At 47.2% G+C, this 57,671-nt stretch carries 43 protein-coding genes, 1 tRNA gene and 2 pseudogenes (1 of these 46 running past the window's edge); 32 read left to right on the top strand and 14 right to left on the bottom strand.

Features of this window, described 5'->3' with window-relative positions:
* Positions 1-106: the 5' end (the start) of a bifunctional methylenetetrahydrofolate dehydrogenase/methenyltetrahydrofolate cyclohydrolase FolD gene (folD, locus tag ACF8OF_RS09580; protein ID WP_025151667.1), read on the bottom strand. It extends 758 nt beyond the left edge of the window; the window shows 106 of its 864 coding nt (coding positions 1-106); it begins with the start codon at positions 104-106; its stop codon lies off the left edge, out of view.
* Between the two features lie 192 nt (positions 107-298).
* Here folD and ACF8OF_RS09575 point away from each other — a divergent pair.
* From ACF8OF_RS09575 to ACF8OF_RS09545, 7 genes and pseudogenes are all read left to right on the top strand, one after another.
* Positions 299-375 (top strand) — tRNA-Arg (locus tag ACF8OF_RS09575).
* Between the two features lie 343 nt (positions 376-718).
* A pseudogene (locus ACF8OF_RS09570) lies at positions 719-1,204 on the top strand (Tar ligand binding domain-containing protein); the annotation flags it as partial.
* A gap of 180 nt (positions 1,205-1,384) precedes the next feature.
* Positions 1,385-2,255: pseudogene (locus ACF8OF_RS09565) on the top strand (methyl-accepting chemotaxis protein); the annotation flags it as partial.
* A gap of 284 nt (positions 2,256-2,539) precedes the next feature.
* The gene (locus ACF8OF_RS09560) at positions 2,540-2,635 is read left to right on the top strand and encodes a DUF1240 domain-containing protein (RefSeq protein WP_392496616.1); all 96 of its coding nucleotides are present in this window, start codon (positions 2,540-2,542) and stop codon (positions 2,633-2,635) included.
* A gap of 304 nt (positions 2,636-2,939) precedes the next feature.
* Positions 2,940-3,302, top strand: coding sequence for a DUF1622 domain-containing protein (locus ACF8OF_RS09555; protein ID WP_262883202.1), 363 nt, complete (start codon positions 2,940-2,942; stop codon positions 3,300-3,302).
* Between the two features lie 142 nt (positions 3,303-3,444).
* Positions 3,445-4,143 (top strand): TetR/AcrR family transcriptional regulator, encoded by a 699-nt coding sequence (locus tag ACF8OF_RS09550; protein WP_262863958.1) that lies wholly within the window; start codon positions 3,445-3,447, stop codon positions 4,141-4,143.
* Between the two features lie 117 nt (positions 4,144-4,260).
* Positions 4,261-5,244, top strand: a complete 984-nt coding sequence (locus ACF8OF_RS09545) for an MDR family oxidoreductase (protein ID WP_025151648.1) — start codon at positions 4,261-4,263, stop codon at positions 5,242-5,244.
* A gap of 156 nt (positions 5,245-5,400) precedes the next feature.
* Here the strand turns inward: ACF8OF_RS09545 and ACF8OF_RS09540 are convergent, their stop codons facing one another.
* The 5 genes from ACF8OF_RS09540 to ACF8OF_RS09520 form a co-directional block, all read right to left on the bottom strand.
* Positions 5,401-6,150, bottom strand: a complete 750-nt coding sequence (locus tag ACF8OF_RS09540; protein WP_392496436.1) for a molecular chaperone — start codon at positions 6,148-6,150, stop codon at positions 5,401-5,403.
* A 9-nt stretch (positions 6,151-6,159) separates the two neighbouring features.
* The gene (locus ACF8OF_RS09535; RefSeq protein WP_392496435.1) at positions 6,160-7,494 is read right to left on the bottom strand and encodes a fimbrial protein; all 1,335 of its coding nucleotides are present in this window, start codon (positions 7,492-7,494) and stop codon (positions 6,160-6,162) included.
* Between the two features lie 16 nt (positions 7,495-7,510).
* On the bottom strand, positions 7,511-10,039 hold the full coding sequence (locus ACF8OF_RS09530) for a fimbria/pilus outer membrane usher protein (protein ID WP_392496434.1): 2,529 nt from the start codon (positions 10,037-10,039) through the stop codon (positions 7,511-7,513).
* 22 nt (positions 10,040-10,061) lie between these two features.
* Entirely contained in the window at positions 10,062-10,769 is a 708-nt protein-coding gene (locus tag ACF8OF_RS09525; protein WP_392496432.1) for a molecular chaperone, read from the bottom strand.
* 78 nt (positions 10,770-10,847) lie between these two features.
* The gene (locus ACF8OF_RS09520) at positions 10,848-11,402 is read right to left on the bottom strand and encodes a fimbrial protein (protein WP_262861677.1); all 555 of its coding nucleotides are present in this window, start codon (positions 11,400-11,402) and stop codon (positions 10,848-10,850) included.
* Positions 11,403-12,191: 789 nt separating this feature from the next.
* Between ACF8OF_RS09520 and ACF8OF_RS09515 the strand changes: the two genes are divergently transcribed.
* From ACF8OF_RS09515 to ACF8OF_RS09465, 11 genes are all read left to right on the top strand, one after another.
* Complete coding sequence (locus ACF8OF_RS09515) at positions 12,192-13,163, top strand: SPFH domain-containing protein (RefSeq protein WP_274371631.1); 972 nt, start codon at positions 12,192-12,194, stop codon at positions 13,161-13,163.
* A gap of 284 nt (positions 13,164-13,447) precedes the next feature.
* Entirely contained in the window at positions 13,448-13,723 is a 276-nt protein-coding gene (locus ACF8OF_RS09510) for a hypothetical protein (protein ID WP_262860522.1), read from the top strand.
* A gap of 245 nt (positions 13,724-13,968) precedes the next feature.
* The gene (locus ACF8OF_RS09505; protein ID WP_392496429.1) at positions 13,969-15,255 is read left to right on the top strand and encodes an HlyD family secretion protein; all 1,287 of its coding nucleotides are present in this window, start codon (positions 13,969-13,971) and stop codon (positions 15,253-15,255) included.
* A 34-nt stretch (positions 15,256-15,289) separates the two neighbouring features.
* Positions 15,290-17,404, top strand: a complete 2,115-nt coding sequence (locus tag ACF8OF_RS09500) for a peptidase domain-containing ABC transporter (RefSeq protein WP_392496428.1) — start codon at positions 15,290-15,292, stop codon at positions 17,402-17,404.
* 273 nt (positions 17,405-17,677) lie between these two features.
* On the top strand, positions 17,678-18,139 hold the full coding sequence (locus ACF8OF_RS09495; RefSeq protein WP_392496427.1) for a hypothetical protein: 462 nt from the start codon (positions 17,678-17,680) through the stop codon (positions 18,137-18,139).
* Positions 18,140-18,626: 487 nt separating this feature from the next.
* Complete coding sequence (locus ACF8OF_RS09490) at positions 18,627-20,201, top strand: TolC family protein (RefSeq protein ID WP_392496426.1); 1,575 nt, start codon at positions 18,627-18,629, stop codon at positions 20,199-20,201.
* Positions 20,198-22,348, top strand: a complete 2,151-nt coding sequence (locus ACF8OF_RS09485) for a type I secretion system permease/ATPase (RefSeq protein ID WP_392496425.1) — start codon at positions 20,198-20,200, stop codon at positions 22,346-22,348. Before ACF8OF_RS09490 ends, ACF8OF_RS09485 begins: the two co-directional genes overlap by 4 nt.
* 49 nt (positions 22,349-22,397) lie before the next feature.
* Positions 22,398-23,573, top strand: a complete 1,176-nt coding sequence (locus tag ACF8OF_RS09480; RefSeq protein ID WP_392496614.1) for an HlyD family type I secretion periplasmic adaptor subunit — start codon at positions 22,398-22,400, stop codon at positions 23,571-23,573.
* A gap of 147 nt (positions 23,574-23,720) precedes the next feature.
* A complete protein-coding gene (locus ACF8OF_RS09475) occupies positions 23,721-24,614 on the top strand; it encodes a pirin family protein (protein ID WP_392496424.1) in 894 nt (297 codons plus the stop codon).
* Positions 24,615-24,787: 173 nt separating this feature from the next.
* On the top strand, positions 24,788-25,804 hold the full coding sequence (gene adhP, locus ACF8OF_RS09470) for an alcohol dehydrogenase AdhP (protein ID WP_262860515.1): 1,017 nt from the start codon (positions 24,788-24,790) through the stop codon (positions 25,802-25,804).
* A 175-nt stretch (positions 25,805-25,979) separates the two neighbouring features.
* A complete protein-coding gene (locus ACF8OF_RS09465; RefSeq protein ID WP_262860514.1) occupies positions 25,980-26,627 on the top strand; it encodes a glycosyltransferase family 25 protein in 648 nt (215 codons plus the stop codon).
* A gap of 50 nt (positions 26,628-26,677) precedes the next feature.
* Here ACF8OF_RS09465 and ACF8OF_RS09460 read toward each other — a convergent pair whose 3' ends face one another.
* Genes ACF8OF_RS09460 through tssF form a run of 8 tightly spaced genes read right to left on the bottom strand, consistent with a single transcriptional unit; the run spans position 26,678 to position 35,872 of the window.
* Complete coding sequence (locus ACF8OF_RS09460; protein WP_279800126.1) at positions 26,678-27,163, bottom strand: DcrB-related protein; 486 nt, start codon at positions 27,161-27,163, stop codon at positions 26,678-26,680.
* Between the two features lie 26 nt (positions 27,164-27,189).
* Complete coding sequence (locus ACF8OF_RS09455; protein ID WP_392496422.1) at positions 27,190-28,830, bottom strand: OmpA family protein; 1,641 nt, start codon at positions 28,828-28,830, stop codon at positions 27,190-27,192.
* A complete protein-coding gene (locus ACF8OF_RS09450; RefSeq protein ID WP_262860511.1) occupies positions 28,831-29,463 on the bottom strand; it encodes a hypothetical protein in 633 nt (210 codons plus the stop codon). It abuts the gene before it with no gap.
* Positions 29,457-30,806: a GlcNAc-transferase family protein gene (locus ACF8OF_RS09445; RefSeq protein ID WP_392505295.1), complete on the bottom strand. Its 1,350-nt coding sequence runs from the start codon at positions 30,804-30,806 to the stop codon at positions 29,457-29,459. Before ACF8OF_RS09445 ends, ACF8OF_RS09450 begins: the two co-directional genes overlap by 7 nt.
* Positions 30,807-30,815: 9 nt before the next feature.
* Entirely contained in the window at positions 30,816-31,820 is a 1,005-nt protein-coding gene (locus tag ACF8OF_RS09440) for a fimbrial protein (RefSeq protein WP_392496420.1), read from the bottom strand.
* On the bottom strand, positions 31,817-32,944 hold the full coding sequence (locus ACF8OF_RS09435) for an ImpA family type VI secretion system protein (RefSeq protein ID WP_262862295.1): 1,128 nt from the start codon (positions 32,942-32,944) through the stop codon (positions 31,817-31,819). The genes ACF8OF_RS09440 and ACF8OF_RS09435 overlap by 4 nt, the downstream gene beginning before the upstream one ends.
* A 34-nt stretch (positions 32,945-32,978) precedes the next feature.
* The gene (gene tssG / locus ACF8OF_RS09430; RefSeq protein WP_262860507.1) at positions 32,979-33,995 is read right to left on the bottom strand and encodes a type VI secretion system baseplate subunit TssG; all 1,017 of its coding nucleotides are present in this window, start codon (positions 33,993-33,995) and stop codon (positions 32,979-32,981) included.
* Positions 33,995-35,872 carry a type VI secretion system baseplate subunit TssF gene (gene tssF / locus ACF8OF_RS09425; protein ID WP_262860506.1) on the bottom strand — a complete coding sequence of 626 codons (1,878 nt, stop codon included), beginning with the start codon at positions 35,870-35,872 and terminating at the stop codon, positions 33,995-33,997. Before tssF ends, tssG begins: the two co-directional genes overlap by 1 nt.
* Positions 35,873-36,822: 950 nt before the next feature.
* Between tssF and tssH the strand changes: the two genes are divergently transcribed.
* The 14 genes from tssH to ACF8OF_RS09355 all read left to right on the top strand — a co-directional run.
* Entirely contained in the window at positions 36,823-39,591 is a 2,769-nt protein-coding gene (gene tssH, locus ACF8OF_RS09420; RefSeq protein ID WP_279800136.1) for a type VI secretion system ATPase TssH, read from the top strand.
* Positions 39,592-39,608: 17 nt separating this feature from the next.
* Complete coding sequence (locus ACF8OF_RS09415) at positions 39,609-40,205, top strand: fimbrial protein (protein ID WP_262860504.1); 597 nt, start codon at positions 39,609-39,611, stop codon at positions 40,203-40,205.
* Between the two features lie 55 nt (positions 40,206-40,260).
* Entirely contained in the window at positions 40,261-41,034 is a 774-nt protein-coding gene (locus tag ACF8OF_RS09410) for a molecular chaperone (protein WP_045137601.1), read from the top strand.
* Between the two features lie 73 nt (positions 41,035-41,107).
* Positions 41,108-43,699: a fimbria/pilus outer membrane usher protein gene (locus ACF8OF_RS09405; RefSeq protein WP_392496419.1), complete on the top strand. Its 2,592-nt coding sequence runs from the start codon at positions 41,108-41,110 to the stop codon at positions 43,697-43,699.
* Positions 43,690-44,280, top strand: coding sequence for a fimbrial protein (locus ACF8OF_RS09400; protein ID WP_025155213.1), 591 nt, complete (start codon positions 43,690-43,692; stop codon positions 44,278-44,280). Before ACF8OF_RS09405 ends, ACF8OF_RS09400 begins: the two co-directional genes overlap by 10 nt.
* 200 nt (positions 44,281-44,480) lie before the next feature.
* A complete protein-coding gene (tssB, locus tag ACF8OF_RS09395) occupies positions 44,481-45,014 on the top strand; it encodes a type VI secretion system contractile sheath small subunit (RefSeq protein WP_072869741.1) in 534 nt (177 codons plus the stop codon).
* Between the two features lie 20 nt (positions 45,015-45,034).
* Positions 45,035-46,540, top strand: coding sequence for a type VI secretion system contractile sheath large subunit (tssC, locus tag ACF8OF_RS09390; RefSeq protein WP_262860502.1), 1,506 nt, complete (start codon positions 45,035-45,037; stop codon positions 46,538-46,540).
* A 169-nt stretch (positions 46,541-46,709) separates the two neighbouring features.
* Entirely contained in the window at positions 46,710-47,195 is a 486-nt protein-coding gene (locus ACF8OF_RS09385; protein ID WP_279800144.1) for an Hcp family type VI secretion system effector, read from the top strand.
* A 172-nt stretch (positions 47,196-47,367) separates the two neighbouring features.
* A complete protein-coding gene (gene tssJ / locus ACF8OF_RS09380) occupies positions 47,368-47,928 on the top strand; it encodes a type VI secretion system lipoprotein TssJ (protein ID WP_262860500.1) in 561 nt (186 codons plus the stop codon).
* Positions 47,929-47,931: 3 nt separating this feature from the next.
* Entirely contained in the window at positions 47,932-49,278 is a 1,347-nt protein-coding gene (gene tssK, locus ACF8OF_RS09375) for a type VI secretion system baseplate subunit TssK (RefSeq protein WP_262860499.1), read from the top strand.
* The gene (gene tssL, locus ACF8OF_RS09370) at positions 49,278-50,660 is read left to right on the top strand and encodes a type VI secretion system protein TssL, long form (RefSeq protein WP_274371544.1); all 1,383 of its coding nucleotides are present in this window, start codon (positions 49,278-49,280) and stop codon (positions 50,658-50,660) included. The genes tssK and tssL overlap by 1 nt, the downstream gene beginning before the upstream one ends.
* Before the next feature lie 8 nt (positions 50,661-50,668).
* Entirely contained in the window at positions 50,669-54,565 is a 3,897-nt protein-coding gene (tssM, locus tag ACF8OF_RS09365) for a type VI secretion system membrane subunit TssM (protein WP_279800147.1), read from the top strand.
* Between the two features lie 105 nt (positions 54,566-54,670).
* The gene (locus ACF8OF_RS09360; RefSeq protein ID WP_279800149.1) at positions 54,671-55,327 is read left to right on the top strand and encodes a hypothetical protein; all 657 of its coding nucleotides are present in this window, start codon (positions 54,671-54,673) and stop codon (positions 55,325-55,327) included.
* A gap of 50 nt (positions 55,328-55,377) precedes the next feature.
* Positions 55,378-57,671: type VI secretion system Vgr family protein (locus ACF8OF_RS09355; protein WP_392496418.1), on the top strand; the 2,294-nt coding region annotated here is incomplete at its 3' end.

Below are 57,671 nucleotides of genomic sequence, written 5' to 3'. Positions count from 1 at the left end.
GACCGGGAGCCCGTTTTCCGTTAGCAATCCGCTGCTGAACTTTTGCGGCAACTTCGGCCCGGATGGTCGACGCAATCGTTTTCCCGTCTATAATTTTTGCTGACATCGTGTAAAAATCCATAAAACAGATAAAAGATGGGCACTATTCTGTCAGAACATTTTCCGTCTGTCAGTTATGTTTTATTAAGGTGTCAGAAAGTCACTGACGAAGATAACTGATTTTCTGATTGACTCGCCGCGCTTCAGCCGTATAATCCACGGTGCATCAAGCAGTTAACCCGCTGTTTTTTTCCTCAGCGCGCCCTTAGCTCAGCTGGATAGAGCAACGGCCTTCTAAGCCGTAGGTCACAGGTTCGAATCCTGTAGGGCGTACCATATAAAACAATAAGTTATATGTCCCGGAAAGAAAACCCGCCAGAAAACGGGTTAAGTAACGGGTGTGGTTAGTCTTTTTATTTTTCACTCCTGACTTAATCCTCATAAACAGGTTCAGACCATCCCAAAAAAGTCCCGCCTTTCGTTTTCCTCTGAAAGAGACGACGACGTCAGTGTTCATCATCAACTTACTCACAAACAGACAAATTGCGAGTCTCAATAACAAAAAAGAAACAATAACCCGATAATAATGAAACGAAAATGAGTTGTTATTGATACATGAAAATAACATATTCATGGTAAAATTATTGCATCATGTAATACCAACAAAGAATATCTCCCCATGTTTAATCGAATTAAAATATCCGCGTCTTTTCTTTTTATCTTGTTATTGTTCTTCGTAATTCAGATAGTAAGTATCTCTCTGACGATTACTTATGCAGAAAAAAATCACTCAAGCGACATTGCTGATAGTATCAATACAAAAAATGCAGCAGATGCAGATGATGTTATATATAGGTTACGAAAAGCCGGGTACTTTATTCAAAAGGCAGCAAATGAAATTTCCTCAGGTAAAGGTGGCGCGCCTTCGGATAGTTTAAGTGCTGCAGTAAAGGAAATAGATAAATCCGGGGAAATCTGGAGCTCATTTATTGAGCAGCCCGCTGAATTTATAAGTAGCAATGACCTGATAAAATTAAATGAATCATTTAATAAATACCGGGATGAATTAAATAATTCTATTAAACTTTTAAAGGGGAATGACGTTACTGCATTTAGTGAGAATAACTTAACGTCTATCGCCCGGGATTTTGACAGAAGCTATGATGTATACCAGGATGGATATATAAATTCATATGAAAAAACCATTCAGGATTCATATGATGACTACAACAAAACAATATATATATCCATGGCTATCATTTTAACGTCATTATTATTAATCATACTTTCTTGGGTTTACATTAAAAAAGTCATTATTTCTCCATTGAATAATGTTGTTGATAATATTCAGGATATAGCCAAAGGAAATCTGTCAAAAAATATTACTATTTCAGGTGCTAATGAAATAATGATACTCGCGGAAACATTGTGCCATATGCAGCATGAACTGGCGGTCACCGTCGGTGATGTCCGTGATGGTGCCAATGCCATTTACAGCGGTGCCAGTGAGATCTCGGCCGGTAATAACGACCTTTCTTCACGGACCGAGCAACAGGCTGCGTCTCTTGAAGAAACCGCCGCCAGTATGGAGGAACTGACCGCCACCGTGCGTCAGAATGCCGATAATGCTCGTCAGGCCAGTCATCTGGCGCTGACTGCCTCCGAGACCGCAGAACGTGGCGGGAAAGTGGTGGATGATGTTGTGGAGACCATGCGTGGTATCGGCGACAGCTCGAAGAAAATCGCCGATATCATCAGTGTGATTGACGGTATCGCCTTCCAGACCAACATTCTGGCGCTGAATGCCGCCGTGGAAGCTGCCCGTGCCGGTGAACAGGGCCGCGGGTTTGCGGTTGTCGCCGGTGAAGTGCGTAATCTGGCCCAGCGCAGTGCGCAGGCCGCCCGGGAAATCAAAACCCTGATCGAAGATTCGGTCGGCAGAGTCGATACCGGTGCGATACTGGTTGAGCGCGCCGGTGAGACGATGAATGAAATTGTCAGCGCCGTCACCCGCGTCACCGATATTATGAGTGAGATAGCGTCCGCCTCGGATGAACAAAGCCGCGGGATTGACCAGATTGGTGTGGCGGTGACAGAAATGGACCGGGTGACCCAGCAGAATGCCGCGTTAGTTGAGCAGTCAGCAGCGGCAGCTGCGTCACTGGAAGAGCAGGCTGGCAGACTGACTCAGGCGGTATCTGTTTTTCACATACAGGCAGGAGAAGTGAAGAGTAACGTTAAAAGCAGTACCGTGGTACCGCTACAGCAGCCCGATATAAAAAAACTGAAAAATAATGACGAGGATGATTGGGAAACATTTTAATTAACATGCCGACATAAAAAACAGAATTACCGTATCACTACAACATTGTACCACTTTTATTTGCCCATGTTTCATGGGCTTTTAAAAACAAATAGTTAGCCGTCCGGGCACTATCAAAAATAAAAGTACGGGTGTTTTAATGGGTGTCTTTATCTTTTTTGTGACTCAGCCCATCTTATCTATCTTCTCGATAATGGATATGAAACATGCGGGAAGATTTCGTGGATGTCACCCACCACCTATGTAAAAAATTTATCACTTTGTGACAGGTAAAATAACGGGTTTTAATACCCGCTGATAATAAGATCATACCGAAGACGCCTTACATGGGCGTTTTCGGACACTTTAAGAAGCCCGTAAAAGCGGGCTGAATAGTGGCTAATACAAATAGTAAATCTTAAAAAACCGTAACCATTATTGCGTTAAGAAGAAAAATCCCTGTTTAATTAAACAGAGCTTGTGTTGCAGCAGACAGATGAAACACAATAAACGCAGATTCATTCATCGTGCTGCGTTGTTATGGGCTAAATGAATATTTATTATATCAGTGCGTTAAAATGCATTTAAGGGGTACGCAATGTGGGATCTGATTTTTTTACGTGAGCTGTTAATCTCAGGTGTTAGCTATCTGCAGCTTTTTCTTGAAGCGATATCCGTCATTTGCGTCGCGACAGGGCTTGTTAAAACGCTGTATATTTTAATTACGGTAAAAAATGGCAGAGTTGCTCGTTTTTATTTCGGTAACTGGCTGGCAATGGCTCTGGAATTTCAGCTTGCAGCGGATATTTTGCTTACTACCGTTGACCCTGATTTAGACAGCCTCATTAAGCTGGCAATTATCGCCGTAATCAGAACGTTCTTAAACTACTTTCTTGCCAAAGAGCTGGAGCACAATTCTTCAGGTGAGGAATCAAACGGTAAGGCAAGTAAACATCAATAAATAACAACGCTCACGTTTGAGCGTTGTACCGTTGTGGTTATCGCAACAAACGGAAGGGATGACAGATAAGCCAGCCCGGGGGCTCAGATCGCGGAACCTCATTACAGAAATAAGTACCGGTCAATCACGGCATAAAAAAGACATGGCATTTACCAGACAACCGGTCTATATTATTCCGCATGACAGAGGTAAAGACGCAATGACATCAGTAATCACTAAACCGAAACGGGGACGACCGCCGAAAAATCATGATGCGGGTGCGGATGTAAAAAAAATGCTGATCCGCAGCGGTATGGAGATGTTTACCGAAAAAGGGTATATGACCTCGGATATTAACGGGATCCTGAAAAAAGTCGGTGTGCCGAAGGGCTCTTTTTACTATTACTTTGACAGTAAAGAGCAGTTTGGTCTGGAAATCATGCGTAATTATGACGGCTATTTTTCCCGCCTGCTGGATAAATGTTTGTCTGATACCACGCTGCCGCCGCCGGAAAGACTGCGGGCATTTTATCTGACCGCCAAAGCCGGGATGGAAAAATACCACTGGCAGCGCGGCTGTCTGGTGGGGAATCTCGGTCAGGAAGTGGCCAGCCTGCCGGCGGGGTATTGTGAAATACTCGATGAAATTATTACCGGCTGGCAGAAGAAAGTGGAAATCTGCCTTCTGGAGGCACAGAAACAGCAGCTTATTTCCGGTAAAACAGATTGCAGGCAAATGGCGGCTTTTTTCTGGATGGGCTGGGAAGGGGCGGTAATGCGTGCCAAACTGACCCGCAACAGTGAGCCGCTGGATCTGTTTATCACGGTTTTTATGGCACAAATACGGGCGGATAAAGACTGAGATAGTGTTACAGAATAATTTATTAAATATCGCCGTTGTTAACATCCCGGTGTGTATTTAATAAATTTTTTTACAATTAACCAGACAACTGGTCTATATTCATAAAAGGATAACACCATGTTTAACTGCATTCTGATTGAAAATACTGACGGCTATACCGCAAAGCTGGCTCAGCTCGATGAATCACAGCTGCCGGATCACAATGTGACTGTGCAGATTGACTACTCCACGCTGAACTATAAAGATGGCCTGGCAATTACCGGTAAAAGCCCGGTTGTGCGCAGTTTCCCGATGATCCCGGGCATTGATTTTGCCGGTACCGTGACCGAAAGCAGCTCTGAGCATTATAAAGCGGGTGACAAAGTACTGCTCAACGGCTGGAGTGTCGGTGAAAAATACTGGGGCGGACTGTCTCAGGTAGCAAAAGTGAAAGACAGCTGGCTGACGCCGTTACCTGCAGGGATGAGTACAAAGCAGGCGATGATGATCGGTACCGCCGGTTATACGGCAATGCTGGCGGTTCAGGCCCTGCTGAAACAGGGGATCACCAAAGAATCCGGTAAAGTACTGGTGACCGGAGCCAGCGGCGGCGTGGGCAGCTTCGCGGTTTCTCTGCTGTCAAAATTAGGTTTTGAGGTTATCGCTTCCACAGGCCGTACTGCCGATACTGCGTATCTGATTGATACGCTGGGGGCATCTGAAATTATGGATCGCAATGAGTTATCTGTGCCGGGCAAACCGCTGACCAAAGAGCGCTGGGCGGCGGCGATTGACAGTGTGGGCAGCCACACACTGGCCGGTGTCTGTGCCGGTACTCAGTATGGCGGTGTTGTGGCGGCCTGCGGCCTGGCACAGGGTATGGATTTTAACGGGACTGTTGCACCATTTATCCTCAGAGGTGTGAGCCTGATCGGTATTGACAGTGTGATGCGTCCGCAGGCAGATCGTGTGGCGGCATGGAAACAGCTGGCTGAACTGACTGATCCGGCACAGCTGGAAACCATCAGCCGGGTGATCCCGTTAAATGAAGCCATTCCGGCAGCGCACAGTTTGCTGAACGGCGAAATCCGCGGTCGTGTGGTTGTTGATGTGAATAATTAATATTGTGTGACCCGCAATATCCGTAAAAGGACAGACGGCAGAATCCTTCTGCCGTCTGTCCGGCTTACAAAGTCAGCACTATTAAGTGCTCTTACATACTACTCATAATCACTTATCAGCGAAAGATGTATTATTGCTGCCATTCATACCGCATAGCTATCGTTCACGGGATAGTGTCAGCGATTGTCCGTTATCATCAATAAACACCGCTTCAGTTTTATATGTTCCTGCTGTGATGCCGGAAGCGCCATCGATGAGATAGGTTTTTTCCCCGAACGGGGCAATCATCATGTCCGGCATGGCGGTTGCCGGGTAGCGCCGGTTCCCGTCCGTCAGTGACAGCGAGGATAATGACAAATAATAAGGTGACGGGTTGCGGGCAGTGACCGCGATCCTGCCATCTGCCTCCCGGTAAGAGAAGGTGAGTGTTTCAAGCCGCTTGCGCAGCGGGGCGGTTAATCCGGCGGGACGATAAAAAATCTTCATCTGAGTATTCATTGCCATCAGCACTTTATTTTTATCACTGTCCGCTGTTTTAACAGCCGGATTTTCATATAAATTCAGCCAGAAGACGGATTCACGATCAGACGGCAGCGGCGTGCCGTTATAAATTATTTCAAGGTTGCTGCGTGACTGCGGATCGGCGGTAAAAATGGCCGGAAGTGCCACAAACGGGTATTTGTCCTCTCCCGGAACGCCGCTGTTTTCGCCGTTATCCACCCAGACCTGAACCAGTACCGGATAATCATTGGTATTGGCGAGCAGCAGGGTTTTCCGCGCCTGGCCTTCCTGAAAAATCACCCGGGTTGATGATGCCAGCATACCGGCGACCGCCGCAGAAGTGGTGAACAGCAGCAGTGCCGCCAGAATCAGGGCACGACAGGGAACAGAAGAGTATCGTTTCATGTTGCTCCGTTACTGAACTTTAATCAGCACATAGGCTTTGGCATCGACATTACCGGGCTGTGCCTGTTGCCCCGGCAGGCGGGTCAGCGTTGCGGTCAGCCGGATCAGATAACTGGTGTAGCCTGTGGCGGATGAACCGGCGGATGACGCGCCGGACAGTACCGGAAACCATCCGGCCTGATTGGCGGTATTCGCCGAACACGGCGTGGAACCGTTGCATCCGTTCCAGCCGACAAACGGCATCTGTTGTCCGGTGACGGCATTACTGAGCCGGATCCCGGTACCGGTTGCCACGGACGGTACTGTACCATAACCATCGGACAGTAAATATTCCACACCACCGGCGCTGTTCACCAGCCCGAGCTGTTGTGCTTTGCTGTAAGCTTCCTGTGATGTCTGTAATCCGACGGATGTCTGGGCTGTACCCACGCCGGACACCACGGCATTATCGCACTCCACGGTGATATCAAAGGCGCTGCTGACGGTCTGCCCGGCATTAAGCTGCCCGGCGGAAATGCGCGGCAGCTGCACCAGCGGCGTGACATTGCGGGCGGCACAGGTGGCATTATGGGAATACGAGGAAACCGGTGAGCCGTTCATCCCGATTGACATCCACCAGACATAATTAAATCCCTCATAATGATAGGCGGAATCAGTGCCTTCTTTCGGATAGACATAGCCGGTCGGTCCCTCGAAAATGACATAGGCGTTCGGCTGGGTGCAGCGGTAAGTGGAGGTACCGGTTGTTGGTGCCATGCCGCTGCCGCAGTATGCACTGGCCGCGCCGGAGCGGGGCGGAAGTGTGCTGACTTTGATTAAATCCACTTTCAGGGCACTGATATCCCGCACGCGGATCTGAATTTTTCCGTTTGCGGTGGTTGCATAGGTGGTGATCGGGGTTCTCTGCCAGTAGCGGGTAAATACCTGACCGGAATTCATATGGGTAAAACGGATGGCAGTATACGGAAACCATGTGGCGTAATAGTTTTCATAACCATCGGTTTTGCCGATATCAAAAAATCCGCCGTGACGATCATCACCATTGGTGGCGAATAATTCAAAGATACTGCCTTTATCTGCGGCGTCACACTCGTACAGTACTTCATCCGGATCGGGAAATAACGGGGATTGTGTCCAGCTGGTGACCGAAGAAGCGAGAACCGTTCCGACCGGCTGGAGGTACGTGCTGGTCATATTGATATTACCCAGCCCGGTGCCCAGCCCGGAGACATCCGCGCCAGTCTGTTTTTTAGTGATCCGCACACATCTGGCATCCGCACTGACACTGTAAAATGCCGTTAATGTGATGAAGGAAATAAGTAACGTTTTGATTATTCTGGTCATAAAAGAGTTTCCGCAGTTACTGACACGGCAGTGCCATTGAAACCAGAGGCACCGGTTTATCATCCGGCAGCCGGTAAGTGGTACTGCAGGTATTGCCGGGACCATCACCCCATACAATCCGCAGTTTTCCTTCCGGTTTATCGGCCCGGAAATAGAGCTGATTAGCCTGGCCGGTCATCCCGAGTACCTGATCATTTTCATTCAGTACCTGGCTGCCCATCGGAATGGCTTTTCCGCCGGCATACAGCAGAGTGATTAACACCGGCTGACCGGCATTCGTATCATATTTTATCCGCAGCATCGCACCACTGTAGGGCGCGACTTTCTGTTCCGGACGGCTGATTTCAGCCTGCGTATCAATCCCTTCGCTGCTCAGCATCACAGCGTTGTACTGATACGGGATCAGAGACGGCACCAGCGCATAGCCGCTACTGCTGACGGTTCCGCCACTGACCACTTTCGCCCCCTGAGCGCCTTTTGCCTCGACAATGGCAAAGGTATCACTGAGATAAGGCCCGGCGGTAAGTCCGCCGCGGTGTAAGACCAGCGATCCCTGAGCACCGGCGGACGCCTGCCGGTAGTCCGGCGCTTTGGCGGCACTGACGCGCAGATTGGTCACCGGCAGTTGAGTCTGCAGAGAGCCGGAGATTGTTCCCTGACTCAGCCGGTCATCTGAAATATAGCTCAGTCCGTAACTGATCGGCTGGGATTCTGTTCCGGTCAGGCCGGAAAGGTTAGTCTGATAATCATTCCGTCCCTGAGTGTGATTAGCCGAGAATGAAATATTCGGCGAATAGCGCTGTTCCCCCAGCGGCATACTGATCCCGAGGGAGACGAAATTCTGACTTTTCCCGCTGCGCACACTGCTGTCCGGCTGCAAACCGTCAGCCGCTGAGGCGTTGGTCATCCTGGCAACAGAAAGATTGACCGCCACCCGGTTATCAAAAATTTTGCTCCAGGAGAGTTGCAGCTGGTCATTTTTTTCGCCGGAATTATGGTAATTTTCCCGTGATGCGGACAATCCCAGATTTCCGTACTGGTTAAGATTCTGGCTCAGGGTGATATCAAAACGGGAACGCTGGCGCAGAATACGGAAGTCTGTCTCTGATACCGTGTCCCCGGCGAAATAATCCGCGCTCAGTTTGTCATTCAGAGTCCGGAAACCATTGGTGGAATAATGATAGCTGGACAGGGTGACCGAGGTATCTGTCGGCTGAAATGTCTTGCTGTAGGAGGCATGAAAACGCCAGCCGGTTTCGGTGGTGCCGGGTAATTTTGCATTGGACAGTGTGGCGTTAATGCTGAACGCCCCGAAACGGTTGGTATGCACGCCACCCAGAAGTATGGCCTGATAGCCTTTCGCCACCTGACCGGCCGCATTCAGGGTGACCTGGTTTGTCAGGCCGTGCTGAATCACTACTTCGCTGAAATTGTCATTACTGCCGGTAAACCGGGTTTTCCCTGCTGTCACCGAGTATTTTGTGCTGCCGGGCCGGACGGACTCCGGTACCGCGGAAAAGGGCACAATAAAACTGTTTACGCTGCCATCCGCCTCTGTCACTTCCACCCGCAGGTCACCGGCGTAGTTTGTGGAATACAGATCGTTTATTTCAAACGGGCCGGGAGCAACGGTGACAGAATAAATCTGCTGATTTCCCTGCCAGACAGTGACTTTGGCGTTACTGTTGGCGATCCCCTGAATACGGGGGGCATATCCGCGTTCATTATTCGGCAGCATCCGCTCATCGGTACTCAGACTGACACCTTTAAATCCCATACCGGATAAAAAATTACCGGAGGTGAAGCCTTCGCCGATTAATAATTTACTGCCGATCTCATAAAGCGCGCGCTGGATATAACGGCGGCTGGTGTTCCATTTTCCGCCGGTGCTGTCAGACCAGTTATACTGGCTTTCCTGACGGAAACTCCATAATCCCAGATTAAATCCGCCATTCAGGCTCAGGTAGGTGGAATTCATGTCACGGGTGCGGCTGTCGGTATAACTGACGTGATACTGGTTGGCGTTATAGTTGGCGAATAACATGGTTTCGCCGCTGTCCAGACTTTCCTGCGGGATCCGTTTCTGCCGGTTACCGGAAAGCATGGCCTGCGGGATTGTCAGGTTCAGTTTCAGTTCTGCATTATTAAAGCGGCTGGTGATATTTTTCCCGATCGCTGCCGGGAAATAACATTCGGTATCCCCGGAAAGTGCGGGTTCCTCTTTCAGTCCGGTTAAACGGATTTGTTCCGGTGTCAGACAAGCCGAGATTTTCCCGTCCTGATCGTCTTTAAATGTGACGGGTATCTGTGCAATAAACTGGTCATTGATCAGAAGATCAACTTTATACACACCGGGCGGAACGGCATTACGGGTATTAAATGTCTGCAGGGCACTGTTGGTCAGGGTGTTCCCGCGTATCAGTGACGGGTCAAAATAATAATCGTCATTATCTTCTGCCCGCGCGGTACTTATACCACTGAGGCAACAGCTCAGAAGTATCAGCGTTATTCTGTTACGGGCAAAAAAGGGGATAATGTTTTTCATATTATTATCGTGCCTGTCGTTATCAGTTCAGGGTAACTGAGCGCGTTTTTTCGGCACCATAGTCATTAATAACACCCAGGGTCAGGGTGACGTTCCCGCTCTGATAACCGGCAGGTAAGGCCCATTGCGCTGAGGAAAAGGGGGCTATCATTGAGGTATTATCAATCTGCCCTTGTTTATTTCCGGCAGATAATGCGGCAGAGGAAACGCTGGCATAAAAAGGTGTCGGGTTGCGGACATCAAGCGTGCTGCCCTGGCGGCGGAATTCAAGTTTGTTGATCACGTCACCGGCGTCATTCCCGATTTTTGCCGGGCGGTAAAATAATTTCATACGGTTAGTAACGACGATCATCAATTTATTTTTTTCGGCATCTTCTTTTTTGACGGAAGGAATACTCAGATAATTAAAGTAAAATACACTCTCACGATCATCAGGTAATTTACCGCCGGTATAGGTCAGTTTGACATTTTGCTTACTGCTGTCAGCAATATTAAAAATAGCCGGTACGGCGACAAACGGGCCATCGGCATTATCCGGTGATGATTTTGGATTATTAATATCTGTCCAGATCTGAACCAATGACGGTGTATCATTGTCATTTGAAAATACCAGCGTTTTATCCCGGCTGTTTTCATTGTAAATAATCCGGTTTCCCAGCATCGTGACACTGGCAGTAGCATGAAACGCAGTGAGAAGGCTTAATATAATAAATAATGAATATTTTTTCATTGTATAACCTTACAGCGGCACGTATCTGACGGCGGATAACGTGCCGTTTATTATTTTATTTATACCGGCAGGAATTTATTATTTATAGGTAATGGCGTATTGTGCGCTGGCGATAACGCTGCCTGCGGTTACTGCGCTTTTTTCAGCATAGTAACGGGCAACAAAATTAACAGGCGCAACAGAACCATCAGAAGCAATATTAATTTTTTGTGATGACTTAATTAAGTCACCCGGCGTGAATTCAAGATTCACAGCGTTATTGTCCACTAACTGAATTGAAACACCATCAGCATCACCGGTATTACCCAGGTTTTTGGCGGTGGTTACGGAGTTACCGACAAATGCGATACTCAGTGTTTTTTCCATATTCTGTTCAGTGGTTGCAGTACATCCGCTGATATTGATCGTAAATTCAGTGTCGCCGGTAGTCGTACCGACGGTATTTTTAAAATCTTTTACAGGGACTGTCGGTAATAATACAACCGGACTTTTATCTGTACCGTTAATATCGAGTGAGCATGTCTGATTCGCGACTTCACCGATAAAACGAACGGTATTATTTGCCTCACTGTGTGCTGTAAACGCAGTAACAGCACATGAGGCAGCAATAAATGCAGCAAGTGTTTTTTTCATGATTAATTCCTGTTTATTTATCTGGTCGTTTTCATAAAAACAGAGATCTTATTTTAAGATAATAAAATATCCGCCCGGGAAAGTGGCATGTATTTATTATTAAATAAAATAATGGTCAGATGAAAGCGGATATAAAAGCAATAAGTTTTACCGGAATATTATTTATAAATAATTCCGCTTTTATAATCAGAAATGGCATCATTTCTGACGTGTTATTACCTGTTGAAAATACCGCTGTAGTATAGTAAGTAATTGTACAACTAACAAGAGTATAAAATCCGAGTAGTTGGTGGGCTTCAGGAATGTGTCCTTTTTTTATTTTTTGTGAAAATGATAAAAATCAACAGGTTGATTTAAAATTATAGAAGTGTAAAAATTTGATCTGCAGATGGTAACGATATTTTATGCTGCAATCTTGCTTGTTATTTTCATTATACGGTATTATATAATGAATAATAATCATATTCATATTTGAAAATAAAATGACATTAAATGGATGAATTTATTACAGGGTTGTACAAAATTATGTTACAAGGCATGATTGTTGTGTTGGTTGCTGTTTATTATATTCTTATATATTTCAATTAGTTGTGGTTTTTCTTTAAAGATGGAATTTACAGTTATCTGATCGTACCGGCTATTTTGTACAGACGGTGTTTTCCCGGCCGGAGCTGCATTTGCTCATTTCTGTATTTTATGAATAATAGCGGGGCAAAAAAGTATGACTGATACACAAAATAGTATTTATAAAAATGACATTAACTAAGAATTATCTTATAGGGAAGAGATATGCAAATGATGAAGGCCGCAAATCCGGTCAAACTGAAGTCAGTGATCAAATTGATGATCGCTGCCGTTATTCTTCTGGTTGCAGGGGTGGCTACCTTTAATTCATATACCATTGTTCAGGATGGTTCGGTAAAGGTCGGGACCTTTTTAGGTAAGGTTAACCCGGTCGCCTATGATGCCGGGCTGCATTTCCCGATTAATCCGTTTATGACATTTGATACTTATTCGACAAAAGATATCCGGGTATCACTGAAAGAGTTACGTGTACCGTCACAGGATAAACTGAAATCCATCGTGGATATTACCGTGATGCTCCAGTTTGATGGTGCTAAAGCCCCGATCCTCCGTATTAACGGTGGTACAGAAAGTGAAGCACTGGATAAATATGTCCGCCAGAAACTGATTTCCACGATTCTGGAGTTCGGGAAAGATGTTGCCAACGCCCAGGATCTGTATACCGCTGACACTCAGCGGAAATTACAGGACTCTATCCGTGATGCTATTCAGGGTTACGCCTCACCTTACGGTTATACGATCAAAGAGATTATGATCCAGGATATTACGCTGCCGGAAGTGGTCCAGGAGCAGGTGGTGAATACCAAGATGCGTCAGGAGCAGATAAACCAGGCAAAAGCGGAAGCTGAGAAAGAGCGTGAGCTGGCACAGAAAAAAGTGGTTATCGCACAGGCCGAACGTGAATCAGCAGAACAGCAGGCGCTTGCCCGTGAACGTAATGCTCAGGCCAGCTCTTATGCCATGCGTCAGGAAGCCGATGCCCGTTTATATGCGGCTCAGAAAGAATCTGAAGCTAACGCCGCATTACAGAAGACAATCACCCGTGAGATGATTAACTGGAAACAGCTTGAAATAGAACAAATCAAAGCAGGAAAATACAAAGGTGAAGTACCTAACATTGTTGTTGGTGCCGATTATGACGGAAAAATGATCATGGATATGCGCTCTCAGCAGTAAAAAGGTAAGGAAAGTTAAATCCGTTCGTTATAACTGTATGCAGCACTCTTATGCATGACAAGCGGACAATCAGCAGGGCGATATTATTTATAATATCGCCCTGCTTTTTTTATGATATCTTATTTCAAATACCTGAGTATTAAATATTGATTTATCTTATCATTAAAATAATCAGTAGGATCTCGGATGAATAATAGATGGTATTTAAAATAATCACTTTATTTGTTATTTTTAAATTCATTTTATTATTCAGATAAAATAACTGATTATTAAAAGGACGGGTAATGAAAGAATTAAATTTTGCTGAAATGGAACAGGTTTCCGGTGCCGGATGTGTTCAGGACACTATTACCGATCTCGGAAAAAAACTCGGCGATTGGGGTTTTGAGCTGCTCGGCCCATATCTGACAGTGGATTTACCCGTGATCGGTAAAGTCAGCCTCAAAGATGCATACCCGGGACTGGGCAGGGATGTTGGCGAAAAAGTGGGTTCAGTTGTCGGCAGTTTTATTGAAGATAAATTAGGCGGTATTGTGGATCTCGGCGGTATTTGTAAATAATTATCACCGTGGCGTCTGTATTTTACTCTGCTGATCTCAGTGCGGGACTGTCAATTTAATATCAGATAATTTAAATCTGTTATTATTTATGGTCGTTCACTTATCTGCCGGGTTAATGAATACAGTAACCCGCAGTCAATATCATTTTTTGAGGGAATTCATTATTTTATGAATTCCCGTTTTTTTATCGTTTCCCTGATACTGACGGCCTTTTATTCACCGGATAACCGCAGGCAGGGTCTATTGTGTTCCGCAAAGCCGCACTCGATAACCGAAAAATGAAGTGGCGGGGTAAGGCTTTATTATTACCCGGTATCCCGCTGTGGCTGATAGTAATATGCAGTTTTCTGTTTTTAGTGGTTTTTCTGACCTTTATTTTATACGGCAGTTATACGCGGCGGGTCAGTGTGACCGGGGAAATTACCACCAATCCCCGGGCTGTCACTGTATCCGCCGGGGTACAGGGATTTATTATCCGGCAATATGTGAATGAGGGGCAGATTATCCGCAAAGGAGACCCGGTTTACCGCATTGATACCAGCAGGGCCACAGCCAGTGGTGTGGTCAGTGAAAATCAGCACCGTGAAATTGAAAATCAGTTACAGCATATCCGAGATATGGCTGCCCGCCTCAGAGAGAACAAATATACGACACTGGCTTCGCTCGAAAAACAAAAAGCCCTTTATGCACAGGCGCAGTTACGGTCTGCCGGGATTATTGAACGGGCGCAGGAAGGGGTCCGCATAATGAAACGGAATATGGATAATTATCATCAATACCGGGAAAGAGGGCTGATAAATCAGGATCAATGGCTGAATCAGGCTGCGCTTTATTATTCCCAGCAAAACAGCCTGCTGGGATTAAGCGGACAGAATGAACAGAATATTCTGCAGGTTACGTCTCTGGAAAGTCAGATTCTGACCCAGGCGGCGGAATTTGATAACCGGATTTATCAGCTGGAATTACAGCAGTCCGAATTGATGAAAGAGCAGGTAAATAACGATGCGGGCGGCGAAATTATTGTCCGCGCCCTGACAGACGGCCGGGTGGATTCCCTCGGCGTGACCGTCGGTCAGATGATCAACCCGGGCGATACTCTGTTGCAGATCCTGCCGGAAAATGTCAGCCAGTACTGGCTGGTACTCTGGGTACCCAATGATGCGCTGCCTTATCTGAATGTCGGGGATGCGGTGAATATCCGTTATGAGGCCTTCCCGGCAGAAAAATTCGGCCAGTTTGCCGCCACCATTCAGGTGATTTCCAAAACCCCCGCCTCGGCACAGGAAATGATGACCTATGCCGGCGCGCCGAAAGTCAGTCAGATGCCGCAATCCATCCCCTATTACAAAGTCATTGTACGCCCGGAAAAACAGATGATCGCCTATGACGGCCGCGAGCTCAGTCTGCAAAACGGCATGAAAGCGAATACCACTCTGTTTCTGGAAAAACGCAAAATCTATCAGTGGATGGTATCGCCGTTCTATGACATGAAACAGAGTGCCTCCGGGCCAACAGGAGCAGACACACCATGACAGAACGGACGCTGTTATCTGACCGGGAGGCTGCATGCGCCGTTTATCCCTGAAAAACCTGCTGGAAAAACTCGATCTCCGTCTGCGTCAGCGCATTCCGGTGATCCACCAGACCGAGTCCTCTGAGTGCGGCCTCGCCAGTCTGGCCATGATTTCCGCCCATTACGGCAAAAGTATCGATCTGATTTCCCTGCGTCAGACCTTCAATCTCTCGGCGCGGGGTGCGACACTGGCCGGACTGACCGGCATGGCAGCCGAACTGGGGATGACCACCCGCGCTCTGTCACTGGATATGGATGACCTGCCGAATCTGCGCCTGCCGTGTATTTTGCACTGGGATTTCAATCACTTTCTGGTGCTGGTGAAAATCAGCGGCAACAAATTTATCCTGCACGACCCGGCGTATGGTCGCCGGGTGGTCGGTATTGAGGAGATGTCGCGCAATTTTACCGGCGTGGCGCTGGAAGCCTGGCCGGGCAGTACGTTCACAAAGCAGGAGGTGGTGAAAAAACTCAGTCTGCGTAAGCTGATCGGCAATATTCACGGACTGAAAAAAGCGCTGCTGAAAATCTTCGCCTTCTCCGTGGTGATTGAGGCCATCGGCCTGATTATGCCGGTCGGCACACAACTGGTGATGGATCACGCCATTCCTGCCGGGGATCAGGGGCTGTTGTCCCTGATTTGTGTCGGGTTACTGTTCTTTATCCTGCTGAAAGCGGCGGTCAGTATGTGCCGCGCCTGGGCCAGTGTGATTATGGAAACGCTGATCAACGTCCAGTGGCAGTCCGGGCTGTTTACCCACCTGCTGCGGCTGCCGCTCAGCTATTTTGAGCGGCGCAAACTCGGGGATATTCAGTCCCGTTTCAGCTCGCTGGATATCCTGCGCACCACCTTTACCACCAGCGTGGTCGGGGCGATCATGGACGGTATCATGCTGATTGGCGTGTTTATCATGATGATCCTCTACGGCGGCCATCTCACCTGGATTGTGCTCGGGTTTACCGCGGTATATATCGGGCTGCGGCTGGCAACCTACCGTTATTACCGTCAGCTGTCGGAAGAATCGCTGATCAAAGAGGCGCGCGCCGGGTCGTACTTTATGGAATCCCTCTACGGCATCACCACGGTGAAAACCCAGGGCATGAGCGAGCGCCGGGGGAATCACTGGCTGAATCTGAAAGTCGATTCTATCAACACCGGTATCCGCCTGACCAAAATGAATCTGATGTTCGGCGGGGTGAATACCTTTATCATGGCCTGTGATCAGATAGCGATTCTGTGGATCGGCGCGGGTCTGGTGATCGACAATGCCATGACCCTCGGGATGTTTGTCGCGTTCAGCGCCTACCGCGAGCAGTTTTCTGACCGCGCGGCGTCCATCATTGAATTCCTGCTGCAACTGCGCATCATGAGCCTGCACAACGAGCGTATTTCCGATATCGCCCTCAACGAGCAGGAGAATAAAAAGCCGGATGTGCCGTACGAGCCGCAGATGCAGGCTGCCGGGCTGGAGACCCGCAACCTGGCGTACAGCTATGACAGTCAGTCCGCGCCGATCTTCCGCGATATTAATCTGTCGGTCGCTCCCGGCGAAAGTGTGGCAATAACAGGGTCGTCCGGCTCGGGAAAAACCACGCTGATGAAAGTGCTGTGCGGCCTGTTTGAGCCGTCAGACGGCAAAGTATTTATTGATAACATTGATATCCGCCAGCTTGGCGTGAATAACTACCATAAAATGATCGCCTGCGTGATGCAGGACGACAAACTGTTTTCCGGCTCGATCCGCGAAAATATCTGCGGGTTCACCGAAAATCCCGACGAACAACTAATGATCGCCTGTGCGCAGGCCAGTTATATTCATGACGTGATTATATCGATGCCGATGGGCTATGAAACACTGATAGGCGAGCTGGGCGAAGGGCTGTCCGGCGGACAAAAACAGCGGATATTTATCGCCCGCGCGCTGTACCGCAAACCGCGTATCCTGTTTATGGACGAGGCCACCAGCGCGCTGGATAAAGAGAGCGAATCTTACGTCAATCAGGCGATCCGTCAGTTGCCGATCACGCGGATTATTATTGCGCACCGCGAATCGACGATTGAGTCAGCGGACAGGATTATTTTTCTCGGCGGGAAACACAATGAATAAAATCATGTGAATATAACTGAAAATCATTATCTCCGGATATGTATTTTATATTACTGTTAATATTACAACTCTTACGGTATTTTCTGAATTTTAGGCCGATTAGACGAAATCTGTTGTATTTATCCTGTCCGGTTATGGTAAGGATAGGCACCGTTTCACGGAAGAAATAAAACAGGGATGTGAATACTTATGAACAAAACAAACAGCATAATACGGAGCTGTGTGCTTTTATTATCATTGTCAGCCGTCAGCTTTTTTTCATCAGCAGAAAAAATGCTTAAATCCGTACCGAAGCCTGTCAATACGACGGTGTCACCACTGCCTGGTGTAAGTGGTGATATTCTCAGTACAGCAGAGACCGAATGGGTTGATTCCGGTATCCGCGATCAGAAAAATGAATTCAGTCTTTTTTTCACCCGGGAAAATCCGAAAATGGACAGCACACTGAATATCACCTTTTCATTTATGATTCAGACTACGGGTGATAAGAAAATTGAGATGTTGGATAACGGAAAACCTAACGGTATGTTTTTCAACCGTGTGGTAGATACCTGGTCACTCGACTGTCTGAACTTCTCCGGTCACCAGCTTTCCAAAGTCTATCTGATGAATGATCGCATTATATACAGCCGGAAACTGGATACCCGTAATATGAATATCGGTGAGCTTGAAAAGCTGTCTGCGTTCCCGAATACAGACGTTTATAACGCTGCAAAACATTACTGCGGGCGGTAATACGTTTATTGTGACATGATGATCCGCTCAGACGGATAATTATATGGTGGATAATAAAATATAAATATTATTCATCGTATAGTGATGTTTTCGTTGTGATAATCTGTTTGCATTATTGTTATTTAAAATAATATATTATGATTTTTATTTACGGGCGCTGATGTATTAAAGGTAATAAACTTATTGCCATATATTTTTTTGCCTGCCGATTGTTATTCAGATTATTTGACCTGACGTTAACATTTAATGTTATGACTATCACCGAAAAATCCCTGTAACTTTTTGATAAGCTAGCGCTGTTCAGCAGTTATCCCGGAACAGATTCTTTTTTCTCTGCTTATTCCGCTCAATGCCACAGATGCGCTGAGCTTCCGGGCCATTCATCAGTCTGACGGCTGTTTTTATCATGCAGCCCGGATGGTGGTAATTATCATAATTCCGGCCGGAAATACCCTGCACCGGTATCAGTCAGCATAAGGTCTGAGCAGTGAAAGTAAATTGGTTTATACGCAATCTTTCTGTGGCCGCCATCATGACCGGTATTTATATACATCAGGTTCCTGCGGCGGTTTCCCTGGGTGCATTTGGTTATAAAGCGGCAATGGACGCTGAACAGGAACCCGAACTGACCGGGGACAGCGGAGAGGACGTCAGACCGGCGGCCGGAAAAGAGGTCATAACCTCTGCACCCGTACCCTCTGTGGCACCGCTGGTGCCGCTGACCGGCGACCCGGTGGCTTCTGAAACAGAAATCATCCGCCAGCGTTCTATTCAGAATAACCTGCCGAAGTCACAACCGGCGGCAACCGGTGCGGTAACAGCGGCGGCAGGGAAAAATAATCCTCCCGGCGGCCTGACATTACAGGATGCGGTGATCAAATCCCTGGACTGGGATGCCGGGCTCTCCGGGCTGGTAAACCAGTACCGCGCTCAGCTGGAAGCCGTGTATCAGAAAGAAACCGAATATTACCCGCAACCGGGACTTGGTGTTTCCCGCACTCTGAATAACAGTGATAAAGGCTATGTCACCACTGCCAGTGTCAGCCAGTTGCTCTATTCATTCGGCCGGGTGTCATCACAGATAGATTCCCTTACGGCCCGCAGTGATCAGTCACTGCTGCGTGTTTTTGTCAATGCCGATGAAGTGGCAGAAAAAACCGCGATGTTGTATCTCGATATCAAACGTTACCAGGACTATATCGTGCTGGCGGAAGAGCAGCTGGTGTCGGTGCAGCATATTACCGATCTGGCCCGTGAGCGGACTGCCGCCGGTGCGGCTTCCCGTGCCGATCTGGTGCAGGCGGAAGCCCGCCTTGATACTGCGCGGCTGCAACTCAATACCCTGAAGCTCGAGCATGAAAACCAGATCCTGAATCTGAACCGGATGACCGGGATCTCTGTCGGTCAGCTCTCCCCGCAGCCGATAGATGCTGCACTGTACAGCCGGCAGTGCTATTCACAGGATATTGATTTTAATACTGTTCCGGTTGTGCTGGTGGCAAGGGCCGGTTTAACGATAGCGCAAAGTGACCGCGAGGCAGCCAAACGTGAGTCGATGCCGAGTATTGCATTACAGGGATCTTATCAGCAGCGGTTTGATGCAAAAGATACCGACCGTTACGGCCGGGAAGATCACAGCGTTGAACTGACGGTGAATGTGCCGCTGTCGAATTTTTACACCAGCGGATCCAAACAACGTATGGCCGGTTATCAGGAAAATGCGGCCAATGCGGACATTCAGCACACGCAGAACGTGGTTGAGAATAACCGGCGTAATCAGCAAATCCGCCTGAATGAACTGGAACAGCGCATGAAGCTGCTCGATTCCCGTAACCTCTCCCTGAAAGACGTGACTCGTCTTTATCAGGAGCAGTATGTGGCACTCGGTCAGCGCAGCATTATTGATCTGCTGAATGCGGATCAGGAATGGCATCAGTCCCGGCGTGATTATGCGGCGGCAAAATATGACTATCTGGCAACCAGTATCAGTTGCGCTTCTCAGTTAGGCCGTTTCCGCGAAAGTTTACAGTTATCCAATGAATCTCTTCGGAGTCTCCGGTGATCTCAGAACAAAAAAACGAACACAGTGAAAGCTGGCTGCAGGCGTTACTGCTTGCTGCCCGCCATTATCGTCTGCCGGTCTCGGAAGAGAATGTCAGAGTTAATTTTACCTACAGCAGCGGAACAGAACACCGGACTGAACTTCAGCGCCTGGCCCGCAATACCGGACTGACCCTGACGTGGGTGCCGCTGACGCGGGAGATGCTGAATCCCTGGTATTTGCCGTTTATTGTGGCTCTCCCTGACGGAAAAGCCATGTATGCGGAAAGCATCTCTGCGGACGGCCGTGTGCAGGTGATCCTGCCGGGGGACGGGCAGCATAAAAACCACGTGACGATGGATGACCTGCTGACGCTGACTCAGGGCGGTGACGTTATCCTGACGCGGCCGGAACGCAACGTGCCGGATGCGCGGGTGGATGACTACATCAAACCGTTTAAAAAGCGCTGGTTTTGGGACATCGTTCTGCGCGATCGCAAATATTTCACTTCGGTGCTGATCGCGGCACTGCTGGCTAACGTGCTGGCACTGAGTTCGATTCTGTTTTCAATGCAGGTTTATGACCGCGTTATTCCGGGAAAATCCATTCCGACCCTGCTGGTGCTGTTTATTGGTGTACTGATCGCGATGGGATTTGAGTTCACCATGCGGATTATGCGGGTACGGCTGATCGACCTTATCGGTAAGCGGGCGGATCTGAAAATCACCGATACCGTTTTCGGCCACGCGCTGCGTATCCGGATGAAAGAACGGATGCGCTCAACCGGTACCTTTGTGTCTCAGTTACGTGAGCTGGAAAACGTCCGGGAAACCATCACATCAACCACGGTCACTGCCGCATCTGATCTGCCGTTCTTTTTTCTGTTCCTTGTGATCTTATGGCTGATTGCCGGGCCGCTGGCACTGGTGCCGCTGGTGGCGCTGTTTGTCATGATCCTGCCGGGCCTGCTGTTACAACCGAAACTGGGCATTCTTGCCAATGAAGCAATGCGTGAAAGCACACTGCGTAATGCCTCATTAATTGAGGCCGTTCAGTGTGCGGAAGATATTAAATTCCACCGCGCAGAGCCGCGTTTTCAGCAGGAATGGAACTATCTGAACGAGAAAGTGGGAGATACCAACCTCAAAGTAAAATTTATCACGCAGGGACTGATGACCTGGAGCCAGACTATCCAGACCCTGGTGTTTGCGGTCACCGTACTGTGCGGGGCTTTTCTGGTGATGGACGGGGCGATTACCACCGGTGCGCTGCTGGGGGCATCGATTCTGAGTTCGCGGATGATGGCACCGATGGCGCAGATCTCCGGTCTTCTGGCGCGCTGGCAGTCCACGAAAGTCTCGCTGAAAAGCCTTAATGAACTGATGGAAAAACCGGTGGATGCGCAGTACGGCACCCGGCTCGTTCATAAGCCGTCACTGACCGGCCATTACGAATTTGAAAACGTGGCGATCACCTATGATTTACAAGCCAGCCCGGTACTGACTATCGGCTCGCTGACTATCCGTCCCGGCGAAAAAATTGCGATTCTCGGCCGTAACGGCTCCGGGAAATCCACGCTGCTTTATGCGCTGAGCGGCTTACTGGATCCGGTAGCCGGACAGATACGGCTGGACGGCATCAATCTGGCAGCGATAGATCCTTATGATGTCCGCCGGGATATCGGCTATCTCGGGGCAAACTCCCGCCTGCTGCACGGCACACTGCGCGATAACATGACACTGGGGGCACCGAAAGCGGACGATGCGCAGATTATCCGGGCATTGCAGATAGCCGGGGTGGCGGATCTGGTCAGCAGCAGCCCGCAGGGGCTGAGCCGGGTGCTGTGGGAAGGCGGGATCGGGTTATCCGGCGGCCAGCGCCAGGCGGTATTGCTGGCCCGGACTATCCTGACCAATCCGAATATCGTGCTGCTGGATGAACCGACATCCGCACTGGATGAAATCGCAGAGCAGAAACTGATCGCCGGGCTGAAAACCTGGTCTCAGGATAAAACCCTGATTGTCACCACTCACCGCACCAGTGTTCTGCAGCTGGCCGACCGGATTATCGTGATGAACAACGGACGGATCGCGCTGGACGGTGCCCGTGATGAGGTGCTTAAAAATCTGATGTCCGGCTCAGATGCACCGGCGAAGGCGGAGAACTGAGATGAAAAAAGTAAATCCTCAGGCCATAAAGCAGGAGCCGGAAACCAATCTGCGGGGCGTGCCGTTTTTCTACGGCGGCCGGCACGAACCAAGCCTGCCGCGTCTGGCACGGCTGACTGCGGTGATCCTCGGTTTCTTTATCATTCTGCTTATCTGGGCGGCACTGTCTGATGTCGATGAAATCACCAAAGGGCAGGGCAACATTATTCCGTCATCCCGTGAACAGGTGGTCCAGTCACTTGAGGGCGGGATCCTCGCCTCACTGGAAGTGCGTGAAGGGGCCATTGTTGAGAAAGGCCAGGCAATAGCGTATCTGGATGAAACCCGGTTCGAATCCTCACTGGATGAAAGCCGCAGCCGCTATAAGGCAAACCTTATCAAAGCAGCACGTCTGAAGGCGGAAGTCTCTTCCGGGGCGTTTGTCATTCCGGATGATGTGAAGCAGGATACCGAACTGGTGAATGCCGAACAGCGTCTGTATAAATCCCGTAAAGAACGCCTGGAGCAGTCTGTCAAAGGGGTTACGGATTCCCTCGGGCTTTACCGCCGTGAAGAAATGATATTGCAGCGCCTTGTAAAATCCGGTGCATCAAGTGAGGTGGAATTAATCCGCCTGAAACGGACGATTTCCGAACTGGAAAGTAAAAAGCAGGAACTGCGTAATGAATATGTGGTGAATGCCCGCGAACAACTGGCGGAAGTCAATAAAGAGCTGGAAGAGCTGGAATCTGTTATACGGGCACGGGATGATGCTTTGCAGCGCGCCAAAGTTGTGTCACCGGTTCGCGGAATTGTGAAAAATATCGAAGTGAATACCATCGGCGGGGTTATCGCGCCGGGCGGGAAAATCATGGATATTATTCCGCTGGATGATCAGCTGATTGTCGAGGCAAAAATATCCCCGCAGGATATTGCGCATATCCGCCTGAATGATCCGGCACTGGTCAAAATCACGGCCTATGATTATGCGATTTATGGCGGGCTGGACGGGGAAGTTATCCTGATTTCTCCGGATACGCTGCAGGATGAAATTCAGCGTGACCATGTCTATTACCGCGTGCTGATCCGTACCCGTCGTGATGTGCTGATAAATAAAGCCGGTAAAGAGTTTCAGATCTTCCCGGGGATGGTTGCGGAAGTGGATATTAAAACCGGCAGCAAATCGATTCTCCGTTATCTGGTCAAACCGCTGAACCGGGCCGGCGAAGCCCTGCGTGAGCGCTGATCCTGTCAGTCAGCCCCGTATATTCACACGGAGATATGCGGGGCCTTCTCTTTATTTGTCATGTGGATACTTAACAGTATACTGATACCTTAAGGCCGCCGTCCGCGGTGCTGACGGCACGCTCTCACTGACAAGGCAGGTGATACCATGACAGACAGACAAGAAGTCTTACCCCGGCGTATCAGCGCGCGGATTAAAGATGTCGGCGGCGTGCCGGTATCCCGTGTATTACCGGTAAAAGAGCGCCGTCAGATAGGCGCCTGGTGCTTTCTGGATCATGCCGGTCCGGCGGTTTTCAACGGGGATGACGGCATGAAAGTCGGGCCGCATCCGCACATTGGTTTACAGACATTCACCTGGATGCTGGAAGGTGAGGTGCTGCACCGGGACAGCCTCGGGTCAGAGCAGATTATCCGCCCGGGACAGGTAAATCTGATGACGGCCGGGCGTGGTATCACACATACCGAAGACTCTGCGGGCAAAAATGCCCGCCTGCACGCCGCTCAGCTCTGGATTGCCTTACCTCCGGCGGACAGTGCCATCGCACCGCGTTTTGATCACTATCCGGATTTGCCTGTCTGGCATCATGACAAGGTGGATTTCACATTACTGACCGGCGAATATGGTGATCACCGTTCGCCGGTTCTGCATTTTTCCCCGCTGATCGGTCTGGATTTGCTGGCACAGCAGGCAACACAAACCACACTGGATACCCGGCCGGATTTTGAATACGGTATTTTTGTGCTGGAGGGACAGCTGACATACTGTGGTGAAATCTATACCGCCAATGAGCTGGTGTATATCGGCGGGGGATTATCTTCTGTCACACTGATACTGATGAAAGGCTCGCGGCTGTTGCTGCTGGGCGGCACACCGGTACAGGAGCGGATTATGATGTGGTGGAATTTTGTCGGCTACGATACACAGACCTTACAGCAGGCGGTCAGTGACTGGAATCGTGGTGATGTCCGGTTCGGCGTGATTGAAAATGAGCTCCGTGAGCGGCTGCCCGCGCCGCTGTATCCTGTATCCCGTCTGTGACCGGCAATGACGGACACACGCTGAATACAATATTTCTTATTAATGATAGCTGAAATCATTGGCATTCAGAGTGCAGTATTATTTTGCATTTCACGCTAGAATAAAACAGTTAATGGTCGTTATGTTGCTGAACTGAACATAACTTTTCTGTTGTTCTATCACTGAGGTGAACTATGAAAGCAGCTGTTGTCGCAAAAAATAAGACCGTAGAAATCAAAGAGAAAACATTACGCCCGCTGAAATATGGAGAAGCCCTGCTGAAAATGGAATGCTGTGGTGTGTGCCACACGGACCTGCATGTGAAAAATGCCGATTTCGGCGATGTATCCGGTGTGATCCTCGGGCATGAAGGTATTGGTGTGGTGACTGAAATCGCAGAAGGCGTTACCTCACTGAAAGTCGGTGATCGTGCCAGTGTGGCATGGTTTTTCCGTGGCTGCGGTCATTGTGAATACTGTAACAGCGGCAAAGAAACGTTCTGCCGTGAAGTTAAAAATGCCGGTTATACCGTGGACGGCGGTATGGCGGAAGAATGCATTGTCACCGCAGATTATGCGGTAAAAGTGCCGGATGGTCTGGATTCAGCAGCGGCGAGCAGTATTACCTGCGCCGGTGTTACCACCTATAAAGCGATTAAAGTGTCCGGCATCAAACCGGGCCAGTGGCTGGCGATTTACGGTCTCGGCGGATTAGGCAACCTGGCGCTGCAATATGCCAAAAACGTCTTTAATGCCAAAGTGATCGCTATTGATGTCAATGATAAACAACTGGCACTGGCAAAAGAGATGGGAGCTGATCTTACCCTGAATCCGAAAACGGATAATGTCGATGAGATCATTCAGAAAGACCTCGGCGGCGCGCATGCGGCAGTCGTCACCGCAGTAGCCAAATCCGCCTTTAACTCAGCGGTCGGCAGCGTCCGTGCGGCGGGGCGTGTTGTGGCGGTCGGTTTGCCGGTTGAAACCATGGATCTGAGTATTCCGCGTCTGGTACTGGACGGCATCGAGGTTGTGGGGTCGCTGGTGGGGACCCGTGAAGATCTGAAAGAAGCATTCCGCTTCGGTGCGGAAGGCAAAGTGGTACCGAAAGTGGCGATGCGTCCGCTTGAAGATATCAATGCCATCTTTGAAGAGATGGAGCAGGGCAAATTTACCGGCCGTATGGTAATTGATTTTAAACATAAAAAATAATATTCATGTCCGTTATCTGCACTATGGTTCAGCCGCCTTTACAGGGCGGCTTTTTTCATGAAATAACAGATTTATCCTCTAAAATCAGGCCGTCAGATACAGGATAATAGATATTATATAAGTGATAATATGATAGTAAATGGATTATTATCTTCGATACTGTCAGGATAAATAAATGGCTAAAATTTACTGGAATTTTGTTGATAAAGTTGTCTATATTAATCTTAAAGAAAGAACAGACCGCCGGGAAAGTATTGAGTTTCAGTTAAGTAGTCAGGGTGTGCCACCTGAAAAAATCATACGTTTTGATGCAGTCAAAAATGATGATGGTGCATTGGGATGTACGCTTTCTCATATTGGTGTCATGACAATGGCGGAGGAAAATAAATGGAACAATGTTCTTGTTCTGGAAGATGATATGATTTTTAATGATGATAATGAATCCCTGGAAAGGATAAATTATTTTTTCAGCAGTCTGATGAGCACATCCTGGGATGCGGGCTTATTATCAGGAAGTTACTTCAAAATAAGTCAGGAACATAATTGTTTTTATCGCCTTTATTTTTCATATTTAGCGAATAGTTATATCGTCAATCAGCACTATTACAGTACGCTGCGAAGTAGTTTTCTGAGGTCAGAAGAAAAACTGAGAAGTGGTGTACACAGAGATCTGTGTTGCCTGGATTTTTTCTGGAATACCTTGATGGAAAAAGACAATTGGTATGCTATTTATCCATGTGCAGGTTATCAGTCAGTGTGTATGAGTGATATCGAACATGCAGTAACAGACAGAAGACATTATTTTATGCGAAAAATGGATTAATTAGTGACAGACGTAAAATATTCCCCTATTTCAAAAATAGGGGAGGTATATCAGCCTAATAATCCAAAGGTTGAATTTGGTGTGAAGCTGTTTAACACACGAACATAATGCTTACGCTGATACTCGGTAAACTCACCGGTACGGTTCAGAGTAAAAATAATCAGACGGTTATTGTTCGGGTTGGTATCTTTGTGGTAAGGCAGTTTAATCATAGACTGCACCTGTTGCAGCCGCTCACCTTCTTTCAGATAACTGTTGGCAATCTGCACTACCTTCATTTTCATCGGCCCCAGTTCATGGGTGATCATTTTTCCCTCTTCCTGGAAACCGGGTAAATCACGGGTAAAATTCGTGACTTCATTTTCACAAAATTCCTCAACCGTTTCATCCTGATCCAAAAATGCACGGTGAACAATAATATTATATTCATTCAGCGTAGGATCACGATAAATCAGAATGTTGATAGTATTATCAAGGTCAGGTGTTGATGTAATAAAACTGCCCTCAGGAATAATGTACTCGTTATTCTTACTCATAAATAATCATCCTCAAAAATATATAATTACTGATTTTCCTGATAAATTTTGATTTCAACACGGCGGTTTTGTTCTCTGCCATCCTGAGAATCATTATCTGCAATCGGATTTTGGGCACCTAAGCCTCTGGTAACAAAGTGGCTATCCGGAAATCCGGTGGATTTCTGTAACCAGTGCCTTACCTGTTCGGCACGGTTCAGTGATAAGTTAATATTGGTTTTATCACTGCCGGTATTGTCGGTATAACCTTCAATCAAAATTGTTATATCCGGATTTTGTTTAATAAATGTCAATACCGGCATCAGATATTCCGTATTTTCTTCCTTTAACTGAGAGCTGCCGATATCAAAAACAATATTTTTATCATGTGCCACATAGAGCGGGCTACGGGAAAACTCTGTAATTGATTTATCCAGTTTACTGATAAATATATCGGATGGTGTCAGTTCGATGATAAAGAAATAGGGCTTATCATGATGTGAAATAGCATCAGACAGACTTTTCATCTGCTGAATAATAGTAAAACGCTGCTGTAATGCATTGGGTGCGGTTGCATCAAATTCAGCGACCAGACGATTAACGATGGCATTACGCTGAATATTAAAATCCAGTGACCAGAGCAGACTGCCTGTGATTGCACCGGCAATCAGTACCGGAATAAGCAGTAATGAGTAACGTACTTTCTGATAAGGAACCGGTGTCATTTCAGCCGATTGTTTTCTTATCTGCGGTGGTGGTTCACCGGTATTAACCGGTAATGGCGGAAGCGTGAGATATGACGATATCCGCGGCAGCAACGTAAATTTTTTCTGGATCCAGCGGGACCAGGCACCGTGGCGGGTCGGGCCGTTTCCGTAATCAGAAAACATCAGATTGGTAAAACTGAGCACGCTCTCCGAAAACAGGGATTCTATTTCTGTCATCAGACCGGCTTCGTCCAGCCAGTTCAGTGTGGACAGTGCCAGTGCATTACGGTGTTGTGAGGCAATCGCGTGAGATTGCAGGTAAACCGTATTCAGTTCTTTGCGCAGCGCCGTTATTTCATCACGGAACGGCCGGGATGTTGTATCATAAAGATTAAATTTTCCGACCCAGATAGCGTTATCCGGGTCATGAGCAAGCCGCTGGTTGCTCAGGCGTGAATAAATAATTAAGGTACAGGGTATTTCCTGTTCAAACTGGTTTCGGGAAAACGAATTTTTCCAGCCCTGCAATTTATTCAGCAAAAGGATATCGGAATCATTGCCGTCCGGTAATATCGGGAAGATGGCACTGATCTGGTAATGACGGTGTTTCTGACGGATTGCCGTAACCTGTTTATGAATATCATCCGGTTTGTTTATCAGCATCCAGATAATCCGGTTATCAAACCGGAGAGTGTCATCCTCATCCTGCCGGCTGAACCAGGTTCTGGCATAAGGCCCGAGAATAAAGACAATTTCCGGTGCTGTCAGACGATCCGTTTCACCGTCATCCTGCACAACCACCTCTGAATGTTCCCTGATACGGACAGCAGAAATAACAGCAATGATAAAAAGCGAAATACATAACCCGCTCAGCCAGATAAACAGATGTGCTTTATCATAAGCAGCCAGCCCGGCCTGGGTGAGGACAAGGAGACTGAATAAAATAATCAGCCATTTTTTTACAGCGGCAAAATTTTTCATTTAAATCAGGGTATCCAGTGTGTCACGAATATAGAGCCAGATAAAAATCAGAATCGATATCAGGCAAAGGATCTCTGCGGAAAAAATAAGCGGCATATTGACTGTCCGGTAACTCACCGGTGCCGGATATTCCGCGGGTTTGAGTATTTCCGGTGCCGGGGGGGGCACGGGATCAGCCACAGGCGGCAGCGGCAGCCGTTTTTCAAACAGCGGAATCACCGGTTTCAGTATGGTTTTGTATTCCGGTAATCCGGACAGCCGCAGCGTCATCTGATACGCAGGTAAAAAAATGGCATTACGTTTTACCGATGAAAAGAATGTCAGCTGTTCTGTAATATCAAAAGGTTCGCGGTCAAACCCGTAGAAATAATTTTCCAGTAAATAAGGTGCCCAGGAAAGCTGCTGGCTGTCTGTGTATTTCAGGATGATTTTATCCAGATAAATACAGAGCAGCCGGCAGAAATTTTCAGAGTGCTCAAAATAAGGATCCTCCAGTTCCAGACAATCACGGAACTGCTGAACAGACGTCGATAAGTTCAGTTGCAACTCTGATAAAGAAGGAATAATTGCCTCCAAATCAATAAGTGCATCAATACACATTATCTTATTAAAGACATCCTGACTGTTTACCATACCTTCTCCACTGTTTCTCCCCAGCCACAGTCCGTAAAGAAGGGAGCCAGCCGGAGTTTTTTAGGAATAAGATGAGATTTATCTTTCAGCTTTATTTCAAACTGATAAATGTTTTTATTATTAACGGATTCCTGTTCCGCAAATTCTGCGGTTGTCAGACGTTGCATGGCAATAAGTTGGTTATCTTCGCTGAATACACCCAATGACCAGTAATCAATACTATCGTCATTAGCCGTTAATTCGGATTTATTGATGTCAACCGTCTTGTAATAATCACTGTATAACTGAGATATCCATACATCCCGTGATGCAGGCATATGCTCAAAATAGGTAGGCTTGGTATTACTCAGCAGTGCTTTGTCCACCAGTTGTTCACTAAAAAATATCCCGGTCAGATATTCATACTCTTCCAGTGTCCGTTCTGTACCTAAGCAATATATTCCCAGGTTAATATCATCAGACTCCTGAATACCTAATAGCTGACGAACCCGGCCTTTTGATATTTTATCCCGTTCAACCCAGCTTTTTTCAACGACTTTTTTTTCTTTTTTCTCCGTTGTATGATCTCCCCAGATTCTGTCACAACCAGTACGGGTGTAAAAATGATACAGAAATATCTTGTTGGGATAGATGACATCATAACCGTGGGTAAATGCTCTTGCAGACATCGATATCTCTTCCCCCAGAAAAAAGATCTGTGGGTCATTGGGAACATCAAGTACAAACTGACCTGCGGAAAAAATAAAACCACCGGCTAAAAAACATCCCCGGGTATGTTGTTCCGGATCAAGAAGAGAAACCGGGATAAATGAAGGGATATCAATGTCATTAAAATGATTAAATACCATTCTGGCAACGGCCTGATGGAGTTCTTCTTCTTTGTCTTCTGTTGCCGGGGTATAGCCCGGCGGATAGCCGGAAATAATCGGTTTTCTGAAATCGTTTTTCAGGGACAGATAGTATTCAATGAGTTCACTATCCCAATCCGGAATAAAACGGCAGTGAGAGTCTATCTGAAGAAAATAATCTTCATCAGTATAGTATTGTTCACAGCAATGTCTGGCCCAGCACGCACCTTTCGCCTGATAATATTGCACAAAATGAATATTTAGCGTTGCTCCCAGGTAGCTAAGGCGTATAACATCCGGGTTATTTTCAGAATATTCCTTTTCTGTTGCACCCATATCAGTAAAAACAGAAAAATCAGGTTTTTCATCCTGCCAGCACACAGAAATAAATAATTTTTCCGGTCTGGCAGAATGTTCAACCATATTCTTTAATGTCGGAATTAATTCTGAATCCCGGTAACTGGCTATACTGATAAAGATCGTATTTTTCATCATGCGTTTCTGTTATTTAACATCCAGGGTAATGATAGCGGATGCTCTGAATTCCCCCGGTGCCGGATACGGTGTCCCATCCTGCTTTTTGAGTTCTGCCTGCCATCCGAAATTGGCTTTCTGTCCGCTTTTTAAACCAGTTTGACTTATTTTCGTTGAGTTATCGACCATTACAGGACTGCCCTTGTCATCTGTTATTGCTATGAACAAAGATTCCTCATTATTTTTACTGTCCCGGACTTTAATATATCTTCCGCCATTTATTGTACTATCAGCCTTTATTGAAGCGATGACACCATAAGAGCCATAATCTGTTTTGCATTCTATACCAAACTGCAATGGCTTTTTCACTCCCTGCCGGACTTCGGCAGCAACGACAGTACCAAAATCGACAGGTGACGGAGAATCGACTTTACATACGGGGGTACTGACAATCTGAACAGGATTCATGTAGTAAGTTGAAACAGCATTATTCTCAATGTTATTACTGCCAACTTCTCCGGCACTGAATAATAAGGCCTGCATGGGATAGCTTGTATTAAGGTCGACGTTCCCTAATTTATAGAATGAGGCAATAAAGATCCCCTGCGGTGCTATGAAACGACTACCACCTCCCTCCTGTTCATCTGCAGTGTATTTTATATTGTATCTTGGTAACGCACCGGTAGGGCCGCCGGACGGTGCGGATGTCGTAAATTTTACGCCGATACCGTCGATTTTTGTTTTGTACATACCATCATAGTTAGGGTCGATATCAGGTACGATAATCGGACGATTCCCGATAAGAGTGGTAGAGTCACAGAAGTAGTGAACCGGCTGACTCAGCGCTGTAGATCTTATTTGCGCGATAGGTGTAGTCGAGCTAATCGGGGCATCAGCCCGTAATTCAATTACTGTAGCCGGCGTCTCCAATTTTTCGGTCTGATAGTTAGGTGGTTCTACAGCTGTACATACCGCAGCCAGCGCATTACCTGATATTCCCAGTGCGGTCAGCGCCGCCAGTAATTTTATTTTCATGACATATCCTTATTGATATCCAAAACAGCGAGCATGTCAGCAGGGAATAATTTACTGAGCTGAAGGAAATTTTTTCCCGCCGCTTCTTCGGCATATCTCAGCAGTAAAATAATCGGGTTACCGGGTTCGGTTTGCTGAAACCATGCACGCGCTTCACGGATCCTTTCGAGGGCATCCTGCCGGGTGTTAATGACTTTGTCACGATAGACAACCCGTTCGGTTGTCACTGTTGTGGTGTCGCCGTCAATCACCGTTTCTGTCGTGCTGCTGACAGAATCCGCTGACTGACTGCGGGTTTCATCCGCCGGGTCATCACCGGCAAACACTAATTCAGAGGTTAAATCGGCATCTTCAGCAGGAGAAACGCCTGCTGCCGGTTTTTTGCCGTTAGCCGTTAAATCTTTATTAAATAAAGAGAGCAGCTGAGTCAGAGCCGGAAGAGCCGGTGTTTCATTTTCCAGTGTTTCACGGGTCAGCTTTTTAATGGCGTCCACAATCAGCGCCGCATTATTCAGGGAAGCCAGTGTTTTATCACCGTTCAGACGCCATTCATTCAAAATTCCGGTGACACTCTCTTCCGCGAGGGCATTTTCTTCCTTCGGGATGGCAAAAGCGCGTTCAACGTCTTTGACCGTCAGTTGCAGTCCGTTAATTTTCGGCAGTGTCATCTGACGGAAATCCAGCATAAAGCCGTCAGTATCTTCCAGTTCAGAAATGGCATTTGCCCGCATAAACGGCTCAAATTCCCCTTCATCATACAGTTGAGGATGAATTTCATTCGGGAAGTCTTTCAGCAACTGATAAAGTGCGATCAGTCCTTCTTCCAGAGCAAACAGGCCAATCTGGCGGCTGCGGGAACGGATTAACAGAATAATCAGGCGGATATGCTTGCTTTTTTTCAGCAGTGTCAGACAGTCGCTTTCAATTTCACGCCAGTTAACCGGTTCTGTTGTTTCAACAAAATCACCGTATTCCGCACCCATTTTAGGTGCCATTTTTGACTGTAACGTAATGTATAACGGGTCATATTCGATACTTTCGCCGCAGACGAACTTCCCTTCCAGCGGTGTCAGGATCTCAGTGTAAAAATCAGACTGAAAAGTAGAATGCAGTTCTTCGCTCACGGTTATTATTCCATTATCTGTTAAGCAAGGTGGTTCAGTTCAGGTGAGTTTCAGGATCAAAACTCATGCCGGATATCGGCTCGTCCTGTTTCTCCCGCGGCAGCCAGGCGGCGTAACCCAGCTGATGACTGCCGTCGAGATTGGCTTTCGGCACCGCATCCGGGGCCAGCACCAGCTGTACATCCCAGGCGTATTCAAAGCCAACAAAACTGCGGACCCACTCTTTAAGAATCGGCAGATCCTCTCCCCACAAACTGAAGCGCATATATTGTTCCAGTGTTAACGGCCCCAGAATCAGACTGAACTTATGCTGTCTGTCCTGGACGGTATTGCCGAGAATGGCACCTTCCGATAACAGTAATGAGGAATTCAGATCCCCCATCCGGGTCTGATCGGCGGTTTCGAGAAAAATCCACTGTTTGGTGAATTCCCGCAGTTCTACCCGGATACCAAAATAATATTCCAGCGCACCGGTCAGTCCTTCCGGATTCCGCGCCTCACGGATCAGGTGAGATGCAGAAGACAGGCGGGCATGTGTCGGCAGCACGGAGTGGCAGATTTCATCCGGCACCAGGCCGATAAGTGCGCCGATATAAAAAGAGAACCGCTCATCATCTTTGCGGTCGAGTGTGGCAACATCCTGTGAAACAAACCAGTTCCGGTAAAACAGTGACAGCGCGCGGTGATGAAAGATATTGACAAAATCGCGCAGCAGCGTGTCCTGGTGCTCCAGGCGGATAAAAGCCTGTTCGGTAAAATTGACCGGCATCGCACCCTGCGGTCCCCAGATCCCCAGACTGTAGAGATCGATGTGACACAAATTACCGTCGTGAGAGATATCCGCTATTTCACGCGGTGCAAAAACCATATTCGGTGTCTGTCCCAGCCGGTAAGGTTCCTGCTGGGGACGTGACGCCGTCCCGATAGGCGGCATATCGGGATATTTTGCCGCGACCGCACGCATCAGGCTGATAAAGCCGCTTTTCCACGGCTCGTTTTCGTCATACCAGTGCGACAGATCGCTTAACATATTGTGATGCAGATGGCTCATTATAAAATCCCGCGCTTGCCCGGCCGTGGTGTCCATTTGGCCACCAGGCCGCGCTGCATTGAGTGCAGTTCTGTCTCGGTAAAGACGTTAACTGCCGCATGGCGCGATAAGTAGTTTTCCATCACTAACCCGAATAAATAAGGGCTTAATCCGGAAAACCCGACTTCATCCACAGTCAGAATACATTGAACACCCCGGCCATAGACCAGTAATTCGTTGCCGGGCAGCCGGCGGATAACCGGTTTGGTTTTACTGCCGACCAGGCTGTCGATTTGTGTCATGGATTCCTGATCAGCCGGACTGACAAACAGGCGCAGCAGATTACGCAGGGATTCACCGCCCCGGTTGTGATCCATATCGTGCAGCGGCAGATAGTTAAAGCTGAGCTGACGGATAAGCCGCCAGGCAGATTCACCACGGGCAAACGGCGGATGCGGCGGGCTTGGCTGTGACAGGAAATTGGCGCCATACACCGGGACGGAATCTGACAGTGTCAAATCATAGTCATTGCTCCGGTCGATCAGGCGGGGCAGGTCACGGTTAGTGACGAGCGCTTCCACCGAGAGATAACGGATATCATCATCAAACGGGGCTTCCTGCTGATCGACCAGGGAGATAAAGACTTCCGTGCCGATATACGGCGTCAGTGTTTCATATTTACGGCGTGCGCTGCCGCTGGCGCGGGTTTCCCGGCGCAGCGAGAAATAGCGGCCGAAGTTTCCGGAGTCACTGTGGCGTGTCTGATAAATCGGGTTGAAAACCACCTCGCTGCTGTTCTCTGCCTGTTGTCCCATCACCCTGTTGACGGAAAAGACTTCATAATCCAGCGGCCGGCTGCGATCCGGTACCACATGGAAATCATTCAGCGCACGGTTAATTTCGATTTTATCGATCCGTTTCGGGAACAGGTTAATGACCGGCGTGCAAAACAGCAGAAAACGGTCTTTATCAATGTGACTGATAAGATCCTGAGGAAAACGATCCAGCAGAATGATAATTTCCGCTTCGTTGGTGTCATTTTTGCGCAATGCCTCACGCAGATGATTGAGCGTGAAGAAATAAAAGCGCTGGCGGCAGGCAAAATATTCCTGAACCAGATTATGACCGTGGAACATATTCCACTGAACCGGCAATAATGCCTGATCCGGCTGTAAACCTTCGAAAGAAACACCGCCCTTAACAATCGTGGTATCTTTTTTCTCGCTGCCGCCGGTGCGGACAATCATGGCGACATAATGTGCATGGATCAGTTCAAAAATATGAGAAACAACGCGCTCATCACCATCGATATAAAATGGCAGTTTGTCGAGGTTTTCCAGCTGAGAGAACAGGTTGTCACCATCGAGTTTCAGTTTGATCCGCAGTGCGCCTTTCAGGCGTGAATACGATATCCGGTATTTTTCCAGGCTGGAAATATCCGGCGGAATTGAGGTCAGCCGGACATCTTCAATTTCAACCGGCCATAATGTCATATCCTGACTGCTGCGGAACTCACAGCGAGACTGCTCGCCCGGTAATAAACGGGTAAACATCTGGCTGTTCTTCGGAACGTGATAGCCGTTTGACAAATCCCCTTCTTTGGTATTGGGATGCAGCTGTATCACACCCATTGACGGAGTCTGGGCATTATAATTGGGGTAAATGACATCCAGAAAACGCTGGGTAAATTTCGGGAATTCTGCATCCAGTTTTACCTGGGAGCGTGCCGAAATAAAACAGAAGGCTTCAATCAGCCGTTCGACATAAGGATCAGCGACTTCAATACCATTCATGCCCAGACGACCGGCAATTTTCGGATGTTTCTCCGCAAATTCACCGGACATTTCTTTCATAAACGTAAGTTCCCGATTGTAAAAATCAAGAAATTTCTGATCCACGGATATACCTCTGAAAAGAAATGAGTTATGAAGGCAGTACCTGCCTTACAAAAATTATAAAAGATAAATATAAAAAACGCTGAATAAACCTCTGTTAAAAATAAATGCCATGCGCTCATACCGATATCGGATAAGTCTGTATTACCGTGTTATTACCGTAGTTACAAAGTAATAATGTAATTATTTTTTTTAAGTAAAAAGGCGTGAACATTAAATGATTAAAATATGAAAATAAAATATTCATCGTTATTTTCATATCGTACCGCATTCTGTTACGTTTTGAAAATTAATGTCGGGTTATTGAGTTACACGTACTTATACGTATTAGTAATTGTATTTTTAATTAAGATTAATCACGTATTTATTAGTATTTTTACGGTAGAGAGGAAACGTTCGTAATTACGCGGTCTTGTGTTTTTAGGCATTTGATTTTTGTTATTAAACACAATATGTTCATGCTTGTTATGAATGATTTTTTTGTTTTTTATGTTTTTTATTTGATTGATTTATAAGTATTTTTATCAGTTATTGAAATAAGGCGTGGCGTAGTGCCGGCTATGTCTTAAGAATTATCCAAATTCATAAATTTATGTATGCTTATAGTTGTGTTTTCTTCTTCTGCGTAATAGTCTTCGTTCAAAAGACGCGAAGTGAACCTCAGGATAGTGTAGTGCATATAATGACAGATTTTGATTGTACAGGCTTAACCCGGGAATAAACTTAAGCAAAAATCTTATTGCTAAATGTCAATATCTGTTTTTATGATGTAGAAGCGTTTCTTATGTTTGCAGAAACGAACACTCTTATGTTTATGAATATACCATTCTCTGTGAATCTGATTATTTGTGCAGATTATTGAATGTCGTATTCAGAACATAACGTGTTTAAAAAATCGTACACCTGTTAAAGGTGGATTATTAGTATAAACAACACTTGATTAGGTAATAATTGTGGCTTTCAGCAGACAGAGTTTATTCGGCAAACTCGATACGACATTATTCCGGAGTATCGAAAGTGCAACGACATTATGTAAATTAAAAGGTAACCCATATGTTGAGCTTGTCCATTGGATGGTTCAGCTGTGGCAACAGGAACAGAGTGACCTCAGACAAATTGTCCGTCACTTTCAACTCGATATCCAGTTAATGGAAAAAGGAATGGAACAGGCATTGCTGCGGTTACCGACAGGTGCCAGCTCAATTTCTGATTTCTCCTATCATATTGAAATGGCCATTGAACGTGCGTGGGTGTGTGCGAGTCTGGAATATTCAGAAAGCGCCATCCGCAGCGGTCATTTATTGCTCGCCTGCCTGACAACCACTGAGTTGCGCCGGGCGTTATCCGCTATTTCACCGGTGTTTGACAAGATCCCGCTGGATATCCTGGCGTCGGATCTGGCTTTTATTACCAAAGATTCACCGGAAGCAGAGCAGAATGCCACGGATAACAGTGATCTCGGCGGCAAAAACAGCCTGCCGGGTGAAGCCAGCAATGCGATGGCCGGTGAACAGGGTAAAGCAACTCTGGCGCAGTACACCACTGACCTGACAGCGCTGGCCCGTGAAGGCAAAATTGACCCGGTTATCGGCCGTGAGCAGGAAATCAATACGATGATTGATATCCTGCTGCGCCGCCGTCAGAACAACCCGTTACTGACCGGTGAAGCCGGGGTAGGTAAAACAGCCCTGGTGGAAGGGATGGCGCTGGCTATTGCATCCGGTAATGTTCCGCCGCCGCTGGTGAAAGTCCGTCTTCTGAACCTGGATGTTGTTGCACTCTCTGCGGGTGCCAGCATGAAAGGTGAGTTTGAGTCCCGCCTGAAATCAGTGCTGGAAGAAGCGGTTGCTTCCCCGGATCCGGTCATTCTGTTTGTGGACGAAGTCCATACACTGGTCGGTGCGGGCGGTAACAGCGGAACCGGCGATGCGGCAAACTTATTAAAACCGGCTCTGGCGCGCGGCAAACTGAGAACTATCGGTGCCACCACCTGGAGTGAGTTTAAACGTCATATTGAGAAAGACCCTGCACTGACCCGTCGTTTTCAGGTTTTACAGGTTGACGAGCCGTCGGAAGAGAAGAGCGTCGCGATGTTACGCGGCCTGGTGCCGATGCTGGAAAAACATCACAGCGTCTGGATCATGGAAGAGGCACTTCAGTCAGCGGTGCGTTTATCTCACCGTTATATTCCTGCACGCCAGTTGCCGGATAAAGCGATCAGCCTGCTGGATACCGCCTGTGCCCGTGTTGCGGTTGCCCAGAATATCCCGCCGAAGGATTTGCAGGAACTGCAATATAAAACGCAGACAGCATCATCTGAGTTATCACTGGCAGAAAAAGCACTGAATTTCGGCCGTGAAGACAGCGATACGCTGAATGCGTTACAGAATGATATTAAAACACAGACAGCACTGGCGGAAGAAATGGAAGCCCGCTGGCTGAAAGAGAAAACAACGGTTGCGGCGATTGTTGAGGTTCGCAGTCAGATTCAGGCCTTAATCAGCGGTGAAAAACCGGCTGATGTTCCTGTACCGGTAGTCGGTGAATCACACGCAACCGCAGCGGAAAACGGTGATGTTGCCGTGGCTGACGCTGAAGCCGTGGTACTCAGTGATAAAGAACAGCTGGCTGAGCTGCAAAAGCAACTGACTGAGCTGGAAAAAGAGCTTGAAACAATCCGTCTGAATCTGCGTGAAGATGCCGTTATTCAGGCAGAAGTTAACGCCGCGGTTGTGGCAGCGATTGTTGCGGACTGGACCGGGATCCCGGTCGGCCGGATGATGAAAGATGAACTGAATGCCGTTCTGGAATTACCAAATCACCTGGCAGAGCGTGTTATCGGGCAGCAGCATGCGCTGGATATCATCAGTGAGTCTATCCAGACCTCACGTGCCGGGCTGGCGGATCCGCGCAAACCTATCGGTGTCTTTATGCTGGTCGGACCGTCCGGTGTCGGTAAAACCGAAACAGCGCTGGCTATTGCTGAGCAACTGTACGGCGGTGAGCAGAATGTGATCACCATCAACATGAGTGAATATCAGGAAGCCCACACCGTATCGTCTCTGAAGGGTTCTCCTCCGGGCTATGTCGGTTATGGTGAGGGCGGTGTGCTGACAGAAGCTGTCCGCAGAAAACCGTACAGCGTTGTATTGCTGGATGAAGTGGAAAAAGCGCACCCGGATGTTCACGAACTGTTCTTCCAGGTCTTTGATAAAGGCCGGATGGAGGATGGTGAAGGGCGTGTGATTGACTTCAAAAACACCATCATTTTACTGACCAGTAATGCCGGCAGTGACCTGATTTCAAGTCTGAGTGCTGATCCGGATACGACCCCGGATTTAGATGGTATGCGTACCGCACTGCAGCCGGAACTGCTGAAAGTGTTCCCGGCAGCGTTCCTCGGACGTCTGAGTGTCGTGCCGTACTATCCGTTACAGGATGAATCGCTGGGCCGGATTGTCCGTATCCATCTGGATCGTGTCGGTCAGCGTCTGTCTGCACAGCACAATGCTGCATTTGAATATGGCGATGATGTGGTGAACTCAATTATCAGCCAGTGTTCTGTAGCTGAAACCGGTGCACGAATTCTTATTCGTTTCATCGAACAAAATATTTTACCAAAAATCGGTTTACATATTTTAAACCGGAACACGGAATCTGCAATTCAGAAGGTCATCCTGAGTTGCGATAATCAAAATGGATTTACCGTCACCTCTGAATAAGACACGGTAACCGTTTAATGGAAGGCAGTGAAGTATATAAATCATATATTAAGGATATAGATATGAACAAAATGAAGTTAGCATTATTAGTTGCTGGTTCTTTAGTTGCCGGTGCAAGCACCTCCGCTTTTGCAGAAGGTCAGGGAACAGTAACATTCACAGGTAAACTGATTACAGAAACCTGTGAAATTGTAGGTGATAAGGATCAGACGGTTGCCCTGGATGCTGTTTCTATCAAAACACTGGATGCCAGCGGTAAAGAAGGTGGTTTTAAAGCCTTCAATATCACTGTTAAGTGCCCGGTTCAGGCTAACCCGGCAGAATTCAACGAAGTCGGTATCCACTTTGAACCTGTCGGCAGCACAACGCCTTGGGATCCTGCAACAGGTAACCTGAAAAACAATACACAGGGCGGCGCTGAAAATGTGCAGATTAAAATCTACAATACCAACGATGGTGTTCAGAGTCATGCCAAGATTGGTGACGTAAGTAAATGGCTGCCGGGTTCTACGGGCGAACATATATTTAATTATGCAGGTGGTTACTACGCCAGCGGTGCAACCACTGCAGGGGATGTATCTGCTAAAGTTATGTACACTCTGGTTTATAAGTAATAGATGTATAAACAGAGCCATTACTGGCTCTGTTTTTTAATTATCTGAGGTTATTATGTTGGTTAAATTACTAAAGATGTTACTGACTGCAGCTCTCTTTTCCGGTTTTACCGGGGTGGCTCATAGTGCGGTTATTGTAGAAGGAACCCGTATTATATTTGATGGCGGAAAAAAAGAGCAGGTTGTCAGAATTAATAACAGAGACTTATCCAAGCCGGCACTTATTCAGGTATGGGCTGACGATGGTGTTGATGTTAATAATATTAACAATCCTGGTTTACCCTTCGTTATTACACCACCGTTAGTACGAATCGAACCGGGAAAAGGGCAGAGTATCCGGGTTATTTATAATGGTAAAACACTGCCTCAGGATAAAGAGTCGGTCTATTACTTTAATGTTATGGAAATTCCGGCTGAAAGTGAAGACACTAAAAATCTTACACAGCGATTAGATATTGCATTCAAAACAAGAATTAAACTTTTTTACCGACCGGAAGCTTTGCGTAAAGAGTCCTCTGTTTCTTATCTTGATAAATTGAAATGGAGTGTCATTAATATTCCCGGGAAAGGAACAGGATTAAAAGTAGAAAATCCATCCCCGTATTATATTTCAGTTTCCGGTATAAAAGCAAAGATCAACGGAAAAGAAACTGAATTAGACGGTGACATGATTGCTCCCGGGTCTTCAGCTGTTTATTCTCAAAATGAGGGTTCACAGATACTGAATGGAAATATAACGGATTTTACTTATGCAATTTTAAATGATTATGGTGCGCAAGTTGTAACAAAAGTTACTAAATCAGGTTCAGGTTTTGCCACCGTAAAATAAAACCGTTTAGTTTTAAAAGGATTTTATCAGGCAGTTAACAAGGAGTGTAACTGCCAATAACAGGGGTATTAGTATGAGACAACATCAATGGAGATTAATGCTCTGTTCTTTCTTATTTCCTGCCGTATCATTTGGCAATACTGCGTTATTGGCGGATGAAAATAATAGTTCTGATAATAAAGTAGAGTATAATTCCGATTTTATTCAGGGACTGAATATTGACGTCTCTGACTATAGTTATGGTAATCCGGTCCCGGAAGGAACCTATACAGTTGATGTTATTCTCAATGATAATAACCGCGGGAAACGCAGCATTCTTTTCAAGAATATCACCAATAATAAACGGGCTGATGCGTGTTTTACCCCGGAGCAGATAGAAGCGCTGGGGATTATTCCGGACAGCCGTCTGGGTAGTCAGCCGGATGAAAATCAAAATAATGTCAGTGACGGCAGTACTTGCCATCCACTGTCTTATTATGTCCGCTATGCAAAAGATTATTATAATACCGCAGATTTATCATTAAATATCACAGTTCCGCAGGCCAGTTTGTCACAACAGTATTCAGATTATATTGACCCGTCCCGCTGGGATGAAGGGGTTACTGCACTGTTTGTTGATTATAACCTGAACAGCTATCTGTCCAATAATAAAGTAGGCAATAGTAAGGATACTTATTACAATACCAATATTAACTGGACGGCAGGTTTTAACTATCAGGGATGGCGCTTCCGGAACCGCAGTAACTCGGTATGGTCAAAAAATGACAGCTTCAGTAATAAGAATATTCAGCTCTATGCCGAAACCGATATTACCCCCTGGAAAAGCCGTTTAACACTGGGGGAAACGTTCACCAATGGCCGTATTTTTGATTCCTACGGAATCAGAGGTGCGATAGTCGGTACTAATACCCGAATGCAGCCGGATTCTCTCAATAACTTTACGCCTATTATCAGCGGTATTGCAGACAGTAATGCCCGGGTTTTAATTCGTCAGAATAATTACACTATTTATGAAACAACAGTAACGCCGGGGCCATTTGAAATTAAAAACTATGGTGCAGTGGGGACTAACGGAACATTGCAGATGGTTATTATTGAAGCTGACGGCAGTGAAAAAGTCCGGGATATTGTTTTCTCCGCGCCGCCGATGATGCTACATCCGGATACCATACAATACTCACTCTCTGTAGGGGAATTACGCGATAATTCGTCCAGCAGTTCACCTGTGGTGGCAGAAGGTGAATTCCTGCAGGGGATCAATAACTTTTTAACCTGGTATACAGGTTTCCAGTTATCAGAAAACTATAAAGCTGTGGCTATCGGTAATGCACTGAATACCCCACTTGGCGGAATTTCAGTCGATATGACACACGCCCGCAGTGATCTGAAAGATGAATCTCAGTCAGGTGAGTCTTTCCGTATCAGTTACAGTCGTTTGTTTGAAGATACAGATACTAACCTTATTGTATCCAGCTACCGTTACTCAAATGATGGTTATCTTAATTTCCGTGATGCGACAATGATCCGCGATCGCGGGGAAAACTATGATGACCAGAAACGGGATGACGAGGGCAGGTTAATTAATAATTATTTTGGAGTCAGAGCCAAAAACCAATACTCAATTAACCTGAATCAGCGTTTATGGGGTAACAGCTCAGTGTCTGTGATGGGTAACTACTACGATTACTGGACAGATCGTTCGCCGTCATCACAGTGGAGTGTTTCTTATCAGCAAAGCCTGAACTATTTCTCCTATAGTCTGGCCTATCAGCGCGCTAAGACCGGTGCAAACAGTTATGACGACACCTATATGGTTAATGTCAATATTCCGTTCAACAGAGGAATTGACTACCAGCCGTTGTTCAGCAGTTTGTCGTTAATGACAACCCGCAATGCGGATGGTAATACGGCGTTCCAGACATCTGTTTCCGGCAGTCAGGGAGACCAGAGTGAGCTGAGTTATAATCTCGGTGCAACAGCGAATTCACATTCTGAGGCCAGTGATCGTCTGAACGGGTCGGCTAACTACCGGACATCCATCGGGAACTATGGCGTTACAGCATCGATGGATAACAAATCAAACCGTCAGGCCTCTGTGTCAGCCAACGGTAGTATTGTTGCCCATCCCGGCGGTGTAACGCTCGGACCGTCTGTAGGTACTTCAGCATTTGCCATTATTGAAGCGCAGGGTGCGGAAGGTACAACGGCGCTGAATGGCACCGGCAGTAAGGTGGATGGCAGAGGTTACGCCATTGTTCCTCACCTTACTCCATACAGAGAAAACCAGGTCGGGCTCGATGCGAGTAAAGCCGGACCGGATGTTGACCTGATAGATGACCAGGTTGTGGTGGTTCCGCGTGATGGTTCAGCCATTGCTGTGAAAATTAAAACCAATGTCGGTAAACCTGTTGTCCTGATTGTGAGAGGCAGAGACGGTAACTTCCTGCCAATCGGAACCAATATTTATGGCGGTGACGGTGAATATCAGACCATTGTCGGTCAGGCCGGAATGGCCTACCTGCGGGGTTGGGATGGCAGCAGCGGTGCATTATCTGCTAAATCAGGTACTGTCGGTGAGTGTGTGATTAATCCGGAAGCGGATATTGCACAGAAAATATCGGCTGCCGGTGACTCGGTGGTTCAGGTGGAGGTTAAATGTATTTAATCAATATATTCAAGAAGTGCGGAATATCATTATTCTCCGGCGCAATATCTTTATTTACGCTTTTAGGAATATTTACATACGCCAACGCAGAAATTATATGTGATAATTGTCAAATGAACGTTGAGTTCAAGGGAATTTATCAACAGAATACATGTGATATTTCGGTTAATGGTGCATCGGCAAATGAAACAGTCGTATTACCGACAATTTCATACAAGACATTATCTTCACCGGGAAAGGAAGCCGGAGGTACCTTATTTACTGTTGCATTGAAAGATTGTCCGACGGAGGTTGAAGTAAATCTTTTTTTCAAAAGCTTTGCGGGTAATTTAAATCCTGTGACAGAAAATCTGATAAACAAAACAGATGCCGGATCTGCAAAAAACGTTGAACTTAGACTTCGTGATGCATCGTCAAAGCATATTGCGATTGATAATCCGGCATCAATGCAAGTATACGATATACCAAGTACGAATTCCTCGGTATCTAAGAATTATTACGTATCTTATTATGCCGGAGGAAACGCTGTATCTGCAGGTAATGTGGAAGCTAAAACAGTATTAGAAGTTATTTATAAATAGTCGTGATGTTTATATAAACATAATATGTTCACGAGAAGCGGAATTATCTCAGTTTATATTCAGTAATAATGTTTAATATGTAATAACGCCTTTGCTCATCGGCCTGGTGTTAAATTTCTGGCTAATGAAAGCGGCTAATTTGAGTGAAGTAATATTAGTAATTTTACTAATCAAATTAAACAAAAAAAGAGAAACACGGTATGAGAATTAATAACGGTAGTGCTCAGAAGTTCATAGCAAGAAACCGCGCTCCCCGCGTGCAGATTGAATATGACGTCGAAATTTACGGTAGTGAGAAAAAAATAGAATTACCATTCGTAATGGGTGTATTAGCTGATTTGTCCGGTAAACCACTGGAACCGCTTCCGCCGGTTACAGACAGAAAATTCCTGAGCATCGATATTGATAATTTCGATGATCGCATGAAGAGCATGAAGCCGCGCGTGGCTTTTGCTGTACCGAACACGTTAACCGGCGACGGTCAGCTGATGGTCGATATTACATTTGAAAGCATGGATGATTTTGCGCCAGATGCGATTGCCCGCAAAATCGAGCCACTGGCTGAGCTGCTGGAAGCACGCACTCAGTTAACTAACCTGCAAACCTACATGGATGGTAAGGCAGGGGCGGAAGGTCTGATCATGCAAATCCTGCAGGATAAAGAACTGCTGAAAACCCTGGCGTCTGCACCTAAGCGTGAAGACAAAGTTTCAGATCCGTCTCAGGACGACTAAGAATTGTAGGTGACAGAGATATGTTAGCTCAAAATACTCAGAAAAATGCCGGCGCAAAAACAACGCAGACGCATGAACAAAGTGATTTCAGCTCCCTGCTCGCACAGGAGTTTAAATCAAAAACTGAACAGTCCAAAACGGCGGTTCAGAATGCAGTGAAAACGCTGGCTGAACAAGCCCTGGCGAACTCTATTACGATTTCCTATGACGCGTATAAAAATATCGAGTCTATTATTGCGGAAATCGATCTGAAGATGTCAGAACAGATTAACCTGATTCTGCATCACAAAGAGTTCCAGCAGCTGGAAAGTGCATGGCGCGGCCTGCATTACCTGGTCAATAACACCGAAACCGACGAGAAACTGAAATTACGTTTCATGGATATCTCCAAGGATGAACTGCGCCGTAACATGAAACGCTATAAAGGCGTGGCATGGGATCAGAGCCCGCTGTTCAAACAGGTTTATGAAGAAGAATATGGCCAGTTAGGTGGCGAGCCGTACGGCTGCCTGGTTGCTGACTACTATTTCGATCATACGCCGCCGGATGTTGATCTGCTGGGGTCTATCGCGAAAGTCGCTGCGTCTGCACACGTACCGTTTATCACCGGTGCTTCTCCGTCTGTTATGCAGATGGATTCCTGGCAGGAGCTGTCCAACCCGCGTGACCTGACTAAAATCTTTACCCAGAACCTGGAATATGCAGCATGGAACTCACTGCGCCAGTCTGAGGATGCCCGTTATATCGGTCTGGCCATGCCGCGCTTCCTGGCGCGCCTGCCATACGGTATCCGTACCAACCCGGTTGACGAGTTTGATTTTGAAGAAACCACTGACGGTTCTGATCACAGCAAATATGCATGGTCAAACGCGGCATATGCCATGGCTGTGAATATCAACCGCTCATTCAAACATTTTGGCTGGTGTACGCTTATCCGCGGTGTGGAAAGTGGCGGTGTGGTGGAAAATCTGCCGTGCCATACTTTCCCGAGTGATGACGGCGGCGTGGACATGAAATGTCCGACAGAAATTGCGATTTCTGATCGCCGTGAAGCAGAACTGTCCAAAAATGGTTTCATTCCGTTAATTCACCGTAAAAACACAGACTATGCTGCGTTTATCGGCGCGCAGTCTCTGCAGAAACCTGCGGAATATTATGATCCGGATGCAACCGCTAACGCCAACCTGTCAGCACGTCTGCCATACATGTTTGCCTGCTCCCGTTTCGCGCATTATCTGAAATGTATCGTCCGTGACAAGATCGGTTCATTCAAAGAGCGTGATGATATGCAGAAATGGCTGAATGACTGGGTGATGAATTACGTTGACGGGGATCCGGCTAACTCTTCCCAGGAAACGAAAGCACGCCGTCCGCTGGCTGCCGCAGAAGTGGTGGTTGAGGATGTGGAAGGAAATCCGGGTTACTACCAGGCGAAATTCTTCCTGCGTCCGCACTTCCAGCTGGAAGGTCTGACTGTTTCTTTACGTATGGTCGCTAAATTACCGTCACTGAAAGGTGCAGCGTAATCGCGTCCTGAAACAATATTCCCCCGCTTTACAAAGGGAACAGCAGTTCATTGCCGGTGAGGACCATAAGGATATCAGGCCCGATACCCGGCATAACACAAGTGGTAACCACAGGGTGTGGTTACCTGTCAAAGCAATTTGATTAATGCATTAATAAGAGGAAATACAGATGGCTCAAGATATGTTTTTAAGAATCGCAGGCATCGATGGTGAAGCACTGGATAACGCACACAAGGATGAAATTGAAGTTCTGTCATGGCGCTGGGGTGTGAATCAGCAGTCCAACATGCACAGTGGTTCAGGCGGCGGTTCCGGTAAAGCAACTGTGGAAGATTTCACATTTGTTCACTATACCGATAAAGCAAGCCCGAACCTGCTGAGCTACTGCTTATCTGGTAAACACATCAAAGACATCCAGTTTACTGTCCGTAAAGCGGGTGGTACTCCGCTGGAATACCTGATTATCAAATTCACTGATGTTATCATCACTGATGTTGCGATGCAGGGCTCTATCGAAGACGAAAGCCGTCCGCGTGAAGTGGTTAAATTCTCCTTCACTAAGATGACTCAGGAATATGTTATCCAGAATGCTGAAGGTAACAAAGCAGGTACTATTGCAGCTACCTACGATGTTAAAGCTAACCTGATCGGCTGATAACATTTTATATCGGAATAAAACCTGCTGTTTCAGGACAGCAGGTTTTTATCCCCGATAATTATTTTTATACATATTTAATTGTTTGCAATTTTTAGTGGCGGACAATATTATTTAATTATTCTTAGTTGTTTATACATATCAGCATTTTCATAATGCCAGGCATGGTTATATGTCCGATAATACAGAAAAAAATCATACCATTTTTAAGGTAACGAATATCCTGTGTGCTCTGGTAATATCCTTTCTGATAACCGGGTGCAGTTTTTTCAGTACTTCAAAATCAACCCCGTCTGAAACTAAGTCTGAATCAGAACTAAAAATTAGTTTGGTGGCCAGCGCTGAAATCAATAAAAGTAAAAACCAATTGCCATCACCACTGAATGTATTTGTTTATGCTGTAAAATCAAAGCAATCATTTTTAAGTACGGATTATTTAACCTATTTATACAAAAATCAACCTAATCCTGAAAATGAAATGCTTATTCTGGAATATATTATCAGGCCGGGCGAAACAAAAACAATTGATTATAAAATTAATTCAGATTTTCCCTATATCGGGGTGATCGCAGCGTATAAAGATATCAATAATGCTAAATGGAGCGCCGTATATCCGTTGTCAGATTTGCGCGGCGCAACATGGACTGAAAAGTACATTTTATTTACCGGGCCTGAACATGAAATTAAAGTCTTATTTTCAAATTCAGTTGTGTCAATCAAAGAGAATGGATGAGTTGTGAGAACAAATAAAGTCGTATGGAGTGAGGGATTGTTCCTGCGCCCTCAGCTATTCCAGCAGCAAGAACGTTATTTTGAATATATTGCTCATAAACGTGCAGCGACCATTAGTCCGTTCTTCTGGGGTTTTGCACAATACGAGATTGATCGTGAGGCATTGTCTTATGGCAAGCTGGTCTTACGTTCAGGGCAGGGGGTTTTCCCTGATGGTACGCCATTCGGAATCCCGGGCCATGATGAGCAGCCTGAACCTTTAACCATTACAGCCGAGCATCTCGGAAAGATGATTTATCTGGCTGTACCGTTGCGTCTTGATAACAGTGATGAAACGATTTTTGATGAATTTGATACCAGTTCATTAGCCCGTTTTTCGTCGTATGAAGAAGAAATTAATGATACCAACGCCGTGCGTCAGGGACCGAAGCCGATCCAGCTGGCGCGTATGCGTTTGCGTCTGATGCCGGAAACGGAAATGACGGAATCATGGATTGGTATTGCGCTGGCAAAAGTCAAAGCGATTCAGCCTGACGGCAGTGTGCTGCTCCATCTGGAGGATCACATCCCGCCGGTTACCGGTTATGCGGCTAACTACCTGCTGACGGAGTGGATAACCCACCTGAACGGGCTGGTAAAAATGCGGGCGGATATGCTGGCATCCCGTCTGGCATCCAGTGACGGTAAAGCCAGTGCCAGTGCGGAAGTGGTCGATTATCTGTTACTGCAGATCTTCAATAAATATGAGCCGATCTTAAATCATCTGCGCCATATACCTGAAACCGCGCCGATTGTGATTTATGAGGAGCTGGCGAAGTTTGCCGGGGAGTTATCCACATTCCTGCGGGCGAAAACACGGCGGCCGAATATGGCACCGGGCTATGATCACGCCAACCTGTATGCCTCCATCCGGCCTCTGGTGGATGAAGTTCACGGCCTGCTGAACCAGATGCTGGTGCGTTCCGGTCAGAGCATTCCGCTGGTGCGCCAGGAGCACGGTGTCTGGACGGCGTCGGTTATTCCGAGCGAACTGCGCGGGTTCTCCAACCTGGTGCTCGCCGCATCATCACAGCTGCCGCTGGATGTTATGCAGCATCAGTTTGTGGCACAGACCAAAATCAGCTCACCGCATAAACTCCAGGAACTGGTCCGTTCTCACCTGCCGGGGCTGATTTTGCGTAATCTGCCGGTTCCGCCGAGACAAATACCTTATACCTCCGGATATCTGTACTTTGAACTGATGAAGCAGGGACCTTACTGGGAAAATATCCTCAACAGCGGTTCTCTTGCTCTTCACGTTGCAGGGGACTTCCCGGGGATACGGCTTGAGCTTTGGGGCGTGAGGGATTAATGAACCTGTTCAATGACAATTACGGTGATGATGACGATCAGGACAAAAAAGGTCCTGACGGCGCATTGACGGATCATCAGGCAGAGCAGTCCCCCCAGTCAATGGGGGCTTTTCTGCATGATGACGGCAGTTTCTTTGCTCCGCTGGACAGTGATCCGCTGGGTAAGGATGAAATTGATTACCGTGATCTTGCAATTAAAAGCGAAAGTATCCAGGCCCGGATCCAGCGTGTCAGCCGGGCGGAAGATCCGTTACTTGAGGCGGTACAGCCGCTGCTGCGGGCACTCAGTGAACTGCCTGAACAGGTCGCTGACCTGAAACAGGTGGAGATCCTCAAAAAGAGTCTGAAAAACGAAATTGCCACTTTTACTGCCGTGTGTGATGCGGTGAGTATCCCGTGGCAGAAAATGGCCATTATCCGTTATGCCATTTGTACCGCGATCGATGAATCCATCCACTCCAAAGCCTGGGGGCTGGCGTCCGGCTGGTCGCAGAGTAACCTGCTGAACCACTTTGAAGGGGATAACGACGGGGGGAACAAATTCTTCCTGCTGATCGGCCGTTTGTCCATGAACCCGCAGGAATATACCGATGTGCTGGATATTTTGTCCCGTATTCTCGGGCTCGGGTTTGAAGGCCGTTACAGCATCATCGAAAATGGCGATCGCCAGCTGAATAAAATCCGTCAGCGCCTGTTGTCGTTACAGCAGAGTACCCGTGACTCTGTGCCGGCGGCATTATCGCCGAATGCGACAGTGACCCAGGAAGACCAGGAAGTACGCCGGATATATCTGCCGGTGCGTATTTCCCTGATTATCTGCGCATTTATTCTGATCAGCCTGTTTTCCGTCTTTAAATACTGGCTTTCTGTTGATCTCGGGGAATTTAACGACCGGGTTGCGGCACTGAAACACGGCGAACTGAAACATACTCAGCTTGCTGTCAGTGTGCCGAAATTGCGTCTGGCTATCCTGCTCAAAGATGAAATTGCCAAAGGGCTGGTTGAGGTGGATGAAAGTGGTCCGCAGAGTATTGTGACGTTCCGCGGTGATGCGATGTTCCCTTCCGGCCGTAAAGAAGTCAAACCTGAAATGGACAAAATCCTCACCCGTGTGGCGGATGAAGTGAAACGTGTTGACGGTAAGGTGGTGATTGCCGGACACACGGATAACGTGCCTATCGGACGGGCCAAATTTGCCAGTAACGAGGAGCTCTCGCTGAAACGTGCTGAATCTGTGGGGGACTTCTTTGTGAAAGCGGGGATCCCGGCGCAGGAAATTGAGACAAAAGGCATGGGGGCTTCACAACCGGTCAGCAGTAATAAAGATGAACAAGGGCGTGCGCTTAACCGTCGCGTTGTCGTTTATGTTACCTATCTGTGAGTTATAAAATGTCATTCTGGAATCGAACATTTGCACTGCGGTTTTTAAAAAGATTTCTGATATTTCTTTTCTTTTTATTAGCAGCCGCCATCATATGGTACCTGGGACCGACATTCGGCTATGGTGAGATCCGTCCGCTTGAAGACGCTGTACCGCGGATCATCTTCATTGTTCTGCTGGCTGTTATTTTTATCGGGCTCTGGTGCCGTGTTCCCTGTTTTCTGCTTGCGGTACTGACACTCTGCGTGACATTCTGGGTCTTCTCGCCCTATCTGCTGCTCGGGGAGTCCTATCCGTTTGAGGAAACCACACCGCGCCTGATTGTTATCGGGGTCATTACGCTGGTGACACTGCTGTACTGTGTCTGGCTGCTGATCTCCATGCTGCGTTACAACCCGGAAAAACTGGATCGCTTTTTTAAGAAAAGCAGCATTGATCCGGTCCGCGCTACAGAGCGTTACCGGGAAGTTGTCGCCGTTATCAATAATGCTGCCCGTTATGTGGCGCATACCGGCCGCAAAATTTCCCGCTGGAGTCATTTCTGGCGTCCGAAAAAGGTGGTTTACGATCTGCCGTGGTACATGATGCTGGGTCCGAAGGACGCCGGTAAAACGACGGCGGTGTTGTCATCAGGTCAGGAATTTCCGTTACCGGAACAATTGCTGCGCGTTTCCCGTGACAGTACACCCACCGCAAACTGTGAATGCTGGTTTACCAACGAAGCTATTTTTGTTGATACCTCCGGTAAATACATCGATGAATCAGATGAAAATGCGGGTGAGTGGGAAGCACTGGTTAAGGCGATTAAGAAAAACCGTCCGCTGAAATCACTCAACGGTGTGGTGGTCACCATCCCGGTGACTGACCTGATGGGGAAAGATAAGAAAGAGCTGTATGCGTTATCATCAAAATTCAGAACACAACTGGATATGCTGCGCCATGAGTTAGGGGTGCGTTTCCCGGTGTATGTGATGATCACCAAGATGGATATGGTGTCCGGTTTTGATGAATACTTCCGTTCGCTGACGGTGGAAGAGCGCGACCAGATCTGGGGCTTTACCCTGCCGTTTGGTGAGAAAAAGAAAAAATCCGATGCGATTGTCGAGATCCGCGATGTGCTGCGCAATGAGTTATCCTCACTGGAAAGCCGCCTCGATAAAGACATGACCGCGCGTATGCTGGATGAATATGATGTTACCACGCGTAAACGCATGTATCAGTTGCCGCAGGATTTCCGGTTACTGGCGGACTCTATCGCCGAGTTCGGTCAGAACGTGTTCTCGCCGTCCCGTTATGATGATACGCAGAAGTATACCTCACTGCGCGGTATCTATTTTGCCAGCAGCACGCAGTCAACCATGCAGTCTCTGCTTAACCCGAACACCATTGTTCAGAAATGGCGGGATATGGCAAACAGCCTGGGGGATGTGGTTACTGACAAAGCCGAGGATACAGAAGATCGTCTGGTTCAGGAAACCGTCAACGGTAAGCATTTCTTCCTGAAACAGCTGTTTGAAAACTTTATCCGTGACCGCAACCTGGTGCGTTACAACCTAGCGCTGACCGCCAAGTACCGCTTCCAGACACTGGCCGGTCATCTGCTGACGATTCTGCTGACGGTCTGGCTCTGTTATGCGCTGGTGGTCAGTTATCACAACAACCGGAACTATCTGGATGATGCAACGGTGAAAGTGGAGCAGGTGTCAACCGTGCTGGATGAGTACCTGGAAAATAACAGTGACGGCCTGCTGGCGAAGATGCTTTCACTGACTCAGGATATTCCGGTGCTGGGCGTGTTCGACTTTAAAGATCCGCGTCTGTCTTACCGTTACGGCCTGTATGTCGGTTTTGATATCCGTGAAGAATCAGACAAGATTTATCAGTATTTCCTGCAGCGCTGGATGCTGTTCTCACTGGAGCGGATGGCTGAAAAATCCCTGTTTGATGCCGTAACGGCGGATGATGCAGATACCATTTACGACAAACTGAAAACGTACCTGATGCTGCACGGCGAAGGGAAATTTGATAAAGATTACCTGATTAAAACGCTGACTGAAGAAGCACAGGCAAACCGGATGATTGAAAACTACGGTCAGACCATTGTCTTTGTTTCTCACCTGGAAGAGCTGTTTAACGATCCGCAGTGGAGCCAGTATAACCCTGAGATTAATGACCGCCTTGTGGCTGCCGCGCGTGTGGTTCTGCAAAAAAAGCCGTTAGCCTCTCGCCTGTACCAGAAAGTTAAAGAACAGGCGATGACGGAGGCGCCTGAAAATATAACACTGAACAAGCTGGCCGGTGACCAGTTGGGCAGTATTCTGGAAATCAGTGATGAGTCACTGGCACTGAACGGTATTCCCGGCATTTTCACGAATGCCGGGTATCATCAGGTTTTTAAAAAAAAACTGACTGATTATGTAAAAAATATCCAGAGCGAGGACGGTTGGATCACCGGGCAGAAAAGTGAAGCCCGCCCGGCCGATATCAAACAGCTGGACGGCTTTTATATGACGGAGACAGAAGAAGCGGTACTGAAACTCTATCTTCAGGAATATGTGGCAGTCTGGAATCAGTTCCTCAACGGCATTCAGCTGAAGAAAATTGTGCCGGATGCGGCGGTGGGAAATGATACCACGTTTGATATGTACGCCCTGCAAATCCTCAGTGCGCCGGATTCACCGCTGATTGATATGATTACACAGATCGGTCATGAAACCGCGTTGTCTGTTGATTTCGCGAAAAAGGAATCGGAACTGCCGGATCTGTCCAAAACCCAGGTCGGCCGGAATCTGACAACCGGGCGTCTGGGATCGGTCACCCGTAACCTGAAAGATATTCAGACGGTAAAGGAAGCTCTGTCGCAGCGGGAAACAAAAATCCTGTATGACAATGTGGATCGCCGTTTCTCAGCGCTGCACCGTCTGATCAATCTGGATACCTCGCCACAGCCGGGAAACAAGAGAATTCAGGCAGGGCAGGGCGGGGATAACGGGCTGAATAAAATCATCAGTATGTTGGGGGATCAGCATAATTATCTGGTGATCACGGAATCAGCAATGGAGGACGGCAGCGCGCTGCCTTATCCGTCAGAAGCGGAAAAACGGCTGAAAGCGGAGTCCCGGCTTTGGCCGGCACCACTTAAAGCGATCATCATGCCGCTGCTGGGAGGGATATCCGTAAAGCTGAGTCAGCAGTTCACACTACAAAGTAATGAAGCCGTCAAAACGGAATTAGGCGACATGTGTGTCGCCTCTTTTCAGGGCAGCTATCCCTTTGCGGACAGCGAAGAAGAAGTCAGCCTTGAGGAGTTTGAAGTCTTCTTCGGGCCCGGCGGTATAGTGGATGCTTACTATAAAGAGAACCTGGAAAAACTGGTGGATACCAGTGTGTCACCATGGCGCTATAAACGGGAAGATTTGCGCGGAAATGAAGACCGGGAGGTGCTGCGTTTTTTCGAACAGGCCCGGGAGATCAAAAAAGCCTTTTTTCGTAACGGGATGAGTGAAAATGTTTCTTTCAGTTTTAGCGCAAGTATCCCGGCATTGTCGCCGCGGATTTTGCAGTTTGGTATTAATATTAACGGAACAGCACTGACTTACAAACACGGACCGGTCTGGCCGAAATCATTTAAATGGCCGGTACAGGACACCGAAAACACGATCACAATGAATGCCGTTTCCGCAGATAATTCAGAAAATACCGAAGAGCGCGTACTGATGGGCGAATGGACGCTGCTGCACTGGATGGATATGGCGGACGAACAAAAAAATATATCTGCGGCTAAACAGACTCTGATTTACCGGCTGGGTGATCAAAAGGTCAGTATAAATATCAACGGATTAAATTATAAAGGTAAGCCGGTGAATAAAATGCTGAAGAATTTCAAGTGCCCGGTAAATATTTAAGCAATAGGTATTTATAATTAAGAGTATTCGTTTGCTTATTTAATTGTGGACTTTTCCTATTAATTATCAGAGCGATTTCCTTATATTGATAAATGGCTGCTTATTATGAAAATAAAGACAATTTTCTCAGGATTGGGAAATGGTTCAGGAAGAAACAGAATTAAGGGTAATCACGTAATTCAGCGTGTTATCCGCCAGTGCAGCCAGTTAAATATCAATCAATCGCTTAATAGCAGAGTGATTACAGAACAATTCCCGTGGTGCTTTGTTGTACCGGCATCTGAAAGGAAAGACGAGTTTTATCTCGGTGCTTTCAGTTTTCTCAGTGATGATAACTGTGTGATTTTGTATACAAAAGCAACGGATAAATGGACTGTCAGACATCTGAGTACGGCATCAAATGTTATTTTCTGGTGTTCACGGATAATTGCATTTCATATTGAAAATGAAAATTGTGTGATTGATGAAAAGAAATTAAGAAACTGGGTTACGTCGCTGCAACGATATTACTCTCCGCTGTGGGAATCAGTACTCCTGAAACCCGGATTTCAGTTTAAGAACAATTTGGACGTTCTGATATCTGAAATGACGTATACAGATTGTAATATCAATGATAATGGAGGAGTTAGCGCGATGCCATGGATGAATTGGCCTCATTGTATTAAGTCCTTTGACTCTGCCTGGCTATGGCGTCTGAATCGGCAGGGAAACATTTTAGACTCAATTAAGACAGATATCAGAAACATGGATGTCTCCGTTTAATTATGTACTTAATACAAACTTGATTTGTATCAAACCAATTAGGTGTGAATATGCCTCGAACATTAACGTTATATTGCTCGGCAATGCCGGAACTGGCAGGTGAGCCGGGCTTGGCAATATCAACACTGGAGGGCGAGGAAGCCCTGTCAGCGTTGTATCAGTACAAGGTGGTTGCAAAAACACCCGCAAACCCGGCCATTCCGTGGCAGGTTGCGGCAAACCTTGATCTGAAAAAATTCATCGGGCAGCAGATGACCGTTATTATCGAACTGGATGGTAACGGGCTGGAAACTGAACGGGGTTCCGGTAAGGGACACAGAGAGATTACGGGTCTTGTTGAGCGCGCCCGTTTTATCGGCAGAGATGAAAATCAGGCGATGTATGAATTTATCATACGTCCGTGGCTGAATCTGACAACACTGACTTCTGACTATAAGATTTACCAGCAGAAATCAGTCGTCGATATTATTGATGAAGTTTTATCTGATTACCATTTTCCGATTGAAAAGCGTTTATCTGCAATTTATCCGCCGCTTGACTTTCAGGTTCAGTATGGTGAAACCGATTTCGATTTCATTCAGCGCCTGATGGAAGAATGGGGGATTTACTGGTTCTATGAACATTCTGATCTGAAGAATCGTCTGGTACTTGTTGACCATGTCGGTGCCCATAAACGGACATTCAGTCCGGCGTATCATACATTACGGTATGAGTCCGATAAGCCGAAAGATGGTCAGGAATATATCGATCAGTTTGGTGCTCAGGAAACGATTACGTCAGGGCAGTGGCTGACATCGGATTATGACTTTAAAAAATCCCGTGCTGATATCTCCGCGCTGGATAAAAAGCCGCGTAAAACCAACTTTAATGAGTATGAGCAATATCAGTGGCCGGGTGACTATGATGATCCGTCAATAGGGGAATTCCTGGCGCGTGTCCGCAGTGAGGAACAGGGGTGTCTGGGCGCTCGTGCTGTGGGTTCCGGTGAAATTCGTTCTGTTGTATGTGGTACGACCTTTACACTGACAAATTACCCGCAATCCAAAGCGAACCGTGAATATCTGGTGATTTCAAATCAGCTCCGGGCTACTGAAATTAACCAGCAGTCTGACAGTGATGATTTCAGCATCTACACCAGTTTTGTTGTGCAGCCGACAACAAAAGTTTTCCGGCCACCACAGACTATCGCCAAGCCGTTCACACACGGCCCGCAAACTGCACTGGTTGTCGGACCGGCAGGTGAAACGGTCTGGACAGATGAATATGGCCGGGTCAAAGTCCGCTTTATGTGGGATCGCTACGGTAAAAATACCGATGCGGATTCCTGCTGGATCCGTGTCGGACAATCATGGGCCGGGGATAACTACGGCGGTATCTACATTCCGCGCGTTGGTCAGGAAGTGATTGTGGATTTCCTGCACGGGGATCCGGATCGTCCGATGATTATCGGCAGTCTGTACAATAACGCGACACCACCACCGTGGGATCTGCCGGCAAACCGGACACAGAGTGGTTTAATCAGCCGTACCATCGGCGGCGGTAAAACCAACTACAACGGTATCCGTTTTGATGACAAACCGGGGCTGGAAGAGTATTGGGAGCAGGCGGAACGAAATATGTCCCGTGTGACCAAACTGAACGAAACTCAGCTTATCGGGGTCAATCATTCCCAGACTATCGGTGTGAGCTCGGACTCTACTATCGGTGTTAACCGCAGTGAAACGGTCGGGGTGAACAAGAGCAGTATGGTCGGGGCTAACAGCAGCCAGATTGTGGGTGCTAACTTCTCCCAGGATGTCGTCGGTACGGCTTCCCGTATTGTTGGTCTGTCGGATTCTGTTGTTATCGGCGGTGCCTTCAGCGGGATATATGGTGCTGCCTATTCCATGAATATCGCGGCAGCCAGCTCGTATAACGTGGGCGGTGCATATGCTATTAACGTGGGTGGTGCTTATTCCACTAACGTCGGTGGTTACCATTCGGTTGCGGTCGGCGGTGCAATGCAGATGGGCGTCGGTGGTGCATTCTCTCTGACAGCCGGTGGTGAACTGGCTATCGGTTGTGTGGGATGCCTGGTGATTACTGCAGATCAAATTAAGATCAAGGCTAAAGACAGCCTGATTCTTGACGGCTGTAATACATACATTAACCCTGGTGATAATGCGCATGCCCGTGGATTCGGTACTCAGCCGGGTAGCCCTGTAGCGATCGCGGCACCGGCAATACCGGGACTACCGGGATTCATCATCTTCCCGGTGATTCCGGTACCACCAATTACGCCGCCGCCAACGCAGTCACCTACGGATCCGGAATTCACGACACCGTCTATCACGACACCGGAACC

Origin of the sequence: Morganella sp. TYF_1, from assembly GCF_043105645.1 — a bacterium.
Classification (GTDB): Bacteria; Pseudomonadota; Gammaproteobacteria; order Enterobacterales; family Enterobacteriaceae; genus Morganella; species Morganella morganii_B.
Note: the sequence above shows the minus strand (reverse complement) of the source record. Positions and strands in the feature narration are given on the sequence as shown.

Excerpts from the sequence above, each read along its gene's own strand:
- tssB (WP_072869741.1), top strand. The coding sequence starts at position 44,481 with ATGAGAATTAATAACGGTAGTGCTCAGAAGTTCATAGCAAGAAACCGC.
- ACF8OF_RS09545 (WP_025151648.1), top strand. The coding sequence starts at position 4,261 with ATGTTTAACTGCATTCTGATTGAAAATACTGACGGCTATACCGCAAAG.
- ACF8OF_RS09500 (WP_392496428.1), top strand. The coding sequence starts at position 15,290 with ATGCGCCGTTTATCCCTGAAAAACCTGCTGGAAAAACTCGATCTCCGT.
- tssC (WP_262860502.1), top strand. The coding sequence starts at position 45,035 with ATGTTAGCTCAAAATACTCAGAAAAATGCCGGCGCAAAAACAACGCAG.
- ACF8OF_RS09495 (WP_392496427.1), top strand. The coding sequence starts at position 17,678 with ATGCTTAAATCCGTACCGAAGCCTGTCAATACGACGGTGTCACCACTG.
- adhP (WP_262860515.1), top strand. The coding sequence starts at position 24,788 with ATGAAAGCAGCTGTTGTCGCAAAAAATAAGACCGTAGAAATCAAAGAG.
- ACF8OF_RS09530 (WP_392496434.1), bottom strand. The coding sequence starts at position 10,039 with ATGAAAAACATTATCCCCTTTTTTGCCCGTAACAGAATAACGCTGATA.
- tssG (WP_262860507.1), bottom strand. The coding sequence starts at position 33,995 with ATGAGCCATCTGCATCACAATATGTTAAGCGATCTGTCGCACTGGTAT.
- ACF8OF_RS09405 (WP_392496419.1), top strand. The coding sequence starts at position 41,108 with ATGAGACAACATCAATGGAGATTAATGCTCTGTTCTTTCTTATTTCCT.
- tssL (WP_274371544.1), top strand. The coding sequence starts at position 49,278 with ATGAACCTGTTCAATGACAATTACGGTGATGATGACGATCAGGACAAA.
- tssJ (WP_262860500.1), top strand. The coding sequence starts at position 47,368 with ATGTCCGATAATACAGAAAAAAATCATACCATTTTTAAGGTAACGAAT.
- ACF8OF_RS09455 (WP_392496422.1), bottom strand. The coding sequence starts at position 28,830 with ATGAAAAATTTTGCCGCTGTAAAAAAATGGCTGATTATTTTATTCAGT.
- ACF8OF_RS09440 (WP_392496420.1), bottom strand. The coding sequence starts at position 31,820 with ATGAAAATAAAATTACTGGCGGCGCTGACCGCACTGGGAATATCAGGT.
- ACF8OF_RS09400 (WP_025155213.1), top strand. The coding sequence starts at position 43,690 with ATGTATTTAATCAATATATTCAAGAAGTGCGGAATATCATTATTCTCC.
- ACF8OF_RS09510 (WP_262860522.1), top strand. The coding sequence starts at position 13,448 with ATGAAAGAATTAAATTTTGCTGAAATGGAACAGGTTTCCGGTGCCGGA.
- ACF8OF_RS09515 (WP_274371631.1), top strand. The coding sequence starts at position 12,192 with ATGCAAATGATGAAGGCCGCAAATCCGGTCAAACTGAAGTCAGTGATC.
- ACF8OF_RS09465 (WP_262860514.1), top strand. The coding sequence starts at position 25,980 with ATGGCTAAAATTTACTGGAATTTTGTTGATAAAGTTGTCTATATTAAT.
- ACF8OF_RS09555 (WP_262883202.1), top strand. The coding sequence starts at position 2,940 with ATGTGGGATCTGATTTTTTTACGTGAGCTGTTAATCTCAGGTGTTAGC.
- ACF8OF_RS09410 (WP_045137601.1), top strand. The coding sequence starts at position 40,261 with ATGTTGGTTAAATTACTAAAGATGTTACTGACTGCAGCTCTCTTTTCC.
- ACF8OF_RS09360 (WP_279800149.1), top strand. The coding sequence starts at position 54,671 with ATGAAAATAAAGACAATTTTCTCAGGATTGGGAAATGGTTCAGGAAGA.
- tssM (WP_279800147.1), top strand. The coding sequence starts at position 50,669 with ATGTCATTCTGGAATCGAACATTTGCACTGCGGTTTTTAAAAAGATTT.
- ACF8OF_RS09445 (WP_392505295.1), bottom strand. The coding sequence starts at position 30,806 with ATGATGAAAAATACGATCTTTATCAGTATAGCCAGTTACCGGGATTCA.
- ACF8OF_RS09550 (WP_262863958.1), top strand. The coding sequence starts at position 3,445 with ATGGCATTTACCAGACAACCGGTCTATATTATTCCGCATGACAGAGGT.
- ACF8OF_RS09460 (WP_279800126.1), bottom strand. The coding sequence starts at position 27,163 with ATGAGTAAGAATAACGAGTACATTATTCCTGAGGGCAGTTTTATTACA.
- ACF8OF_RS09450 (WP_262860511.1), bottom strand. The coding sequence starts at position 29,463 with ATGGTAAACAGTCAGGATGTCTTTAATAAGATAATGTGTATTGATGCA.
- ACF8OF_RS09475 (WP_392496424.1), top strand. The coding sequence starts at position 23,721 with ATGACAGACAGACAAGAAGTCTTACCCCGGCGTATCAGCGCGCGGATT.
- ACF8OF_RS09525 (WP_392496432.1), bottom strand. The coding sequence starts at position 10,769 with ATGAAAAAATATTCATTATTTATTATATTAAGCCTTCTCACTGCGTTT.
- ACF8OF_RS09535 (WP_392496435.1), bottom strand. The coding sequence starts at position 7,494 with ATGACCAGAATAATCAAAACGTTACTTATTTCCTTCATCACATTAACG.
- ACF8OF_RS09540 (WP_392496436.1), bottom strand. The coding sequence starts at position 6,150 with ATGAAACGATACTCTTCTGTTCCCTGTCGTGCCCTGATTCTGGCGGCA.
- ACF8OF_RS09520 (WP_262861677.1), bottom strand. The coding sequence starts at position 11,402 with ATGAAAAAAACACTTGCTGCATTTATTGCTGCCTCATGTGCTGTTACT.
- ACF8OF_RS09415 (WP_262860504.1), top strand. The coding sequence starts at position 39,609 with ATGGAAGGCAGTGAAGTATATAAATCATATATTAAGGATATAGATATG.
- ACF8OF_RS09385 (WP_279800144.1), top strand. The coding sequence starts at position 46,710 with ATGGCTCAAGATATGTTTTTAAGAATCGCAGGCATCGATGGTGAAGCA.